At 73.7% G+C, this 57,671-nt stretch carries 45 protein-coding genes and 1 pseudogene (2 of these 46 only partly in view); 23 read left to right on the forward strand and 23 right to left on the reverse strand.

Annotated features, from left to right (window positions below; all coding sequences use genetic code 11):
• The 12 genes from ABZ478_RS08555 to ABZ478_RS08610 form a co-directional block, all read right to left on the reverse strand.
• On the reverse strand, positions 1–414 hold the 5' end (the start) of the coding sequence (locus tag ABZ478_RS08555) for a hypothetical protein (RefSeq protein WP_359546554.1). Its footprint begins 1,686 nt before the window's first position; the window shows 414 of its 2,100 coding nt (coding positions 1–414); its start codon is at positions 412–414; its stop codon lies beyond the left edge, outside the window.
• Positions 415–490: 76 nt separating this feature from the next.
• Positions 491–3,418, reverse strand: coding sequence for a hypothetical protein (locus ABZ478_RS08560; RefSeq protein WP_359546555.1), 2,928 nt, complete (start codon positions 3,416–3,418; stop codon positions 491–493).
• Complete coding sequence (locus ABZ478_RS08565; RefSeq protein ID WP_359546557.1) at positions 3,415–7,164, reverse strand: tubulin-like doman-containing protein; 3,750 nt, start codon at positions 7,162–7,164, stop codon at positions 3,415–3,417. The genes ABZ478_RS08560 and ABZ478_RS08565 overlap by 4 nt, the downstream gene beginning before the upstream one ends.
• 141 nt (positions 7,165–7,305) lie before the next feature.
• A complete protein-coding gene (locus ABZ478_RS08570; RefSeq protein ID WP_359546559.1) occupies positions 7,306–9,588 on the reverse strand; it encodes a VWA domain-containing protein in 2,283 nt (760 codons plus the stop codon).
• A gap of 103 nt (positions 9,589–9,691) precedes the next feature.
• Positions 9,692–10,246 carry a Pycsar system effector family protein gene (locus tag ABZ478_RS08575; RefSeq protein ID WP_359546561.1) on the reverse strand — a complete coding sequence of 185 codons (555 nt, stop codon included), beginning with the start codon at positions 10,244–10,246 and terminating at the stop codon, positions 9,692–9,694.
• Complete coding sequence (locus ABZ478_RS08580; protein ID WP_359546563.1) at positions 10,243–11,865, reverse strand: hypothetical protein; 1,623 nt, start codon at positions 11,863–11,865, stop codon at positions 10,243–10,245. Before ABZ478_RS08580 ends, ABZ478_RS08575 begins: the two co-directional genes overlap by 4 nt.
• On the reverse strand, positions 11,858–14,416 hold the full coding sequence (locus tag ABZ478_RS08585; RefSeq protein ID WP_359546565.1) for a hypothetical protein: 2,559 nt from the start codon (positions 14,414–14,416) through the stop codon (positions 11,858–11,860). Before ABZ478_RS08585 ends, ABZ478_RS08580 begins: the two co-directional genes overlap by 8 nt.
• Positions 14,417–14,421: 5 nt before the next feature.
• On the reverse strand, positions 14,422–15,249 hold the full coding sequence (locus ABZ478_RS08590) for a hypothetical protein (RefSeq protein ID WP_359546566.1): 828 nt from the start codon (positions 15,247–15,249) through the stop codon (positions 14,422–14,424).
• Positions 15,250–15,357: 108 nt separating this feature from the next.
• A complete protein-coding gene (locus ABZ478_RS08595) occupies positions 15,358–16,080 on the reverse strand; it encodes a Crp/Fnr family transcriptional regulator (RefSeq protein ID WP_359546749.1) in 723 nt (240 codons plus the stop codon).
• Positions 16,081–16,409: 329 nt separating this feature from the next.
• Positions 16,410–17,915: a cellulose-binding domain-containing protein gene (locus tag ABZ478_RS08600; protein ID WP_359546568.1), complete on the reverse strand. Its 1,506-nt coding sequence runs from the start codon at positions 17,913–17,915 to the stop codon at positions 16,410–16,412.
• A 236-nt stretch (positions 17,916–18,151) separates the two neighbouring features.
• Positions 18,152–19,471, reverse strand: coding sequence for a radical SAM protein (locus ABZ478_RS08605; protein WP_359546570.1), 1,320 nt, complete (start codon positions 19,469–19,471; stop codon positions 18,152–18,154).
• A 113-nt stretch (positions 19,472–19,584) separates the two neighbouring features.
• Positions 19,585–20,592, reverse strand: coding sequence for a hydroxyacid dehydrogenase (locus ABZ478_RS08610; protein WP_359546571.1), 1,008 nt, complete (start codon positions 20,590–20,592; stop codon positions 19,585–19,587).
• Positions 20,593–20,760: 168 nt separating this feature from the next.
• Here ABZ478_RS08610 and ABZ478_RS08615 point away from each other — a divergent pair, with 168 nt between their 5' ends.
• From ABZ478_RS08615 to ABZ478_RS08630, 4 genes are all read left to right on the forward strand, one after another.
• Positions 20,761–22,014 (forward strand): FAD-binding protein, encoded by a 1,254-nt coding sequence (locus tag ABZ478_RS08615; RefSeq protein WP_359546573.1) that lies wholly within the window; start codon positions 20,761–20,763, stop codon positions 22,012–22,014.
• 127 nt (positions 22,015–22,141) lie between these two features.
• Positions 22,142–23,380, forward strand: coding sequence for an ROK family protein (locus ABZ478_RS08620; RefSeq protein ID WP_359546575.1), 1,239 nt, complete (start codon positions 22,142–22,144; stop codon positions 23,378–23,380).
• Positions 23,381–23,402: 22 nt separating this feature from the next.
• A complete protein-coding gene (locus ABZ478_RS08625) occupies positions 23,403–26,267 on the forward strand; it encodes a glycoside hydrolase family 2 TIM barrel-domain containing protein (protein WP_359546577.1) in 2,865 nt (954 codons plus the stop codon).
• 80 nt (positions 26,268–26,347) lie between these two features.
• Complete coding sequence (locus tag ABZ478_RS08630; protein WP_359546579.1) at positions 26,348–26,932, forward strand: TetR-like C-terminal domain-containing protein; 585 nt, start codon at positions 26,348–26,350, stop codon at positions 26,930–26,932.
• A 34-nt stretch (positions 26,933–26,966) separates the two neighbouring features.
• Here the strand turns inward: ABZ478_RS08630 and ABZ478_RS08635 are convergent, their stop codons facing one another.
• From ABZ478_RS08635 to ABZ478_RS08645, 3 genes are read right to left on the reverse strand one after another with little or no spacing between them, the layout of a single operon-like run.
• A complete protein-coding gene (locus ABZ478_RS08635; protein ID WP_359546581.1) occupies positions 26,967–27,425 on the reverse strand; it encodes a hypothetical protein in 459 nt (152 codons plus the stop codon).
• A gap of 54 nt (positions 27,426–27,479) precedes the next feature.
• Complete coding sequence (locus ABZ478_RS08640; RefSeq protein ID WP_359546582.1) at positions 27,480–27,848, reverse strand: VOC family protein; 369 nt, start codon at positions 27,846–27,848, stop codon at positions 27,480–27,482.
• On the reverse strand, positions 27,845–29,572 hold the full coding sequence (locus ABZ478_RS08645; protein ID WP_359546583.1) for a DUF2264 domain-containing protein: 1,728 nt from the start codon (positions 29,570–29,572) through the stop codon (positions 27,845–27,847). Before ABZ478_RS08645 ends, ABZ478_RS08640 begins: the two co-directional genes overlap by 4 nt.
• A gap of 253 nt (positions 29,573–29,825) precedes the next feature.
• Between ABZ478_RS08645 and mmuM the strand changes: the two genes are divergently transcribed.
• Complete coding sequence (mmuM, locus tag ABZ478_RS08650; RefSeq protein ID WP_359546584.1) at positions 29,826–30,755, forward strand: homocysteine S-methyltransferase; 930 nt, start codon at positions 29,826–29,828, stop codon at positions 30,753–30,755.
• A 173-nt stretch (positions 30,756–30,928) separates the two neighbouring features.
• Here mmuM and ABZ478_RS08655 read toward each other — a convergent pair whose 3' ends face one another.
• A complete protein-coding gene (locus ABZ478_RS08655; RefSeq protein ID WP_359546586.1) occupies positions 30,929–32,503 on the reverse strand; it encodes a carboxylesterase family protein in 1,575 nt (524 codons plus the stop codon).
• A gap of 175 nt (positions 32,504–32,678) precedes the next feature.
• Complete coding sequence (locus tag ABZ478_RS08660) at positions 32,679–33,089, reverse strand: hypothetical protein (RefSeq protein WP_359546588.1); 411 nt, start codon at positions 33,087–33,089, stop codon at positions 32,679–32,681.
• 331 nt (positions 33,090–33,420) lie between these two features.
• Between ABZ478_RS08660 and ABZ478_RS08665 the strand changes: the two are divergent.
• A pseudogene (locus ABZ478_RS08665) lies at positions 33,421–34,468 on the forward strand (LacI family DNA-binding transcriptional regulator).
• A 109-nt stretch (positions 34,469–34,577) separates the two neighbouring features.
• Entirely contained in the window at positions 34,578–34,976 is a 399-nt protein-coding gene (locus tag ABZ478_RS08670) for a VOC family protein (RefSeq protein ID WP_359546589.1), read from the forward strand.
• Here ABZ478_RS08670 and ABZ478_RS08675 read toward each other — a convergent pair.
• Both ABZ478_RS08675 and ABZ478_RS08680 read right to left on the reverse strand, forming a co-directional pair.
• Positions 34,962–35,645 carry a helix-turn-helix domain-containing protein gene (locus ABZ478_RS08675; protein ID WP_359546591.1) on the reverse strand — a complete coding sequence of 228 codons (684 nt, stop codon included), beginning with the start codon at positions 35,643–35,645 and terminating at the stop codon, positions 34,962–34,964. The two genes, ABZ478_RS08670 and ABZ478_RS08675, sit on opposite strands and share 15 nt — an antisense overlap.
• Before the next feature lie 73 nt (positions 35,646–35,718).
• Positions 35,719–36,966, reverse strand: coding sequence for a YihY/virulence factor BrkB family protein (locus tag ABZ478_RS08680; RefSeq protein ID WP_359546592.1), 1,248 nt, complete (start codon positions 36,964–36,966; stop codon positions 35,719–35,721).
• 131 nt (positions 36,967–37,097) lie between these two features.
• Here ABZ478_RS08680 and ABZ478_RS08685 point away from each other — a divergent pair, with 131 nt between their 5' ends.
• The 15 genes from ABZ478_RS08685 (at position 37,098) to ABZ478_RS08755 (ending at position 52,120) form a co-directional block, all read left to right on the forward strand.
• The gene (locus ABZ478_RS08685) at positions 37,098–38,735 is read left to right on the forward strand and encodes an acyl-CoA dehydrogenase family protein (RefSeq protein ID WP_359546594.1); all 1,638 of its coding nucleotides are present in this window, start codon (positions 37,098–37,100) and stop codon (positions 38,733–38,735) included.
• Positions 38,736–39,057: 322 nt separating this feature from the next.
• Positions 39,058–40,335, forward strand: coding sequence for a GAF domain-containing protein (locus ABZ478_RS08690; RefSeq protein WP_359546751.1), 1,278 nt, complete (start codon positions 39,058–39,060; stop codon positions 40,333–40,335).
• 194 nt (positions 40,336–40,529) lie between these two features.
• On the forward strand, positions 40,530–41,864 hold the full coding sequence (locus ABZ478_RS08695; protein ID WP_359546753.1) for a hypothetical protein: 1,335 nt from the start codon (positions 40,530–40,532) through the stop codon (positions 41,862–41,864).
• 99 nt (positions 41,865–41,963) lie between these two features.
• Positions 41,964–42,527 (forward strand): GNAT family N-acetyltransferase, encoded by a 564-nt coding sequence (locus tag ABZ478_RS08700; RefSeq protein WP_359546596.1) that lies wholly within the window; start codon positions 41,964–41,966, stop codon positions 42,525–42,527.
• Positions 42,528–42,654: 127 nt separating this feature from the next.
• Positions 42,655–42,738 (forward strand): putative leader peptide, encoded by an 84-nt coding sequence (locus ABZ478_RS08705; protein ID WP_310739661.1) that lies wholly within the window; start codon positions 42,655–42,657, stop codon positions 42,736–42,738.
• A 129-nt stretch (positions 42,739–42,867) separates the two neighbouring features.
• Positions 42,868–44,568: a nitrite/sulfite reductase gene (locus ABZ478_RS08710; RefSeq protein WP_359546598.1), complete on the forward strand. Its 1,701-nt coding sequence runs from the start codon at positions 42,868–42,870 to the stop codon at positions 44,566–44,568.
• Positions 44,565–44,747 (forward strand): hypothetical protein, encoded by a 183-nt coding sequence (locus tag ABZ478_RS08715; protein ID WP_358935214.1) that lies wholly within the window; start codon positions 44,565–44,567, stop codon positions 44,745–44,747. Before ABZ478_RS08710 ends, ABZ478_RS08715 begins: the two co-directional genes overlap by 4 nt.
• A complete protein-coding gene (locus ABZ478_RS08720) occupies positions 44,744–45,454 on the forward strand; it encodes a phosphoadenylyl-sulfate reductase (RefSeq protein WP_359546599.1) in 711 nt (236 codons plus the stop codon). The genes ABZ478_RS08715 and ABZ478_RS08720 overlap by 4 nt, the downstream gene beginning before the upstream one ends.
• Positions 45,451–46,074, forward strand: coding sequence for an adenylyl-sulfate kinase (cysC, locus tag ABZ478_RS08725; RefSeq protein ID WP_359546601.1), 624 nt, complete (start codon positions 45,451–45,453; stop codon positions 46,072–46,074). The genes ABZ478_RS08720 and cysC overlap by 4 nt, the downstream gene beginning before the upstream one ends.
• The gene (gene cysD / locus ABZ478_RS08730) at positions 46,071–47,015 is read left to right on the forward strand and encodes a sulfate adenylyltransferase subunit CysD (protein WP_359546603.1); all 945 of its coding nucleotides are present in this window, start codon (positions 46,071–46,073) and stop codon (positions 47,013–47,015) included. The genes cysC and cysD overlap by 4 nt, the downstream gene beginning before the upstream one ends.
• Positions 47,016–47,017: 2 nt before the next feature.
• On the forward strand, positions 47,018–48,352 hold the full coding sequence (locus ABZ478_RS08735; protein WP_359546605.1) for a GTP-binding protein: 1,335 nt from the start codon (positions 47,018–47,020) through the stop codon (positions 48,350–48,352).
• Positions 48,353–48,563: 211 nt separating this feature from the next.
• Positions 48,564–49,673 (forward strand): aliphatic sulfonate ABC transporter substrate-binding protein, encoded by a 1,110-nt coding sequence (locus tag ABZ478_RS08740; protein ID WP_359546607.1) that lies wholly within the window; start codon positions 48,564–48,566, stop codon positions 49,671–49,673.
• Positions 49,674–49,708: 35 nt separating this feature from the next.
• Positions 49,709–50,494, forward strand: a complete 786-nt coding sequence (locus tag ABZ478_RS08745) for an ABC transporter ATP-binding protein (RefSeq protein ID WP_359546608.1) — start codon at positions 49,709–49,711, stop codon at positions 50,492–50,494.
• Positions 50,481–51,365: an ABC transporter permease gene (locus tag ABZ478_RS08750; RefSeq protein WP_359546610.1), complete on the forward strand. Its 885-nt coding sequence runs from the start codon at positions 50,481–50,483 to the stop codon at positions 51,363–51,365. The genes ABZ478_RS08745 and ABZ478_RS08750 overlap by 14 nt, the downstream gene beginning before the upstream one ends.
• 5 nt (positions 51,366–51,370) lie before the next feature.
• A complete protein-coding gene (locus ABZ478_RS08755; RefSeq protein ID WP_359546612.1) occupies positions 51,371–52,120 on the forward strand; it encodes a sirohydrochlorin chelatase in 750 nt (249 codons plus the stop codon).
• A gap of 38 nt (positions 52,121–52,158) precedes the next feature.
• Here ABZ478_RS08755 and ABZ478_RS08760 read toward each other — a convergent pair whose 3' ends face one another.
• The 3 genes from ABZ478_RS08760 to ABZ478_RS08770 form a co-directional block, all read right to left on the reverse strand.
• Positions 52,159–52,476 (reverse strand): hypothetical protein, encoded by a 318-nt coding sequence (locus ABZ478_RS08760; protein WP_359546613.1) that lies wholly within the window; start codon positions 52,474–52,476, stop codon positions 52,159–52,161.
• Positions 52,477–52,908: 432 nt separating this feature from the next.
• Positions 52,909–53,550, reverse strand: coding sequence for a DsbA family protein (locus tag ABZ478_RS08765; RefSeq protein ID WP_359546614.1), 642 nt, complete (start codon positions 53,548–53,550; stop codon positions 52,909–52,911).
• Positions 53,551–53,661: 111 nt separating this feature from the next.
• Positions 53,662–54,210, reverse strand: a complete 549-nt coding sequence (locus ABZ478_RS08770) for a DUF1697 domain-containing protein (protein ID WP_359546616.1) — start codon at positions 54,208–54,210, stop codon at positions 53,662–53,664.
• 404 nt (positions 54,211–54,614) lie between these two features.
• Here ABZ478_RS08770 and ABZ478_RS08775 point away from each other — a divergent pair, with 404 nt between their 5' ends.
• The gene (locus ABZ478_RS08775; RefSeq protein ID WP_359546617.1) at positions 54,615–56,864 is read left to right on the forward strand and encodes an MMPL family transporter; all 2,250 of its coding nucleotides are present in this window, start codon (positions 54,615–54,617) and stop codon (positions 56,862–56,864) included.
• Between the two features lie 60 nt (positions 56,865–56,924).
• On the opposite strand, the gene mgt is transcribed toward ABZ478_RS08775, so the two are convergent.
• A protein-coding gene (mgt, locus tag ABZ478_RS08780) for a macrolide-inactivating glycosyltransferase (protein ID WP_359546619.1) crosses the window boundary here: on the reverse strand, positions 56,925–57,671 show its 3' portion. 450 nt of this gene lie beyond the right edge of the window; the window shows 747 of its 1,197 coding nt (coding positions 451–1,197); its start codon lies beyond the right edge, outside the window — the gene reads right to left on this strand; it ends in the stop codon at positions 56,925–56,927.

Raw genomic sequence — 57,671 nt, forward strand, 5'->3', positions numbered from 1 at the left:
GAGCATCAGATCCCGGGTGAGGCGCTGCTGGTCCGTCGCGGCCATCACGTGGGTGCGCGCGGCGGGGACGCCCCGGGGCGCCGCGTACAGCAGGAACGGCTCGGCGGCGTCCGGTTCGTAACCGATGATCCGCGGGAAGAGCGCCGCGTACTCCGTGTCGTCGAGCACGCGGTGCAGATGCAGTGCGGTGCCCGCCTCGGTGTCCAGCAGCGCGCGCGCCGCCGGGTTGGCCGCCTCGGCGCTGCCCAGGCGCACCTGCAGGCACTGCTGTCCCTCGTCGTCGAGCACGCAGTTGCGGATGAGCTGGGGCAGCAGCCGGTCGCGGCGGGACTCGGGCCCGAAGCGGGCCGGGGTGACGCGGCGCCGGCCCGACGGCAGGGTGAACGCGAGCTTGTCCGGGGGCGAGCTGGTCACCGGCGGTCCTCTCCTTCGTGCGCGTGCGCCGGGCCGTACCCGTGCACGGGCATGCGGCCGGGGTGCGGGGTGCGGGTCACCAGCGGTCGCCGTCCCCTCGGTCGTCCGGGTCGGGACGGTCGTAGGGGGGTGCCTGTTCGTACGGGGTCGCCTGTTCGTAGCCGCTCGCCTGTTCGTACGCCGAGGGCGGTGGGTCGTACGCGTCGGAGTCCGTCCCGTAGGAGTCCGTCCCGTACGCGTCGGTCCGGTCGTAGGAGTCCTGCCGGTCGTGGCCCGTCCGGTCGGAGCCCGTACGGTCGTGGTCCCTCCGGTCGTAGGCGTCCCGCCGGCCGGAGGGGCGCGGGCGGTCGTACGGGTTCCCCGGCTCGTCCGGGGTCCTGCGGCCGTACGGGTCCGTGCCGTCGTCGGGGCCGGTTCCGTAGCGGGGCCGGACGGTGTCCACCACGCCCATCCGCAGCGGGGTGAGCCGCACCAGGCCGGCGTACCGTCCCGAGGAGGTCCACAGGATGTCCTCCGGCTGAACCGAACCGCTTGACCGCCACGCCTTCTCCACCTCGTCGCGGACGGCCAGCGGCGCGAACCTGAGCCACACGGCGGCCGCCGGGTCGCGGCTGAGCAGTGTGCCCTGTTCGGGCGAGGACAGTTGCACCACGGACTGCCGGTCGGTCTCGGCGCCGACCAGTTCGGCCGGCCGGTGCGGGTCGGTGCCGAGCAGGTTCGCCGAGGTCGCGCGGACCCGGCGGGCGACGGCGAACGGCGGTGCGGCCAGCACCCCGTTGTGCTGGAGGTGGCGGCGGGCCGTCGACAGCACCTCGCGGACCCGCTCCTCGGTGCGCCGCACGGCCAGGGCGCCGGCCTGGCCGCGTTCGACGGCACCCCAGTACGGCTTCATCGCCTCCAGGGCGGCGTCCGTCAGATCGGCGGCCAGGGTGGCGACCAGCTCGGGCCCGCCCTCGCCGCTGTCCCGCTCCAGCCAGCGCGGAACCCCCTTGGGGCGTTCCCCCCGGGACGCGCCGGGGGTCCTGCCCCGGCTCCCCCGCGGCCCGTTGCCGTGCCCTTCGTCGCCGGCGGGCTCCTCCCACGCGGGCCCGTCCTGCCAGGCCGGGCCGTCCTGCCAGGCGTACACGCCGGCCCAGTCGTCCTCCGCGTCGTCGGGACCGGCGTCATCCGTCTCCAGGGCGGAGGGGCCGGTGAGCCAGTCGTCCTCGGCGGGCGGGCCGGTGTCCGGCGCGGCGAAGGCGCCGGGCGCCTCGAACCGCTCGGCCTCGGGCGCCGCCTCGGCCTCGGCGGCCGCGGCCGTCGCACGCAGCATGCCGGCGACGGACCGGGCGGCGTCGGCGCAGTACAGGCGCTCCTCGACGGCCCAGTGCTCGCCGACCGCCTCGGCCAGCAGGGCGTCGAGCCGCTCCAGGGTGTGCCGCAGCGCGGCCGTCGTACGGCCCGGCGCCCAGGCGGCGGCCGCCGCGTGCCAAAGCCTGCGGACCGTCTCCACGGCGACGCCGAGCCCGGCCACCAGGGCGGCGCCGCCGAGCAGCGACGGGGGGCCGGCCGCGTACGCCACGGCCACCCCGGCCCCGGCGCCCCCTGACGCGGCGACGCGGGGGGCGACGGCCCAGCGGCCGGGGCGTCCGGCACCGCGCAGCCTGGCCTTCCCGAGCTCCGCCATGCCGACGAACAGCAGGGGGACGAGGAGCGCCAGCGGGAGGAACGGTCCCCGCCACAGCGCGCCGAGCAGCCCGGCGACGGCCGCGAGCGGAGTGGCGACCAGGAGGCCGGGCACCGCGGCGTCGTCCGCCGTACCGGAGCGCCGGTCCCCGGCACCGGTGCCGTCGGCGGCCGTGCGCGCGTCACCGCGAGCGCCGGGGAGGGCGGCCAGCTTGGGCAGCAGTGCCGAACCCGGTACCGGCTCCACCCGCCCGGCCAGTCCGGTGAAGCGCTGGGCCACCGACCGCATGGGCAGCGCCTGGCCTAGCAGTTTCCCGGCGAACTCCCGCAGGCCCTCGCCGATCCGCTCCCCGATGCCCTCGGCGGACGGCACCCGCAGGCCGAGGGCCGTGAGCCGGGCCGCCGACTCGGCGGGGGACGCGGTCGCGCCGCCGCCGCGCAGGGCGGTGCCGACGATGTCCCGGTACTCGGCCAGCGCCTGGCGCGCCTGGTCGACGTCCGCCTCGAACGCGTCCCGGCGGCCGGGCCGCAGCAGCCCGGGCAGGCTCCCCAGTCCGGCCAGCGACTCCTCGGCGTGGTCGAGGGCCTCCGCGCAGGCGCGGTAGGCGTCGTCGGCCACCCCGCCGGGCTCCCGGTGCCGCCCGTCCCGGCCGCCGCGGGCCGCCACCAGCCGGCGCAGCGGCTCCGGCAGATCGGCTCCGGAGGAGGCGGTCAGCAGGACGTCCGGCGCGAGTTCGGTGTCCTCACCCGCGAACCGGGTGAGCGCGTCGCGCCAGGCCCGGTCGCGCACCTCCGGCGGCAGGTCCTGCTCCAGCAGCCGTACTCCGGGCGCGGCCACGGCCTCGGGCAGCGATCCGATCGCCGCGAGCACCCCCCGGTACAGGTCGGGCACCGACAGCACGTCGACCAGGACCGCCAGCGCGTCCGGGTCGTCGGCGGCGGGCTGCTCGAGCGCGGTGTGCGCCGAGCGCAGATCACCGGCCCACAGCAGCCCGGTGCCCGAGGTGCGCAGCACGGCGGGCCGCACCAGCCTGCGGTCGGGCTGGAACGCCTCGTCCTCGCCGGCGTACGAGCCCGGCGCGCTGCCGGCCAGCAGCACCAGCAGCCTGACCTCGCCCACCGCCCGGTAGCCGGTGAGCAGTTCGTACTGGAGCTGGTGGTCGGTGAGCCCGGCCGGGGTGTCGACCACCAGGAAGAGCGGGTCGTCGGGTTCCGGCAGCCCGGCCCGGCCCAGTTGCCGGGCCACCCGGTTGCGCAGGGCCTGGGCGCTGTCCAGCTCCGCCGCTCCCGCGCGCAGGTCCAGGTGGACGACGGCTCCGAAGTCCTGAGTGCGGCTCACTGCGCGTCACCGTCCCAGGGGTTGCGGCGGGACCGGTCGCGTTCGTCGCCGCCGCCGTACGTTCCCGGACCCGCGGAGTCGTCCCACGGCACCGTGGGCACGTCCTCGCGGCGGGGCCGTTCCTCCGCACCGCTCCCGGTGGCGGATCGGCCGTCCCGGCGGCCCTCCGGTTCGCCCCAGGGCTCCCGGCCCTCGTCGTCGTCCGTGCCGCGCCGGCCGCCGCGGTCCTCGCCGTACGCCCGCTCGTAGCCGCGCCGGCGGGTACCCTCCCGGTCGCCCCGGCCCTCGTCGTCGTCCTTGCGGAACCGGGCGCCGCGGTCCTCCGCGTGCCGCCGCTCCTCACCGTCCGACCGCTCGTCACCGTACGACCGGTCACGGTCCTCCGCGTACGGGCGGTCCTCGGTGTACGGCCGTTCCTCCCCGAACGGCCGGTCGTAGCCGCGCGGGCGGGCGGCGTCTCCGCCGTCTCGGTCCTCCCGGTCGGCCGCTCCCCGGTGAGTGTCGTAGGAGGAGACGGGAGCGGTGCCCCAGTCGTCGTCCTCGGCGGCCGCTCGCCCGGGCCGGGGAACGACGTCGCGGCCCCGGGGCCGCCCCGGTGCGCCGCCGCGCACGTGTTCCAGCAGGGTGCGCAGGGTCGGCTGGACGGCGCGCTGGTCGCCGAACTCCTTGTCCAGCGCGGCCGGCAGGGTCTCCGCCCAGAACTCCCACAGCGGCCGCACCCAGCCCTCGACCCGCTCGCCGCCGCGCTCCCGGCGGTCGGCCAGCAGCTCGAGCTGGCGCGGGGCGATCTTCTCGACCAGGTCGACGAAGAGCGGGTGCGGTTCACTGCCGGTCCGGGCCAGGCCCAGCGGCTGTGCGCCCATCAGCTCACGGCAGTAGTCCTCCACGGTCCGCTCGTCGTCGAGGACCGTCCAGCGCTCGTAGGACCGCAGCAGCTCCGCCCAGCTCGACACCCCGCCGGGGAAGTCGCCCAGGCGCAGCCGGACGCCGGGCACGTTCGGGCCCGTCTCGGGGAACAGCCGCAGCCTGACGCGTTCCGGGGAGGCCGGGTCGCCGTCCACCACGTCCACCTGCCCGTTCCACGCGCAGCACAGCAGCCGGTGCAGGATGGTGCGCCGGTCCTCCTCGCTGCTGACCATCCAGCTGTCGCGGTGGCCCAGGCGCTGCCGCCAGCGCAGTACGTCCTGGGCCTGCTCGGACTCCTTCGCCCTGGCCCACTGGCGCAGCACCTTGCGGGCCTCGGGCACCTGGGTGAGGCTCATCTCGCTGCGGAAGAGGACCACGGTGATCGAGTCGCTCTCCACCGCCCGGTACTCCACGGAGTTCTTGGCGTCCGAGGGCAGCCGCAGCGTCTTGCCCAGGTACTCCTGCACCTCCTCCGCGGCCTGCACCCTCGGGTGGGTGACCAGGACCCGCAGCGGTCCGGTGCCCTCCGGGGTGAAGCCGACGGGCAGCAGCCCGGCGAGCTTGCGCCCGAACAGGTCGAGCGCCTCCTTGCTGACCTGGTCGGTGGCCTCCTGGTCGCCCGCCGCGGCGGACAGCAGGGTCCCCATGGCCGGCAGCAGCGGCCGCTCCTCCAGATGGGTGCCGCTCTCGGCGAACAACCGGGTGATGCGGGCCTCGAGCTGTCCCTTGACCTGGGCGACGGCGCCGTCCGGGTCACGGCGGCTGCGGGTGTGGACGCGGCGCCAGGTGTCCCCGTCGACCAGCTTGAGCAGCAGCGCCGCCTCGTAGTCGGTCTCCCGCAGGCCCTCCCGTCGGATCAGCCGGGCGACCACGTCCTCGTAGAAGTGGTTGAGGGTGCGCTGCGGCGGCAGCAGGTAGGAGATGCCGGTGCGGTCCTCGTACAGCTCGTGGCCCTTCTGCGCGGAGGCCTTGCGCTCATGGTCGCCGTGGCTGCGGAAGGCCCGCACCAGACGGTCGAGGTCGGCTCCGGCCGCGTCCGCGTGGGGCTGCCAGACCTGCTGCTGATCGCGCCAGGCCTCGTGCCAGATCAGCCGGCAGCGCCACTCGTACCAGGCGTCCTGCTCCCGGATGGCGGCCTGGACGGCCTCGTCGCCCCAGCGGGCCGGCGCCATACCGGCCAGCTGTCCCTTGATCCGGGGGATCTTGGGCGGCTGTTCGGTGACCCCCGGCGGGCGCTGCGGGGCGCGGGCGCGGCTGTCCAGCATGCCGAGGAAGCCGAGCCGGACGATCCCGTGATCACTGTCGGGTATGCCGCGCACGACGCGTTCGGCGAGGAAGGGGTCGGCGCTCTGCAGCAGCTTGTCGATGGCGGGGCGCGGGGCGAACCGGTCGGCCATGACGGCGGCCTGGTGCTCGGCGTCCGCGCGCAGGGCGGACAGCTGGCGCTGCATGTCGCCGATGCGCTCGCCCAGCGCCTGCTCGACGTTCTTGCCGCCGCGCGGCAGCGGTTCGGGCTCGGGCACCGGCAACTGCCGCCGTTCCCACAGCTCTTCCAGGTGGGAGTCGGCGAAGAGCTGGCGGATCATCAGCACCCCGTTGTCGCCGCGCAGGGCGGCCCGCGGCCGTTCCACCAGCTCGGTGACCGCCTCCCGCAGCATCCGTCCGGCCACCAGGTCGGCGAGCTGGTCCATGGGTGCGGTCATGGAGGCGACCAGGCTGGTGGAGACGCCCTGCCGGCCGATACCGGTCGGCGACAGCGAACTGCGGGCCACACCACGGTTGATGAAGCTCGCGGAGAAGGTCTGGTAGTCGTCGTCGGCGGCCGTCTTGCGGCCCCGGGAGCGGCCGTCGCCCAGCTCGGTACCGATCAGCGACATCACCAGGGAGACGATGGAGCGGCGCAGGTCGTCGGCGCGGATGCCGGCGGTCGGGCTGAACAGGAAGGCCGTGGGCAGGATTCCGGTGCGCAGCCGGACGGGGGTGGTGCCCGGGTAGCGGATGGCGAAGCCGGCGTCGTGGTCGAGGTCGCCGATCTCGGCGCCCTCGGTGGGTGCGTTCTGCCGGTCCACCAGCCGGAACAGGTCCACCAGGGCCCGGGCCGCGTTGAGCTCCGCCTCGCGTCCGCCGCCGGTGGCGGAGGAGAACGACGACGGCATGACCACCAGCGGGTAGATCTTGACGCCCTCGAACCGCCGTACCTGGAACGCGTAGTTGATGAGGTGCAGGTAGTCCAGGAAGATGCCGGCGCCGGTGCCGCCGGCCACCGAGAAGGCGACGAACACGTCGCAGCCGCTGACCCTGCCGCCGCCCAGCTCGCTGAGTTCGCCCGCCGACTTGGCGATGGCGTCGATCGCCTGCAGCAGCGGTTCGAGGACCGGTGCGAGACCGTGCCGGAGGGTCGCGAACAGGGCGGCGCGGCCGACCGTGGGGAGCTGGCCCGCGCCGTTGTGCAGCGGGGTGACCTCGGGCTCGCCGATGACCGGCGGGAGCCAGCCGGCCACCTCCTCGCGCATGCTGGCCCGGAGCATCTTGGTGACCTCCGGTGAGCTGTCGAAGTTCGGCAGCAGGTGGTGGGTGGCCCGGGACGTGCGGGCGTAGGCGGCGCGCAGCGAGGGGTCCACGTTGAACTGCGGCAGCCGCTGCAGGTCGGTCTCGCTGTAGTCGGCGTAGACGAACTGGAGGCAGTCCGGGAGCTGGTAGGGGGCCTGGCCGCTCTGCCGGGTCAGTGCCATGCCGTCCGGCCCGCACAGGTCGGTGCGCAGTCTGCGTTCGAGTTCGGCGCCGACCAGTCCCCCGGTGCCGCCCAGGCCGACGAAGAGCATCGGCTGGAAGATCTTCATGGTTTCCTCCCCGCTCGCGGCCGGGGCGGCCGCGGGTTCGTGCTGGGACCTTCTGCGTGGTGCGTGCGGCTCGGTGGCCGCGGTGCGGTGCGGTGTGCCGGGCGGGCGGGGAGCGTTCGGGCTCCCCGCCCGCCCCCGGCGTCATTCGTAGGAGCTGTAGGCGCCGGGGGTGCTGCTCTCGGCGGTGCCGGGCCCGGGGGTGCCGGGCTCGGGGCGGGGACGGGGCGGCTGTCCGCGGCGCTTCTGCTTCGGGGGACGTCTGTCCTCGCCGAGGGCCAGTTGCAGCGTCTCGGTCAGCGGGACCGGACCGCGGACGGGCACCGGGCTCCGGCCGCCGCCCTTCTTGCGCAGCACCGCTCCGCCGCCCTTGGGGTTGCGCTGGACGGCGTACGGGCCGTGGGGGCGCCGTTCGATGCGGGGGCTGCGGTGGGGTTCGGCGACGGTGAACTCGTACCACTGCTTCTGGCCGTGCCCGGCCTGGTGCTCGGAGAGGACGCTGCCGTCCTCCGCGACGAGCTGCAGCGTCAGGCCGTACGGATCCTTGGCGCGCCGGCGCTGGCGTACCCAGGCCACGGTGACCAGGGCGAGCACCACCAGCAGGGCGGCGGCGCCCAGGATCACCCACTTGTGCTTGTCCCAGAAGCCGGGTTCGGGCGTCACCCGCACCGAGAGCGGGGAGCGTACGAGGGTCCGGTCGTGGTCGGTGGTGTCGGCGACGGTGACGGTGCCGGCGAGTCTCAGCCCGTCGTCGCCGAGGCGGTCGCCGAAGACGCCGGCGGGGGCGACCTCGACGGTCACCTTTCGGGTGCCGGACTCGCCGGGCGCGAGCGTGATCCGCGCGGGGCTGACCGAGAGCAGTCCGGGCTGGAGGTCGGCCACGGCGAGCCGCAGGGTGTGCGCGGTGCCGCTGGTGTTGTGCACGGCCAGGGTGCCGCTGATCCGGGCGCCCGGGTGGACGTCGGCGGCGGGCAGGTCGAGCGAGGTGGTGACGGGCAGCTGGCCGGGGGCGACCTCGCCGGTCTCGCTGCGGGTGTCGGCGCTGAGCCCGGCGGCGGTCAGCGTGGCGCTCACCTTCAGCGCTCCGGCGGCGTCCTTCGGGACGCGCACGGAACCGGTGAAGGAGCCGTCGCTCGCCGTGGGGTCGGCGGCCTTGCCGTCGTCGGTGAGGTCCAGCTTCAGCGGGGTGAACCCGTCGCCGGTGAGCGCGCTGCGCACCCGCAGCCCGTCGTAGTCGCGGGGGTCCTTGATCTGGTAGCCCTCGCGGGTCTGCAGCCGCATGGTCACCTTGACCTCGTCCCCGGCCTGCGGGGAGGGCGGGTCCATGGTGATGGCGCCGCGCAGCTCGCCCTGCCACAGCACGCTGACGGAGACGGGCAGCGAGCGGTGTCCCTCGGGTGCCTCGGCCTTCACCTTCCAGGGTCCGGGCAGCGGGTCGACGATCTTCAGCGCCTCCACCACACCGTTGCCGCCGGCCAGTTCGAAGGACGACTTGTGGTACTTGCCGTGCGTGGGCACCTTGTTGCCCTTGGGGTCGTAGTACGTGATCTCGACCGCGGGGTCGCCCTTGTCGACCACGATGCTGCCCACGGTCGCCAGCGGGGAGATGGCGATCTCCTGGGTGGACGGCGGCCGTTTCGGGTCGGGTCCGCGCTCGTGCCGCAGGCAGTGGGCGGCGGCGAAGATGTCCTCGAGCGTGCTGCCGAGGGCCTCCGGCTCGACCTTCTTCGGTTCGGGGGTCGCGGACGGCAGGTCGACGCAGCCCTTCTGGTATCCGCCGGCCGCCATCCGCTTCAGTTCGTCCATGCGCGGCTGGTCCCCGAAGCCGAGCGGCCACACCTGCACGTGCTTGTCCCTGGCCTCCTTCAGCGCCAGCCCGAGCTGCCGGTCGCCCTCGTCGTCGCGGTGCGCGGGGTCGCCGTACTTGGGGCTGTCGCCGACGTCCATGTAGCCGTCGGTGAGCAGGAACAGCACACGGGGCTGGGACGGGTCGGTGCCGTCGGTGAGGTCGTGCACGCCCTGGCGTATCGCGCTCGGGAAGTCGGTGCCGGTGCCCTGGCTCTTCTCGCGGCCGCGCAGCTTGGTGACGCAGCTTCCGATGGTGTCGCGGCCGGCCGCGTCCAGCGCGGTCCGCGGGCACACCGGGTCCACCGCGCGCTGGCCGTCGGACTCGGCGGCGGCGAAGCCGAAGACGGTGACGTGGGACCGGGAGGAGACGTCGCCGAGCGCGATCCGGGCGGCGGCGGCCTTCTCGGCCTTCATGTCCGCGGCGGCGAGGCTCGCGGACTCGTCGACGGCCACGGCGTAGTTGACCGCCGGGAACGCCGGCGTCGTCTCCGCCACCGGCACCGGGCCGTGACCCGGTGGTGCCAGGAGGGCGCCGGACAACGCGGCCCCCGCCAGCACCGCGACCGCGGCGCGGCGCATCCCGCCCCATCGCCCTTGCCGTCTTCCCGTGACTGTTTCCACGGCGGTCCCCTGTTTCCTCGTTCGTCTCTGCATGTGGAGTGCTCGGTGCGGGCGGACCCGCTCAGCGCGGGGTCAGGCCCCAGGCCAGGGCCAGCGCCGCCGAGAGGGCGAGCGAGCCCATGCCCCAGCGGATGGCCCGGTACTTGGCGGACAGGATCGAGCTGACGTCGACGGCCTGGACGAGCAGCCACCCGGCGGGGTCGCGCCCGGCCTCGGCCACCCGGGCGGACAGCCCCGTGAGGTCGCGGGCGGCCACCAGGTCGCCGAAGTACGTCACCCCGTCCCGGCCGCGGCGCGTGCCGGTGCGCGGCATCACCGCGCCGACCAGCGCGATCACCGCGCCGGCCCAGAACACCCCGGCGAGGACCAGCGGCACGTCGGCGGGTCCGTGCCAGCCGGGCGCGCCGTGCCGTCCGAGCAGGAAGGCGGGCAGCGCGAGCGTCCCGGACAGCAGTACGGCTGCCTTCGAGTCGGCTCGTCCGAGGTCCTCGCGGATGGTGTCGAGCAGTCGTTCGGCGATGCGCTCCCCCGCCCCGCCGGGGCTGTGCCGACCCCCGTCCGGCACGTGCACGGTCGGGGCGGGGGAGGTCCTGGCGGCCTCGTCCTCGGTGGTCATCCGTCCTCTTCCGCCCAGGACCAGCCGTCGTCGCGCGGGCGTCTGCGCCCGCGCGACGGCTCCCGGTCGTAGTCGTCGGCCGGGTAGTCGTCGGCGTGCTCCGGCCGGTACGTCCGGCCCCGGGCGGGCTCCCGGTCGTGGTCGTCCGCCGGGTAGGGCTCGGGGCGCCGGGCGCTGTTCCGTGCGGGCTCCCGGTCGTAGTCGTCCGCCTGGTAGGGCTCGGGGCGGTAGGTCCGGCCCCGGGACGGCTCGCGGTCGTGGTCGTCCGCCGGTTCCGGCTCGGGCCGGTACGTCCGGCCGCGCCGCGGCGGCGGCTCGTAGTCGTCCTCGGGACCGGGTTGCGGACGGTACGTCCGGCCCCGCGAGGGCTCGCGTTCGAAGTCGTCGGCCGGGTAGGGCCCGGAGCGCCGGGCGCCGCCCCGGTCCGGCTCCCGGTCGTAGTCGTCCGCCGGGTCGAGTTCCGGACGGGACGTCCGGCCGCGCGGTGGCTGCCGGTCGTACTCGTCCGCCGGGTAGGGCTCGGGCCCGCGGCGGGGGCGGGAGGGCGGTTCGCCGGTGAAGGTGCCGTCGTCCCGGTGGGCTTCGGCGCGGTGCACCTCCCGGGTGGACTCGGTGCGGTAGGTCTCCGTCCGGTAGGTCTCCGCGCGGTGCGACTCGGCCCGGTGGGACTGCCGCCGGGGCGGTTCGTCCGACACCCAGTCCGGGGTGTACGGCTCCTCGGCGGCCGGTTCCAGCTCGCGCCGTTCCCGGCGGGCCGGCACCGCGCCGATGGGCCCCTGCAGCGGGCGGCGCTGGTCCTGGTTGAGCAGGTTGAGGACCTGTGTCTCCACGTCAGCGGCGTGCAGCTCGCCCCTGAGCGCCATGGTGTAGAGCCGGTCGACCCGCTCCCGCTCGTCCTGCCGGCCCTCCTGGCGGATCTTCTCCAGGAAGTCCTTGGCGCCCTCGGGGTCGGCGGCCAGCATGAAGCTGAGCTGCTCCAGCTCGCCGCCCTGCAGCATGCGCCGGAACGAGTCCTGCCGGACCCGGGTGACCTCGGCGTCGGCCTGCGCCCCGCGCCGCTGCTTGGCGTACTCGATGGCCTCGTCGTTCACCCCGAGGCGGACGTACAGCCTTACCCGCAGGCCGAGTTCACTGCCCAGGTCGCTCCAGCGGCCGCCGACGCACTCCCTGGTGATGACGCGGTTGGCCTGTTCGGCGTCGGTCACCCGGTAGGTCAGCGTGATCTCGCGCAGCCGTTCCAGCACCGGGGAGGTGAGCCGGGCGGCGACGTCGGTCACGACCTGGACGGCGGCCAGATGGGGGTCGGTCACCTCCCACTCGATGTCCACCTCGGCCTTGAAGAAGCTGGTGCCGCCGGCGGCCGGCAGTTCGAGCTGGAGCGGCGAGACGTACGTGCCCTGTGCGATCTCGCAGACGTTGTACGGCCGGGCCAGCGTCCGCTTGTCCACGTGCCGCACCCCGGAGACGGTGACCACGCTGTGGCCGCCGTTGCGGTAGAACAGCACCGAGGCCTTCTGCGCGCTCGCCGCCGGGAAGGCGCCGAGCGGGGCGTACTCCCGCAGGAACGGTCCCGCCGGCACCGGGCCCCCGGCCGCCGTCTCGTCCTCGTCCTCAGCCATTCCTGTCCTCCTCGCGGGTCCTCTCCCGGCGCGTCCGCTCCCGGCGGTCCGGCCGCCGTGGCGTGACGGCGAGCCACCACAGGTCGCGCGCCCGCGCGTCGGGGAGGGGGTTCTCGGGGTCGTTCATCATGTGGCGCAGCAGCCAGTCCAGCCGCCGCTGGTCGTGGTCCTCGGTGGCCAGCGCGGGCAGCAGTGCCGCGAGCCCCGGCCGGGTCCACTCGGTGCCGTCCTTGCGGACGGCGGACCGCAGCAGACGTTCCAGCGCGTCCATCGCCACGTCCCTGGCCCGGGCCGTGTTGAGTGCCGTCCACATCAGGTCGGCCATGGGGCCGACGAGTTCGGGGCGGGTGGCGGCCAGGGCGAGCGGCAGCGGCCAGTCGCCCCGGTCGGCCAGGAGTGCGCCGGGGTCCTCCGTCAGCACCTCGTCCACCGTGGTCAGCGACAGCCGTACGGTGGTCACCAGGCCCAGGTCCTGGTACGGCTCGCGCTTGTGGTGGGTCCACTCGGCGATCCGCGTCAGCACCTGGTCCGCGTCCGGCAGCGCCAGCAGCCGGACGACGTTGAAGGAGGCGGCCGCGAGCTGGTCCCCGTCGTCGCGGACCCCGATCCGGGCGAGCGCGTCCAGCGTGTCGTCCATGGTGGCCGCCGCGTTGCCGTAGCCCAGCGCCATCGCCGCCGTCCAGCGCAGCGCCCTGGTGCCGTTGCGGCTCCAGTCGCCGACCAGCCGGTGCACCGTCCCGCGGTGGGTGCCGTGGCCGGCGGCCTGGTCCAGGGTGGTGGCCGCGAAGATCCTGCGGCGGGGGGTGGCCGCCTCGGCGAGCGGCCGCACCAGCTCGGTGTAGCCGTAGTCGAAGTCCCGTACGCACAGCTCGCCCGCGGCCACCGCGGCGCGCATCCACACCTGGGAGCGCGGATCGTCCGCGAGCAGCCTGAGCCAGCGCACCACCGGCGCCCGGACCGGGAAGTGCCGGTCCCACAGCTCGGTCAGCACCGCCGACGGCAGGGCGGTGCCCCGGTACCAGATCAGCCGGGCCGGGACCTCGCCGCCGGCCACCTCGACCCGGCCGTCGGTCACCTCGGCGCGCGAGAGCGCCAGGTCGGCCTCCGGGTCGTCGCAGAACAGCGGCCGGGCCGGGGTGTTGTCGGGGTCGCACTGGACGGACAGTTCCCAGGTCAGCAGGTGGGCGGCGGCGGCCACCGCACTGTGCGAGGCGCCGCCGAGCACGGCGAGGGCGATCCGGAACGCCACCGGGTGGAACAGGGTCGCCGTGTCCGGGCGCCCCGCGCCGGTCGCGGTGCCGGCGGGCCGTGCCGTCAGGGCCCGGTCCACCCCGGCGAACCACTCCTGGACCTGGCTCGCGGCCAGGCTCCGGCAGCCGGCCAGCAGTTCCTCGTAGGAGATGTCGCCGAGCACATGGCCGGCCAGCAGGGACGCGAGGAGTTCGGCCTCCGCGGGGCGCAGGTCCTTCAGCCCGACGACGCCCTCGACCTCCGCACGGGCCCACAGTTCCTCGGCGCGGGCCAGCAGTTCGGCCGGGCCCGGGCCGTCGTCCGGGGCCGTGGCCGTGGCCGCGTGGCCTTCCAGCCGTTCCAGCAGCCGGGTGCGCAGCAGTTCGCGGGTGGGCGCGGGCGGGCAGAGCATGCCGTACCGGCCGGCGAGCAGCGCGTTGGCGGCCGATCCGACGGTGACGACGATCACCGCGTAGGCCTCGCGGCGCTCCAGGGCCGCGGCGAGCTCGTCGAGGTCCATCTCGGCGGGCGGCAGCGCGCCGGGCCGGGTCAGGGACAGCTCCAGCAGGTAGCCGGTGCCGCTCGGTGTCTCCTCGCCGTCGCCGCGGGCGTGGTCCAGCGACTCGGCGAGCTGCCGCACCCCGCCGTCCGGGTCGACCCGCCGTACCCGCGATCCGGTGCCGGGTTCCGGCTCGGCGCCATTGGCCGAAGCGGTGGTGACCTCGTCGAGGAGGGAGAGCGCCGTACTGGTCCGCCCGGTGCCCGGAGCGGCGCCGAGGACGAGCAGCCGGCGGGCGCGCAGCGCGTTGCGCAGCCGTATGTAGCCCTCCGGCTCCACGTGGACGCGGCGCAGCCGGCGCAGTTCCTCCTCGGGCACGGGCCCGCTGCGCATGCCCGCGCCGGACCGGCGGGCGTCCAGGCTCAGGTTGATGTCGCCGATGATGGCGCTGCCGATGTACGACCGGTCGAAGCTGGTCAGGTCGCGGCCGACGTCGAACAGCGTCCGGGTGGCGCGTCGGGCCCGGGTGGCGGCGGCGAGGTCGGTGGGTCCGTCCTCGTTCTGCTCCGCGGCGAGGGGGTCGCGGGTGTACTCCTTGATCCGCCCGGCGGCGCGCTCCCGTTCGCGTTCGCGTTCCTTCTCCCGCTCGGCGGCCTCGTCCTCGGCGTCGTCGTCCTTGCCGGACGCGCCGTCGGCCTTGCCGTCGTCGTCGTGGGCCGGCTCGTCGCGGCCCTTTCTGTCCTCGGGTTCGGGCGAGCGGTCCCGGGCGGGCTTGTCGGGGGTGTCCTCGGCCGGGGCGTCCGGCTGCTGGTCGTCGCTCATCCGCCTCAGCCCTTGCGCCGCTCGTCGTCGCGGCCGGTGATCCGGCCGATGTGCACGGGCTGCTGGTAGACGTTGTCGTGGTGCTCGGACATGTCGCCGTGCACGGTGTACTCGTTGCCGGACGGACGTTCCCGGTACGGGCCGGCCGGCGGCGGGACGGGGGCGCCGGTGTCCGGTGCCGGGCCGGCGGCGGGGCGCGGCGCCTCGGTGGCGGTCCCGGGCGGGGTGTCGGCGGGGATCTCCGGGGCGGGCAGGCCCGGCAGATGGCACCAGGCGGTGACCTCGCCCTCCTTGAGCCGCAGCCGGGCCCGGGAGTACTGCCCGGGCTCGATGAACTTGCCGCCGCCGCTGACGACGTCCTCGTACAGGGACTGGGAGGTGACCAGGACCAGGTCGGCCCCGTTGGCGTCGAGGAGGCGGCGGGCGACGGCGGAGTCGGCCAGCCGGCAGGCCAGGTCGACCGCGCGTCCGCTGATGCCCCGGTCGTCGTGGCGGACCGGGCCGACGTGCATGCCGATGCGCAGTCCCAGGGGCACGCGCAGACCGCGGTTCTCGTCCCGCAGTTTCTCGCGCACCTCGACCAGCCACAGGCCGAGCAGCCGGCTCACCGCGACACGGCCGGTGACCGCCACGAGCACACCGTCCCCGCGGTCCTCCAGGTGGAGGGCGTCGCGGGGCACCGAGGCGTGGGTGAAGGCCGTCTCCAGCACCCGGTAGATCCGGGCGCGCATCCGCGGTTTGTCGACGTCGTCGTACTCCCCGGACCGTCTGGCGTCGACGCTGATCACCAACTCGTAGTGCTCCTCGGTGATTTCCGTCGCGTCGTGGTTCACCCGTGCCCCCTGCGGTGCTGTGCGCTCGTGGATGAGGTGGTCGTCCCAACAGCGTCGGGCCCGGGACGCGGGGCCGTCTGTAGCCGTTTACACACGGCGGGCGGTGCGTTACTCGTGATGGCCGTCCGCGAGAAGGGCGAGCAGGGCCGGATCGAGGATCTCGACCATCCGGTTGCCGGTGCGCACGATGCGCTGGGTGCGCAGCAGCCGCAGGGCCTTGGCCACGGCCTCCCGGGTCGCGCCGATGGTGGCGGCCAGCTCGTCCTGGGCCAGGTGGACGACGGAGCCGGCGGGCGGGGGGCCGGACGGACGGCCCGCCGCGGCGGGGGTGTAGGGGCCGGCGGGTTCGGCCGCGGAGAGTTCGCTGAGCCGGCCGGCCAGGCGCTGCAGGACGGTGAGGGAGGCGAGCGCGGACCGTTCCTGGTCGGCGCTGCGCAGCCGGAAGGTGAGCTGGCGTATCACCAGTCCGCTGACGCGGGGGTGCAGGGCGAGGAAGCGCCGGAAGGCGTCCCCGGATATGACCTGGGCCTCTATCGGGCCGAGCGCGCGCACGGTGGCACTGCGCGGATGCGGGTCCAGCGCGGCCATCTCGCCGAGCAGTTCACCGGGTCCGCGCAGGCCGAGTATCAGCCGGGTGGCGCCCCGGTCGGTGGAGACGGAGACGGTGACCCAGCCGTCGAGGAGGATCAGCACATGGCTGGACCGGTCGCCCTCGGTCAGCAGGTGGGCGTCGGGCGGGAAGTGCTTCCGGTTGCCGAGGGCCATGACGCCCTCGCGCTCCTGTGCGGACAGAGACTGCGCGAACGCAAGGTCATTGCCGAGCAGCCCCATGGCCACGCCCCCCGCCGCAGTGCCGATGGCCGGTTTTTCGATGGCGTTGATGGTGGCAGAACGCCGTTTTAGGGCGAGTGAATTGCGCCACATCGGGGGTACCGTCCGGTAATGACGGAACTGCCAGGTAGGTCGCCCGGGCAGCGCGTATACAGGGCGCGGACCGGTCACCGGGCACGGCGGGACGAGGCTCTTTTGGCCGTCGGCGTCGATCGACTACGGCGAGGTCAGACCCCCCTGGGGGTGACACCTCGCATAAATGCGCCAAGTGGCTGAGCGGGGGGATTTGGCGAGAACTCGGGTTTTCCGCGGGCTGGGCGCCACGGATTTCAGCCTGCCGCGCAGGTCTCCCCGTTGAGCGTGAAGTCGTACGGTGTCCGGTTCCGGTCCCGCCAGGACGCGATGAAGCCGAAGGACAGCGAGAAGCGCGCGGCGACCGACCTGTTGTAGTCGGCGGCGGTGGCGGTGGCCCGGGAGCCGTCCTGGTGGGCGGTCGCGTCCCACATCTGGCCGACCTGCTGGCCGTCGCGGAAGCTCCAGGCGACCTGCCAGCCGGTGAGGGCCTCGGCGGTGGTGACGGTGACGGTGGCCTGGAAGCCGTCGGGCCACTGGTTGACCAGGTCGTAGGCGACCCGGCAGGTGGGGGCGGGCCCGTCCGAGCGGGTGGGCCCCGCACCGGTGGTGCCGGAGGAGGTGCCCTGGGGTTCGGGTCCGGGGTTCCTGGTCTCGTGCCGGGTACGGGGAGCGGTCGCGGAGGGGGCGGCGGAGGCCGGTTCCCGGTGGGCGGGGTGCCCGGACGCCGATTCCCCGGGTGACGGGGAGCCGCCCGTGACGGGGAACGTGCCGGGGTCGGCGACCGGCTGTCGGTCGTCGCGGGCCGCCGCCGTGTCCTCGCCGGAGCCGCCGAACGGCATCATCGACACCCCGAGCGCCAGCGCCGACAGCAGGACGGCCGCGGCGAGCAGGCCGCCGCGCAGCGCCCGGCCGCGGCCCGCGTGCTCCTCCGGGTCGCCGCCGGCGCCGGCCTCGTCCGGGCGGCCGGCGCCCAGCCGGACCTCGGTGGCACGCCGCCTGCGCTCCAGATAGGCGAGGCCGCCCCAGCCGACGACACCGCCGGCGATGGCGGCGGGCAGGCCGCCGCCGTGCAGGCGCAGACAGGCCGCGGCCTCCGCGCACGGCGCGCAGGTGGCGAGGTGCCGGGAGAGGTCGGCCGGTGTCTCGGCGCCGGCCGACCGGGTCACCGCGTCCAGCAGCCGGGCGTACGCGCGGCACTCCGCGTCCATCGGCGAGTCGAGGTGCGCACGGTGGCAGCGGCTCCGGAACAGGCCCCGCACCTGGTCGAGTTCACCGTCCGCCGTTGCCGGGTCCAGACCGAGCCGGCGGGCCACGGCGGGCAGCGGCAGCGCCTCCACCTCGGCGAGCCACAGCAGCGCGGCGTCCGGCTCCTGCATGTCCCTCAGGCCCCGCAGCGCGACCGGCCGCCCCGGCGGCGGCCCGGCGAACCTGGCCGCCGCACCGGAGTTGAGCCACAGCCGCAGGTCGGGATCCAGCTTGTGTCCCTGCCCGCCGGCCTCCCAGTCGGCGGCCGTGTTCCTTACCGCGGTGAGCAGTTCCGGGATCGCCGGCAGCCGGCCCGGTCGCCTGCCCGGGCCGCGCCCGGGGACGGTGCCGGCGGCCCGCAGCGCGCGCATGCCCGACGTGAACGCCTCGGTCGCGAGCTGATGAGCCGTCAGCGATCCGGAGGTGCACAGGTCGGCGTAACTGAGCACCGCGTCCCAGCACTCCGAGAACAGCTCCGCCTCGGTGGCGTCCTGGGGGGCCGGCAGGTCGGGCATGGCACTCCTGCATCCACGAGCGAGGTCAACTCACCGCACACATAGGGGAGTTGGCGGAACCCCGCAGCGGGCAGGAGCCTTTCACGCCGCCGACACAACTGACAAGCGCCATGTTCGAATCGGGTGATCACGGCGTCGCGCGCCGTGACCGGCCGCGGCCGGGCCCGCCACTCCCGGTCTCCCATACGGACGCGGGCCCCGTTCCGCTCACCGTCCGGCTCGCCGCTTCCCGGCGGTCAGACCTCCGCCGGCTCCTCGGCGGGCAGGCTGTCCATGAAGGAGCTGACGGAGAACACCGCGCGGCCCGGCCCGGGCTCGCCGTAGCCGGGCGGCGAGGAGAGACCGAAGTCGTCCATCGTGGCCCGGTAGGCCTCCAGCAGCCGGATGTGGTACTCCAGCGGCGCGCCCTGCGGGTTCGCCTTGCCGAGCGGGGTGGTGGGCTCCGGGCACCAGGTGGTGAAGCGGGGCGTGATGCCGTGCGACATGAAGAAGCGCAGGCCCTCGGTGGTGGACGCGATGGCCTCGTCGACGGTGGTGAAGCCGAACGGCTCGGCCATCTCCACGCCCGCGACGAAGTTCGGGATCACGTTGCGCGCGCCGAACACGTCGGCCGAGTCCAGGATGCGGCGGTGCCACTCGTCCCGGCCCACGTAGCGCTCCTTGCCGGGGCAGTACAGCTCGAAGAGCCGGCGGTCCCACACCTCGAAGTTGGGGTGGTAGATCTGCACGCCGTAGTCCTTGAACCGCTGCACGTCCGCCTTGGGCAGCGCCTGCGCGACGACCTTGCCGATCCAGCGGCCCGGGAAGCGCTCCTCGATGGCCTTGGCGTAGTGGCCGTAGAAGTCGGCCTCGTCCCGCCCGGCGACCGTCTTTGTGATGGCGCCGCCGGTGAGGGTGTAGGCGGTGGACGCCTTCTGGGTGTCGTACCGGTCGATGATCTCGAGGGCCTCGAGCACCTCCTCGACGTCCTTCACCCCGGTGTAGGGCCGGCCGGCCGCCTTGTGCTGGCGCCAGTTGTGGTTGATGTCGCAGTACTGGCACTCCTCCTTGGCGCCGAAGTACTGGCAGACCCGGAAGACCGTCAGGTAGATCAGATAGCCCCACTGGATGGTGGGGGCGACCTCCATCACCGACTTCCCGTTGGACAGGGTGTGCCGGTAGTACTCGGGCATGGGCGGCACACCGACGTCGGCGATCCGGCTGCCGTCGAGGTACAGGCCGAGGAGCCCCTCCTCGTCGGCGGCGACCCGGTACGGCGAGGCCGGGTTCACCCGTACGGATACGACGGTGCGCCGCAGGTCGTACGGGCCGCCCGTGAGGATGATCTCCTCCGGGGGCCGGCGCAGCGCGGCCTCGCCCAGCTCGGGCAGGGTGCCGTGGTCGAAGGAGAAGATGAAGTACGACTTCGGCTTGACCTCGCCGCTCTCGTTGTCGCTCAGCGCGGAGGCGTCGAAGGCGACTCCGCCCCGGAGCAGGTCCTCCTTGAAGACGGCCTCCCGCGGCACATGCGGAAAGCGCTCCATCAGATCCTCGACCAGCGCGGTGCGGCTGCCCATCCGTCGTCTCCTCCCGGCTCGGACATTCGGATCTCACCGTATGCCCCCGTTCGCGCGCCGGCCCGGCCGGGTCCCCGTCCCGGCCCGCGGGCGGTCCCGGTCCGGCGGTGCCGTCAGGCCGTCCGCTCCAGGGCGGTGTGATCGACGGCATGCGCGAGCGGGTCCCCCGCCGCCAGCCGTGCCGCCTCCTCCACCACCGTGCGCCCGAGCCGGGCGACCTCGTTGCCCTGCGAGCCGGCGAGGTGCGGGGTGACGAAGGCGTTGGGCAGGTCGAACAGGGGGGAGCCGGCCGGCAGCGGCTCCGGGTCGGTGACGTCCAGCACGGCGCCGAGGCGGCCGGTGCGCAGCTCGGCCACCAGGGCGTCGTGGTCGACCAGGGCGCCGCGCGCGGTGTTGATCAGCACGGCCCCCGAGGGCATCAGGGCGAGTTCCCGGGCGCCGATCAGGTGCCGGGTCCCGGAGGTGTCCGGGGCGTGCAGGGTGACGGTGTCGGAGCCGCTCAGCAGGTCGTCCAGCGGCAGCAGGGGCACGCCGAGCCGGGCCGCCCCTGCCTCGTCCACGTAGGGGTCCGACAGGCTCACCCGGAGATCGTGGGGGCGCAGCAGCTCGATGACCCGGCGGCCGATGCGGGAGGCGCCGACGACGCCGACCCGGCGGCCGTAGTTGCCGATGCCGGGGAGGATGTCGCCGTAGGGGAAGCCGCGGCGGGCGCGCAGCAGGTCGCGGGAGGCGAAGACGTCCTTGCCCGAGAGAAGGATCATGGCGAGGGTGTACTCGGCGACGGGCAGGGCGTTGGCGGCGGCGGCCGAGGAGACGGCGATGCCGCGCTCGAAGACCTCGGGGGTGGTGAAGCCCTTGACCGAGCCGGCCGCGTGCAGCACCGCGCGCAGCCTCGGTGCCGCGTCCAGGGCGGCCGCGTCGAGGAGCGGGCAGCCCCAGCCGGTGATCAGGACCTCGGTGCGGGCCAGGACCTCCCGCACCCGGGGCTCGGTGAGGTCCTCCGCCACGAGGGCGGGGTCGATGTCGACGTGCTCGCGCAGTCCGGCGAGCAGGTCCGGCGGGAAGACGCGGGGCACGTTGGGTGCCGTCATGGCGAACAGGGCCTGGGGACGCTCGGGCAACGAAGGGGCCTTCCGTCTCGTCGGCGCGCGGATCGCGGGCGCCCGGATCCCGGGCGCACGGACCAAGGACGCCCGGGTCGCGGGGGCTCGGACAGCAACCGCTCTCTACGGTAGGTCCCGGCAGATGAGAGGGTCAATGAACACGCACCCCAGGGAGGGACGGCAAGGATGAGTCGGACGGCGCGGACGGTCACCAACTGGGCCCGGAACATCACCTACGAGGCCAAGGAGTTCCACCGGCCGGAGACGGCCGGCGCGCTCCGGTCGCTGGTGGCCGGCAGCGCGCGGGTGCGGGTGCTGGGCAGCGGCCACTCCTTCAACCGGATCGCCGAGCCCGGCGGCGACGGGGTGCTCGTGTCGCTCGCCGCCCTGCCGCCGGTGATCGACGTGGACACCGCCGCCCGCACGGTGCGCGTCTCGGGCGGGGTCCGGTACGCGGAACTCGCCCGTACGGTCCACGCGCACGGACTCGCGCTGCCCAACATGGCCTCCCTGCCGCACATCTCGGTGGCCGGCTCGGTGGCCACCGGCACCCATGGCTCGGGCATGGGCAACGGGCCGCTCGCCGCTGCGGTGCGGGAGGTGGAGCTGGTCACGGCGGACGGCTCCACGGTCACCGTCGCCCGGGGGGACGCCCGCTTCGACGGCGCGGTGACCTCGCTGGGCGCGCTCGGCGTGGTCACCGCGCTCACCCTGGAGCTGGAACCGGCGTACGAGGTCGAGCAGTACGTGTTCACCGAACTGCCCCTGGCCGGGCTGGACCACGAGGCGGTGGCGGGGGCGGCGTACAGCGTCAGCCTGTTCACCGACTGGCGGGAGCCGGGGTTCCGGCAGGTGTGGGTGAAGCGGCGCACCGATCAGGCGCCCGTGGACTTCCCGTGGGCCGCCGCCGCCACCGGGGCGATGCACCCGGTGCCGGGCATGCCGGCGGTGAACTGCACCGAGCAGTTCGGGGTGCCGGGACCGTGGCACGAGCGGCTGCCGCACTTCCGGGCGGAGTTCACCCCGAGCAGCGGGGCCGAGCTGCAGTCGGAGTACCTGCTGCCGCGGGCGGCCGCCGTCGACGCGCTGCACGCGCTCGACGCCGTGCGGACGACGGTGGCCGGCGTCCTGCAGACCTGCGAGGTGCGCACCGTCGCCGCCGACCCGCAGTGGCTCAGCCCGGCCCACGGCCGGGACTCGGTGGCGCTGCACTTCACCTGGATCGAGGACACGTCCGCCGTGCTGCCGGTGGTCCGCCGGGTCGAGGAGGCGCTGAGCGCGTTCGACGCCCGCCCGCACTGGGGCAAGGTGTTCACGGTGCCGCCCGCGGAACTGCGCCGACGCTACGCGCGCCTGGCCGACTTCCGTGCCCTGGCCGGATCCCTCGACCCCACCGGCAAGTTCACCAACGCCTTCGTCCGGGACGTCCTGGGGAACTGACACCGGCGGGGCTTGCTTCACCCCCTTTCCTAACCCCTTGTCGATGGCGTCCGAAGCCCATAGCCTGTCGCCGCGCCGGTGCCGGCCCCGTCCCGGTCCGGCCCGACGGTATGGGAGGGGCGGCTCTGTGAAGCGCACGTCACGTGACATCCGCACCGCGAACCGGTACGAGGTGCTGCGCCAGATCATCGCCGAGTCCCCCACCTCGCGGCAGAAGCTGGCGGCCGCCACCGGGCTGAGCCTGGCCACGGTCGCCACGCTGGTCGGCGAGCTGCTGGAGCTGCGCATGATCACCGAGGTCGGTTTCGAGGACTCGGCCGGCGGCCGGCCCCGGGGCCTGATCGCCGTGAACACGGCCGGCGGCGCGCTGGTCGGGGTGGACGTCGCGGAGACGTACGTCCACGCCGAGCTGTTCGACCTGGCGCTGAACGTGCTGGCCCGCGCCGACGAGGAACTGCGGCCCGGCGAGAGCGGCCCGGAGCAGGTGGCCGGCCATGTCGCCGCCGCCGTCGGATCGGTGGTGGCCCGGGCCGGGATCGACGCGGCCCGGGTGCTCGGCGTCGGCGTGAGCGTGCCCGGCCAGATCGACCGGGACCGCGGGGTCGCCGAGTACGCGGCCAACTGGGACTGGCACGACGTGCCGTTGCTGGACCTGCTCGCCGAGCGCGTCGCCCATCCGCTGTACCTGGACAACCCGTTGCGCGCCTGCACCGTGGCCGAGCTCTGGTTCGGGGCCGCGCGGGGGCGCGGGGACGCCGTGGTGGTGAACCTCGGCACGGGGGTCGGCGCCGGTCTCGCGCTCGGCGGCGGGCTGCACCGGGGGGTCAGCGACAGCGCGGGCGAGTGGGGGCACACCACGCTCGTGCTGGACGGCCGGCTGTGCCACTGCGGCAACCACGGCTGTGTGGAGACCTACGTCGGCGCGCCCGGCATCATGCGGAACCTGGGCGAACTGGACCCCGATTCAGCGCTGTTGCACCCCGGGGACCAGACGGCGACCGTCGACGCCCTGGCCGCGGCGGTCACCGCGGACGATCCGGTGGCGCTCTCGGTGCTCCGCGACACCGCCCGCTATCTGGGCGCCGGGATAGCCGATCTGATCAACCTCCTCAACCCCGAAGTGGTCGTGCTCAGCAGCTGGGTGGCGTCCCGGCTGGGCGCGCCGCTGCTCGGCGAGGTGCGCGCGGCGGTCGCCCGGCACGCGCTGCGGCGGCCGCTGGCGGCCACCGAGATCGTCCTCTCCCCCATCCCCACCGACCCGGTGTCCCTGGGCGCGGCCACGTTCGCGCTGGAGGGGACGCTGCGGTCCGCCGGCGGACGGCGCGACGGCGCCGGGCGCACCGCGACCGCGCTGCGAGCCACCTGACTCCCGACGAGCTAGGAGACCGATGTCCTTCCGTACCACGACCCCCGAGTACATCGAGGACGTCTCGCCGGGCTCCGGGGTGCTGCCGCCCCGGGCCCGGTACGCCTCGGACGCCAAGTCCCTTTCGCTGAACGGAAGCTGGCGCTTCAGACTGTCGGACAAGGCCGACGCCGAGGACGACTCCTTCGCACGCGAGGGGTACGACGCGGCCGGCTGGGCGGAGCTGCGGGTCCCCGGTCACTGGGTCCTCCAGGGGCACGGGTCCCCCGTCTACACCAACCACCTGTACCCGTTCCCGGTCGACCCGCCCCGGGTCCCGACCGAGAACCCGACCGGCGACCACCTGCGCGTCTTCGACCTGCCCGAGGACTGGCCCGGTGGGCCGGACGGCGGGGCGGTGCTCCGTTTCGACGGGGTGGAGTCCTGCGCCCGCGTCTGGCTGAACGGCACCGAGCTGGGCGAGTTCAAGGGCTCGCGGCTGCCGCACGAGTTCGCGGCCGGTCATCTGCTGAGGGCCGCGGGCAACGTGCTGGCGGTCCGGGTCCACCAGTGGTCGGCGGGCTCGTACCTGGAGGACCAGGACCAGTGGTGGCTGCCGGGCATCTTCCGCGACGTCACGCTGCTGCACCGCCCGGCGGGCAGCGCCCTGGACTTCTTCGTGCACGCCTCGTACGACCATGTCGCCGGCACCGGCACCCTGTGCGTCGACTCCGACGTGGCCGGCCGGGTGACCGTGCCGGACCTCGGCATCGACGTCGCCACCGGGGAGCCGGTGACGGTGCCCGCCGAGCCGTGGTCGGCGGAGACGCCGACGCTGTACGACGCGGTGCTGGCCACCGGGGGTGAACGGGTGCCGCTGCGCATCGGTTTCCGCACGGTGGAGCTGTCGGACGGCCTGATCAAGGTCAACGGCAGGGCCGTGCTGTTCAAGGGCGTCAACCGGCACGAGTGGCATCCGGAGCGGGGCCGCGCGCTGGACCTCGCGACGATGCGGGAGGACGTGCTGCTGATGAAGCGGCACAACGTCAACGCCGTACGCACCTCCCACTACCCGCCGCACCCGGCCTTCCTCGACCTCTGCGACGAGCTGGGCCTGTGGGTCGTCGACGAGTGCGACCTGGAGACGCACGGCTTCACCGAGCAGGGCTGGCGGGACAACCCCGTCGACGACGACCGCTGGACACCGGCGCTGCTCGACCGCGCGGCCCGCATGGTCGAGCGGGACAAGAACCACCCTGCCGTGGTCGTCTGGTCGCTGGGCAACGAGGCCGGCACCGGCCGGGGCCTGACCGCGATGGCGGAGTGGATCCACGGCCGCGACCCCTCCCGCCTCGTACACTACGAGGGCGACCTCGACTGCCGGGACACGGACATGTACTCGCGGATGTACGCCGGGCACGCCGAGGTCGAGCGGATCGGCCGCGGCCTGGACGGCGGCACCCGCCGGCGCCGTGAACTGCCGTTCATCCTCTGCGAGTACGGGCACGCCATGGGCAACGGCCCCGGCGGGCTCGCCGACTACCAGCGGATCTTCGAGGCGCACGGCCGGCTGCAGGGCGGCTTCATCTGGGAGTGGATCGACCACGGCGTCGAGGACGAGCGGTTCGGCTTCGCCTACGGCGGCGACTTCGGCGAGGAGCTGCACGACGGCAACTTCGTCTGCGACGGTCTGCTCTTCCCGGACCGGCGGCCCTCCCCCGGTCTCGTCGAGTACAAGAAGGTCATCGAGCCGGTCGCGATCGAGGGCGACGGCACGGGCGGCGGCGTCCGCGTCACCAACAAGTACGACTTCGCCGACCTCTCGGCGCTGGCGTTCACCTGGGTCTACCAGGTGGACGGCGAGACGGTGGCGTCCGGTGCCCTGCCGGTGCCGCCGCTGGCGCCGGGCGAGTCCGCCGAGGTGAAGCTGCCGGAGCCGCCGGTCACGGCTCCGGCGGGCGAGGCCCACTGGACCGTACGGGCGCTGCTCGCCGCGGACACCGCCTGGGCGCCGGCGGAACACGTGGTCGCGTGGGGTCAGTTCGCGGTCTCGGCACGCCCGGTGCCGTCGGTCCCGGCGAGCGACGGGCCGGTGCCCGGCGAGCGGGTGATCACCCTCGGCCCGGCCTCCTTCGACGCCCGCAGCGGCGCCCTGACGGCGATCGGCGGGGTGGCGGTCACCGGGCCGCGCCTGGACGTGTGGCGGGCCACCACCGACAACGACGACGGCGCCGCCTGGCAGAGCGACATCCGCTACGGCCCGCTCTGGCGCGAGCTCGGTCTGCACCGCATGCGGCACCGGCTGGACGCCGTGGAGGTGGACGACGACGCGCTGACGGTGCGCACCCGGGTGGCGCCCGCGGCCCGGGAGTTCGGGCTGTCGGCCGTGTACCGCTGGACGTCGGACGGAACACGGCTCGGCCTGACCGTGTCCGTCGCACCGGACGGCGACTGGACGGTACCGCTGCCCCGGCTCGGCATCCGCTTCGGACTGGCGGCGGCCGACCGGGTGCGGTGGTACGGCGGCGGTCCGGGCGAGACGTATCCGGACAGCGCGACGGCGTCGCAGGTCGGTCGCTGGGAGTCGACCGTGGACGACCTGCAGACGCCGTACGTCCGCCCGCAGGAGAACGGCGCCCGGGCCGGCGTCCGCTGGGCGGAGCTCGGCGGCCTGCGTATCGAGGGCGATCCGCAGTTCTCCCTCACCGCCCGCCGCTGGACCACCGAGCACCTGGACGCGGCCGCCCACCTGACCGACCTCGTCCCCGGTGACACGGTGTGGGTCAACCTGGACCACGGCCTGCACGGCCTCGGCTCCCAGTCCTGCGGTCCGGGCCCGCTGCCGCGGTACTTCCTGCGGGCCGAGCCCACGCGGTTCTCGTTCGTCTTCTCGGAGGTCCCCGCCTGACGAACGCCTGGTTCCGCGCGGGCCGAAGGCCACAGCCTGGATACCCTGGGATGCCGGCTCGGCATCCTAGGAGGTGGCCCATGGCCCGTGCGGGACTCACCGTCGACCGGATCGTCGCGGCCGCCGCCGAACTCGCCGACGAGGCGGGCTTCGGGAACGTCTCCCTCTCCGCGCTGGCCCGGCGCTTCGGGGTGAAGGACGCGAGCCTGTACTCGCACGTCCGCAACCTGAACGACCTGCGCACCCGGCTGGCGCTGCACGCGGGCGGCGAGCTGATCGACCGGATCGCGGAGGCCGTGGCCGGCCGGGCGGGCCGGGACGCGCTGGCCGCCTTCGCGGGCGCCTACCGGTCGTACGCCCAGGAGCACCCGGGCCGTTACGCGGCCACCCAGATCCGGATCGACCAGAGCCTGATCGCCGACTCCCCCGCCCTGCGCCGCACCGCCGAGATCACCTACGGCATGCTCCGCGCCTACGGCCTGGCCGAACCCGACCTCACCGACGCCGTACGCCTGCTGCGGAGCACCTTCCACGGCTACTGCGCCCTGGAGTCCACCGGCGGCTTCGGCGCCCCCCGCGACGCACAGGCCTCCTGGGACAAGGCGGTGGAGGCCCTGCACATCGCCCTCACCCACTGGCCCCGGGAGGCGCGGGCCGCCGGCTGAGCGGGGGCTGCCACGGCGGCACGGGCTCAGGCGGTCACGAGAGGTCCCCGACCGCGTCCGCGTAATAGGTGGACTCCGCCACGTGGTGGGCCAGTTCGCGGAAGGTCCAGCCCTCGCCGGGCGAGGCGTCGAGCTGTTCGCCGGTCAGCGCGTCCAGGCGTACGGCCCAGATCCGGGCGAGCCGGGTGAGTCGGCTGCGGGCCTCGTCGAGGTCGTCGGCGGTGAAGGGGGCCAGGTCGGCGGCCGTGGTGCTCGCGGAGGCGTGCCAGTGGTCCGGCTGGGGGGCCTCGCCCGCCAGCCGGGCCTCCAGTTCGGCCAGATGGTCGATGAGGTGGTCGGTGACCCTGCGGATCGCCTTGTGCGGGGTGTGGACGCGGTCGTCGGTGTGGGCCGGGGTGCCGTCCCAGGCGGTCCATCCGGCGGCCAGGGCCAGTACGTGCCCGACCATGTCGGTGACGGCCCGTGCCGGCGTTCGCTGTTCGGTGTCGCTCATACGGAGCACGCTAGGCGCGGGTCCGTTCGGCGGCGGCCGAAGTGTCCGCGACCCCTACCCGGCGCGCTCGGCCGCGCTGCGCTCCACGCAGAACTCGTTGCCCTCGGGGTCGGTGAGGACCGCCCAGCCGGTGCCGTCGGGCCTGCGCCGGTCGTCGACCAGGGTGGCGCCGAGGGCGATCACCCGCTCGACCTCCTCGTCCCGGGTGCGGTCCTGCGGCTGGAGGTCGAAGTGCAGCCGGTTCCTGACGGTCTTGCGCTCCGGCACGGTGACGAACAGCAGCCCCGCGCCCTCGATCAGCGCCTCCGGGTCACCGGGGTGGTCGTCCTCGTGCAGCGGCTGGTCCAGCACCTTCGACCAGAAGCCGCCCAGGGCGTAGGCGTCGGCACAGGCGATCGTCACATGGCGGATCTTGGAAGTCATGCGGTGGAGTCTTCAGCACGGTCGCCGAGGGCGGCAACCGAGTTGTCCCGGGGCGAGAACCGGAACCGCCCGCGCCGGCCCGTGGCCCAGCGGACGGTCAGGTCGCGCCCGTCCCGCACCTCGACGGCCACCAGACCGCCCAGCGGCACGGGGCCGGGTTCCGCGGTGAGCCGGGCGAGGGCGACGAACAGGGTGGCACCCTCACCGGTCGTGCCGGTGAGGGCGGGCCCGTCCGACAGGCCGTGTAGCGGCACCAGTTCGGCCCGCTCGTCCTCCCCCGGCACCCACCCGGTGACGCGCACCTCGGTGCCGGGTCCGGCTCCCGTCACCAGATGGGCCCGCACCTCGACCGCCCCGTCGGCCACGACGAGGCTGGTCACCGTCGCGCCGGACGCCACGGTGTGCCGGGAGGCCGCCCAGTTCTCCCCCACGCCCAGGGGCACGAGGTCCGAGCGGACGGGATCGCCGCCGACCACGACGATGTTGCCCGGCGGGGACCCCAGGGGCCGCGTGACCGTCGAGTACGCGAACCGCGTGTAGTACGGGTCGTAGCGGATGTCCTCGCTGCCGTGGTTGTGCAGGCGGACGACGCCGTCCGAACGCGTCGACTGCAGCAGCCAGTTGGGCCCCGCGAGCGAGGTCACAGCGTCGGCGCGCTCCGCCGGACCCGGCCGCTCCCGCGCCGTCCACACCTCGTGGTCCGCAGGCAGCAGGAGGCCGAGGAAGCCCTTGCTCGCCCAGTAGGGCGAGGCCGGCCCCGAGTAGCTCTGCAGGACGGCGTCGTCGGGGCCGTGCCAGCCGAGGGTCAGCAGCCCGCGGGAGTCCACGGCGCCCCGGTCGAGGAAGTACCTGAGCGCTCCTGAGGCCAGCCGCCGGGTCTCACCGGCCGCCAGCGGCGTACGTCCGGTCAGCGCGCCGAGCCACAGCGGGGCCGCGGTCGCGAACCGGTAGGTCAGTGAGCGGCCCTGGTGCAGGGGGGCGCCGTCGCCGCCGAACAGGCGGGCGTAATCGGTGAGATGGGCTTCGAGGCGGCCGCCGTAGCGGTCCAGCAGTGCGGCGTCGCCGGCCAGCCAGGCGTGCAGCACCGGGTAGAGGTGCATGGCCCAGCCGTTGTAGTAGTCGAACTTGCGGCCGTCGCCGTCGGTGTACCACCCGCCGCCGAGGTACCAGTCCTCGATGCGGTCCAGGCCGCGGTCGACCGCCTCGCGGGCCGCGTCCGGACGGTGGCCGATCTCCGCGAGGAAGCCGCCCACGGTGACCGGGAACAACTCCCAGTTGCAGGGCCAGGGTTCGGCTGTGAGAGCGTCCTCCAGCCAGACCGCCGTCCGCTCGCGCACCTCCTGGTCCAGGCGGTCCCACAGCAGGGGCCGGGTCAGCCGCAGGGCCAGGGCGATCGAGGCGGCCTCGACCAGGGGCTGGGCCCGGTCGGTGATCCGCGGCCAGACTCCGCCGGGGCCGGCCGCGAGGCCCTCGGCGTAGCGGCCGAGCGCATTCCCGTCACGGCGGAAGGCGGCCAGCAGCAGGGTGCGGGCGTACCCTTCGAGCCCGTCGGAGAGGTGGCCGGAGTGGCTGACGTGGTCACCGGGGAAGTGGTAGAGCGCGCGGTCGGGGGTGGCGTACGGCTCGACGGCGGCGAGCAGGGCGTCGGCCGCCGCCTCCCAGTGGGCGCGGGTGTACCCGGTGTACGGGCTCGACGAGCGGTCGTCGGGCGGCAGTCGGAGCACGGCGGTGACTTCCCTTCCTGCTGGGCCCGGGGCGCCCGGGTTCCGGTCGGGACGCCCCGGGGCGTCGCCCCACCCGCGTCCGGCCCCGGGCACCGGTCGCCGGGCGGGGAGTTCCGCTCGGGCCGGGCCGGCGCGGCGCGTGGTGCCGTCCCCGGCGGACCTGAGACCGTACCGCTTCCAGCAAGCGCTTCCCACTCCTTTGCGCGGATGCGTGCGCGCGGTGCGCCCGGGGCGCTTGGACTAGCGTCGAGACATGACCAGCAGCGCGTCCGGCCGCACGCACCCCGGCCTCGCCGAAGCCCTCGCCGCCGGAACGGTCGTGCTCGACGGCGGGATGTCCAACCAGCTCGAGGCGGCCGGGTTCGACCTGGGCGACGAGCTGTGGTCGGCGCGGCTGCTCGCCGAGCGGCCCGAGGCGATCACCGAGGCGCACCTCGCCTACTTCGGCGCCGGTGCGAGCGTGGCGATCACCGCCAGCTACCAGGCCAGCTTCGAGGGTTTCGGCAGGCGCGGGATCGGCCGGGCGAGGGCGGCGCGGCTGCTGGTGCTCAGCGTGGAACTGGCCCGGGAGGCGGCCCGGCGGGCGCGGGCGGGCGGGACCGATCGCCCGTTGTGGGTGGCGGCCTCGGCCGGTCCGTACGGGGCGATGCTCGCGGACGGCTCCGAGTACCGGGGACGTTACGGACTGAGCGCCGGGGAGCTGGAACGCTTCCACCGGCCGCGGCTGGAGATCCTGGCCGCGGCCGAGCCGGACGCGCTGGCACTGGAGACGGTCCCGGACGCGGAGGAGGGGGCGGCGCTGGTGCGGGCGGTGCGGGGGCTGGGGGTGCCCGCCTGGCTCTCGTACACCGTAGAGGGCCGGCGTACGCGCGCCGGGCAGCCGCTGGAGGAGGCGTTCGCGCCCGCCGCCGACGCCGACGAGATCATCGCGGTCGGTGTGAACTGCTGCGCGCCGGAGGAGGTGACGTACGCGGCCGGGGTCGCGGCCCGGGTCACCGGGAAGCCGGTCGTCGTCTACCCCAACAGCGGGGAGGCCTGGGACCCGCGGGCACGCGCCTGGACCGGCCGGTCCCGGTTCGGCGCCGGGCACGCCGAGGAGTGGCGGGACGCGGGGGCACGGCTGATCGGCGGCTGCTGCCGGGTGGGACCGGCGGAGATCGCCGCGATCACGCGAGCGGTGTGAGCGGGGCGGGGTGGGCGTGTCACGCGGCTGTGCCGGGGCCAGTGCCCGCGCCGCGCTTCAGCGGCTGCCGGCTCCGCCGCCGTCACCGGCGGCCGTCCGTGTGACCGGCATCAGCATCGCCGGCCGTCCCGCCGTCACCGGACCCGGCACCGGCACCGGCACCGGGCGCGGTGTCACCGGCGCCGGACGGCGACCGAGCGGCGCAGGCGGCGGACCGCGGAGGCCCGGGCGGCTCCCGGCGCCCTGACGCCGGAGGCGGACGCCGGCTCCGGGACGGTGTTGTCCGCGGTCGGCCACAGACCGAGTTCGGCGTCGCGCGGCCCGTACGCGACGTACGGCTCACCGCCGTCGAAGACCCGCACCGGATGCGAGGCGTCCCAGGCCTGCCAGCCGGGGTCCCCGGTCGCGGCGAACCGCACCCAGGCCGGGTGCATCGCGTCGCACAGCTCCTGCGGCGCGCCCGCCCCGGCCAGCTTGACCGACTCCGGCACCTCGCCGGTGTCGAAGACGAACCCGAGTTCGAGCGCATGGCAGGCGCCGAGTCCGGGGACCAGGGACGGCCAGGCGAACTCGTACAGGTAGGAGCTGCCCGGGCGGGCGTCGGCGAGCCGGTGCAGCGGCAGCCGGAGCAGGTGGTCGGTGACCATCTGGCCGACGATCTCGGCGGTGCCGGCGCCGGGGCGCGCGGCACGGTAGCCGCGGGGCACGTCGTGCCCGGCGTGGCAGCGGGCCATGGCCCCGGCCAGGGCGACCGTGCCGAGCCGGTCGACACGCTCGACCAGCCCGCCGGGCACCAGCCACAGCCGGTACTCGTCCCGGGTCCAGCCCATCAGCAGTTCGGCGCCCCGGGCCGCCTCGCCGTCGATCAGGGCCTTGAGCGGGTCGCGGGGTACGAGGTCACCGTCCACGACGATGCCGAAGGCGGGGCCGCCCAGGACAGGGCTGCTCAGCCGCCCGGCCTCGGCCTGGGCGCGCAGCAGCAGTGCGCGGTCGACGGCGGCGAAGGCCTCGGCGGTGGCCGGGATCCTCAGCCGGCCGGCCATGCGGCGCACCATGCGCCGCACCCGGTCCCGCTCCGCGACCTCCGGTGCGCCGCTCTGCAGCACCGCCCGCCGGAACAGGCCCTGGGCCTGTGGCGCGGCGATCAGGGCGCCGACGCTGATCGCGCCGGCCGACTGCCCGCACAGGGTGACGTTGTCCGGGTCGCCACCGAAGGCGGCGACGCCGTCGCGCACCCAGCGCAGCGCGGCCAGCTGGTCGCGCAGGCCGGGGTTGGGCGGCGCGTCCGGGAACAGCCCGTAGCCCTCGACCCCGAGCCGGTAGTTGACCGAGACGAGCACGACCCCGTCCCGTGCGAACGCGTGTCCGCCGTAGACAGGCACGGCGGAGGATCCCCTGGTCAGGGCACCGCCGTGCAGCCACACCAGTACCGGCAGGCGGGCACCGGGGCCCGGCTCGGGGGTCCACACGTTGAGGTTGAGGCAGTCGTCACCGGCGACGACGGGGTCGGACAGATACCGGGCGAAGGCCTCGGAGTACGGCGGTTTCGGCGCCGTCGGCCCGAAGGCGCCGGCGTCCCGCACCCCGTCCCACGGCGCGGGCGGCTCGGGCGGCCGGAACCGCCGGGGCCCTGTGGGCGCGGCCGCGTACGGAATCCCCCGGAACACCGCGACACCGCGCTCGTACCGGCCGCGTACGGCCCCGTGGGGTGTCACGACCACGGGGCCGGTCGACTGCTCTGCCGTCATCGCCCACCAGCCCTTCACCACGCCCGGCCCCGCCGCACGGCCACCCGGGCACAGATCAAGCACCGCTCACTTCAGAGCACCACACCGCGCGGATGTATTCCGGCGCACGGAGTTCTGGTTGGGCCGTACGGGGGACGTGGGGCGGGTCCGGGCGGGATGCGGCCCGCGCGGGGAGTCAGGCCGCCCAGACTCCCGAGTTCGCCGCCGTCGAACCGAAGTCGAAGTAGAAGTGCGTGCCCGCCAGGACGTCCGTCGCGACGACGGTCCACCGGCCCGCCGGAGCACTCTTGAACGTGCTCTGGCAGTACGAACCACCGGAGCTGGGCAGCCAGCACACCGCGACGCTGGTGGAGGTGTTGGGTTTGATGTTGATGTCGGAGCAGTTGGTGGTGGCTGTCAGGTACGGGCCACCCTGTGGGTACCAGCGGTTCCCGGCGGGCTTGGAGTACGACTTCGCACTGCCGTAGCAGGAGAGCGCCCCCGTCCCACCGTCGGTCTGGGCCTGGGCGGCGGGCGCGGCGGCGAGGGCGCCGCCGAGCAGTACCGCCGAGAACAAGGACGCGGTGACGGTCTTTCCGATGCTCATGTTTCCCCCTCCGTGATGTGCCGGGTTCCCCCATCGGGCCCCCTGGCGGCCGCGGTCCGGCGACCCCCACGGACTGGTGTCGCCCGCACTGTCACCACTGGATGCTGCTGGACGCCCGGTGTGATGAACAGGGTCAAAATCGGTCATGTCCTTGTCATATGGCACCGCCCGACCGCACGCCCCCCCCCCGGCCGGACAGCCCGCCTCGCGCATCGCGCGGTCAGCGCGCACTTATCGCGGAAAGCGCTTTCTATCGACCGATGGCGAAGGGCCGCGGGCTCGGCCCGGTCGAGGTCCGATGGTCCGGGGCGGACCGGAGAGGTGGGTTCCAATGGTCCGGGCGGGGAGTGCGGGTTCGGTGGGCGCGCCGACGCTGGCGGTGGTGGCCCGGGAGGCCGGGGTGTCGGTGCCGACCGCCTCGAAGGTGGTCAACGGGCGGGAGGACGTGGCGCCCGAGACCAGACGCCGGGTCACCGAGGCACTGGACCGGCTCGGGTATGTGCGCAGGCCCCGCTTCGACGGGGCGAGGGCGCCGGGGCTGGTGGACCTGGTGGTGCACTCGCTCGACGGCTCCGGCGCGGGCGCGGTGCTGCGCGGGGTGGAGGAGGCGGCGTACGAGGCGGCGTACGAGGCGGGGCTCGAGGTGGTGGTCTCGGCGGCGGTGCAGCGCGGCCGGGACGCCGCCGGCCGGAGCGCGGCCGGCTGGAGAGGCTGACGGCGCGCGGCTCCTCGGGGGCGCTGTTCGATCTGGCGGAGCTGTCGCCGGCCCAGTACGCCTGGCTCGATTACCGCCGCATCCCGTACGTGCTGATCGACCCGGCGCACGAGCCGCCGGCCGGAGTGGTGTCGGTGGGGGCCGCCAACTGGCAGGGCGGGGTGAGCGCGACCGAGCATCTGCTGGGTCTGGGGCACCGGCGCATCGCTGTGATCGCGGGGAACCGGCACCCGATGCGCGGCGACGCGAGAGTCGCGGGCTACCGCTCGCTGGGGTGCGCCACCACGCGGAGTACGTGCGGCACGCGGGGTCCGACGAGACCACCGCCCGCCTCCGCACGCACGAGCTGCTGGATCTGCCGGTGCCGCCGACGGCGGTGTTCGCGTGCTCGGACCGGATGGCGCACGGGGTCTGCACGGCGCTGGCGGAGCGGGAGTTGAGGGTGCCGGACGACATCAGTGTGGTCGGTTTCGGCGATCTGCCCGAGGCCCGCTGGGTCAGCCCGGCGCTGACCACCGTCCGTCCGCCGCTCGCGGAGATGGCGGCGACGGCGCTGCGACTGCTGGTGCGGATGATGGGTGGCGAACGGCCGGAGGGGACGCGCACGGAGCTGTCGACCCGGTTGGTGCGGCGAGCCAGTTGCGCTGCCCCGCCCACCCGTTGACGCCGCCTCCCGGGCCGCCTTCCCGAGACTGACCAAGGACGTCCGACGGGTCCGGGCGCTGTCCGTTTTCTTCAAGACCGGACGGCGGGCCCCTGCCTACCGTGGGTCCATGACTCCACGATTCGCCGTGATCGGCGTGGTCGCCTCCGATCCGGCCGCCTCGCTCGCCTTCTACCGTCGCCTCGGGCTGGTCTTCCCGGAGGGGGCCGAGACACAGCCGCATGTCGAGGCCGAACTGCCCGGCGGGCTGGTGCTCGCCCTGGACACCGAGGAGACCGTGCGGTCCTTCCACCCGGCGTGGCGGCCGCCGGCCGCCGGCGGCCGGGTCGCGCTCGCCTTCCACTGCGGCTCGCCGGCCGGGGTCGACGCCGTGTACGACGATCTCGTGGGCGCCGGGTACCACGGCGAGCTGAAGCCGTGGGACGCGTTCTGGGGCCAGCGGTACGCCACCGTGCACGACCCGGACGGCAACGGCGTCGACCTGTTCGCCCCGCTAGCCGCCGAGTAGCTCGCCCAGCGTCCGGCCCGCCAGCTGCCGTACGTCGCGGGCGAGGTGCGGCTGGTCCGCGTAGCCGGTGCGCGCCGCCGTCTCGGCGTACGGGACCCCGGAGCGGGCCAGGGCCAGGGCGCGCTGGAGGCGCAGGATGCGGGCCAGGGTCTTGGGGCCGTAGCCGAACGCGGTCAGGCAGCGGCGGTGCAGCGCGCGTTCGCCGATGCCGAGTTCCGCGGCCGTGGCCGCCACCGGGCGGCCCGCGTCCAGGCACTCCACCAGCCGGCGCAGCAGCGGGTCGGGGCCCTCGGACCCGGCGGCCCAGCGCAGGGCGATGTCCTCCAGGGCCGTCGCCGCATCCGGTGCCGCCGCGACGCGGTCGCGCAGCCGCCGGGCCCGGACGGCGGGCCACAGGTCGGTCAGTTCGACCCGGGTGTCGCGCAGTTCCCGGGCCGGTACGCCGAGCAGGGCGGGCGCGGTGCCGGGGAAGAAGCGCAGGCCCGCCCAGGCGCGGGGCGGGCCCTCGGGGACGTGGGCCCGGGTGTCGGGACCGGCGACCAGCAGCCTGCCCTCGCTGAACAGCAGGTCCATGCAGCCGTCGGGCAGTACCGGCCGGGCGGCGGGGTCCTCGGGGGTGCGGCGCCACACCACGGCGCCGGTGAGCCGGGACGGCCGTTCCTCGTACACGAGCGCCAGGCTACGCCGCCGGGCGCGTCCCGGGCGCCGGAACGGTCACCGGGCCGGGCGCCCGCGGCGGCGGTCAGATCCCGTGCGGAGGCGTGTCGCCGTGCCTGCCGTGCTTCCCGTCGACGCCGTTCACGCCGTTGGATCCGGTCGCGCCGTTCGGGCCGGCCGCTCCGGTCCCGCCGGCCGCGCCGTCCCCCTTGTGCGTGTGGTGGTGCGGGTTCCTGGCGTGAGTGCGCAGGCGGGCCGTCACGTCCTCCGGGGGGAGGAAGCGGGACCAGCGCTCGGGGAACTCGGAGGGCATGTCGGGGTCGTCCGGGTCGCTCTCGCGGGCCGTGGCGGCCCAGGCGACGTACTCGGCGACCTGTGCCTCGCGCACCCGCTCGTTCGCCTCGCGGGCGGCGGCCGTGGCCGCGGCGGGCCAGACCCGGTCGATGGCGGCGTTCACCGCGGCGCCGACGAGCACGGCGAAGGCGGACACGCCGATCCACAGCAGCACGGCGACGGAGGCGGCCAGGGAGCCGTAGATCGTGGCGCCCTCGATGGTGTGGGTGAGGTAGATCCGCAGCAGCAGGCTGCCCAGGACCCACATGGCGAGGGCGACCAGGGCGCCGGGCACGTCCTCGATCCACGGGGAGCGCACGGGTACGGAGACGTGGTAGAGCGTCGTCAGGAAGACGACCGACAGGACGAGGACGACCGGCCAGTACAGGACCTGCACGAGCGTCTCCGACCAGGGCACGATCCGCACCACCGCGTCCGGTCCGGCCACCATCAGCGGCAGCGCGACCGAGCCGATCAGCAGGGCCACGATGAACAGCAGGAACGCCATGAGCCGGGTCTTGACGATGCCGCGCACGCCGTCGAGGCCGTACATCACGGTGATGGTGTCGATGAAGACGTTCACCGCGCGGGAGCCCGACCACAGGGCGAAGAGGAAGCCGATGGAGATGACGTCGGGCCGGCCGCCGGCCATCACGTCGTGCAGGATCGGCTCGGCGATCTCCTTGACGCCCTTGTCGGACAGGACGGTGCGGGAGGCCTCGAGGAGGTTGTTCTCCAGGCTCTGGATGGAGTCGGCGCCGGTCCAGGCGTCGACGTAGCCGAGGAGGCCGATGAGGCTCAGCAGCAGCGGCGGCACCGACAGCAGCGTGAAGAACGCCGCCTCGGCCGCCAGGCCCAGGATGCGGTACTCCATGCACGAGTTGACGGTGTCCTTGAGAAGCAGCCAGGCCGTCCTGCGCTTGGATACGTTCCGGTAGAGGGCTCTGGCCCGGTGGAGACGGCCGGCGGGCCGCTCGGGGGTTTCACTTCCTGGCTGCACGACCTAACGGTATCCGCCGTACCGGACCGCCCTCACCTTCCGGGGGTGGACGACCGGCCCCGGCGCGCTCCGCGACGGTGCGGCGGCACTCCGGGGGCAGCATCGGCGCGATCGCGGGTAGGTTCGCAGTCATGGCAGGCAACTCGACGCACACCGTGACGAACCAGCCGCCCGCGCTGGTGGGCTACGACGTCTTCGGCGCCGACCGGGCCCTCGTGGAGGCCGTCGAGCGGCACACCGCCGCCGAGGTGCTGGACGAGGTCCGCGCGGAACTGTCCGCGCTGGGCCGGGCCGCCGGGTCCGAGCAGGTGCAGGAGTGGGGTGCGCAGGCGAACGAGTTCCCGCCGCGGCTGCGCACCCACGACCGCTACGGCCACCGGATCGACGAGGTCGACTTCCACCCGTCCTGGCACCGCGTCCTCGGCAAGGGCGTCTCGGCGGGGCTCACCGGCGCCTGGATCCGGCCGGCGGGGCATGTGCGCCGGGCGGCCGGGTTCCTGGTGTGGACCCAGGTGGAGGCGGGCAACTGCTGCCCGCTGTCGATGACCCACGCGGCCGTGCCCGCGCTGCGGACCGATCCGGCGCTGGCCGCCGAGTGGGAGCCGCGCCTGACCTCCACCGTCTACGACCGCGGACTCCGGCCCGCCGCGGAGAAGGCCGGCGCCCTCTTCGGCATGGGCATGACCGAGAAGCAGGGCGGCAGCGACGTACGGGCCAACACCACGCGGGCCCGGCCGCTCGCCGAGGCCGGGACGTACGAGCTGACCGGGCACAAGTGGTTCTGCTCGGCACCCATGTCGGACGGCTTCCTGGTGCTCGCGCAGGCACCCGGCGGCCTCACCTGCTTCCTCGTGCCGCGCGTCCTCGCCGACGGCAGCCGCAACGTGTTCCTGATCCAGCGGCTGAAGGACAAGCTCGGCAACCGGTCCAACGCCTCCGCCGAGGTCGAGTTCGACGGCACCTGGGCGCGCGTGGTCGGCGAGGAGGGGCGCGGGGTCCGTACGATCATCGACATGGTCGCCGCGACCCGGCTGGACTGCGCGCTCGGCTCGGCCGGGCTGATGCGGCAGGCGGTGGCGCGGGCGGTGCACCACTGCGAGCACCGGGAGGCCTTCGGCGGCCGGCTGACCGACAAGCCGCTGATGCGCAATGTGCTGGCCGACCTCGCGCTGGAGTCCGAGGCCGCGACCACGCTGGCACTCCGGCTCGCCGCCGCGCATGACGACGGGAGCGAGCAGGAGCGCGCCTTCCTGCGGCTCGCGGTCCCGGCCGCCAAGTACTGGATCACCAAGCGCTGCGCCCCGCTGGCGGTGGAGGCCGCCGAGTGCCTGGGCGGCAACGGGTACGTCGAGGAGTCGGGTCTGCCCCGGCTGGTGCGGGAGTCGCCGCTGAACTCCGTCTGGGAGGGCGCGGGGAACGTACAGGCGCTGGACGTGCTGCGGGCGCTGCGACGCGAGCCGGGCGCGCTGGACGCCTGCCTCACCGAGATCGGCCGGGCGCACGGCGCCGACCACCGGCTGGACCGGGCGGTGAAGGACCTGTTCACCGAGCTGGCCGACCTCGACGGGATCGAGGGCCGGGCCCGGCGGCTGGTGGAGCGGCTCGCGCTGGTGCTCCAGGGATCCCTGCTGGTGCGGTTCGCGCCGCCGGAGGTCGCCGACGCGTTCTGCGCCTCCCGGCTCGGCGGCGACCGGGGCGGCTCGTTCGGCACGCTGCCCGCGGGCCTGGACCTGGCCTCGGTGGTGGAGCGGGCACGGCCGGTGTCCTGAACCGGACGACCCCGCCCCGTCACGGGCGCACGTCGCGGGGGTGGTGCTGCGCCGACACGGCACCACCCCCGCTGAATGGGCCCGTTGAAAGGCCAGAACGCCGCCCGTGGGCGGCGCCGTGGACAAGTCTCGGGTGTCCTCGTGCGGTTCACCAGGGTTGCAGGGGGTTGCAACTTATTGATGACTGTGCGCGGAGTCTGTGCCTCCGGCATGCGCCCGGCGGCAGTATGTGCACCGAAGCCGACCGGAAACCGCCGCCCGGTACGGCTTGACAAGTGTGTTCGAGGCCCTTCCGGGAGGATCACCCGTGGTGAACCCGCCGATGAACCTGGCGCGTCTGGCCGCCGTGGACGCGGCGCAGGCGGCGCGGGTGCTGAGCGAGGTGCGTGAGGCGACACTCGCGGGGCGGCGTGCGCGGATCGCGCCCCGCCCGGTGATCGAGCAGTCCTGGGGACGGATGCTGCGCAGCGGCGTCGACCCCGACCACGACTTCAGATCCGGTCTGCTGTCCGCCGACGAAGTGCGGCGCAGACGCGAGGAGTCACCGCTGCGGCAGGTGCTGCCGGTGCTGCGCGAGGGACTGCTTTCGGTCGCGGACGTCGCCCAGCACATCATGGTCGTCGCCGACGCTGAGGGACGCGTGCTGTGGCGGGAGGGGTCGCCGCAGGTGCTGCGCAAGGCCGACGGCCTCGGCTTCGAACTCGGCGCGGACTGGCGGGAGGACGTCGTCGGCACCAACGGCGTGGGCACCCCCGCGGTGGTACGGCGGCCGGTGCAGGTGTTCGCGGCCGAGCACTTCGTCCGCTCGCACGCCTCCTGGACCTGCACGGGCGCCCCGATCACCGACCCGAGGGACGGCCGGCTCATCGGAGTGGTGGACATCAGCGGCCCGCTGCGCACCATGCATCCGGCGACCCTCTCCTGGGTGGACTCCGTGGCGAAACTCGCCGAGGCCCGGCTGCGGGAGCTGCACCTGGACTCGCTGGAGCGGCTGCGCACGGTGGCCGCCCCGGTGCTGGCCCGGCTGGACGGCCGGGCGCTGGTGGTGGACCGGGACGGCTGGGCAGCGGCGGTGACCGGGATGCCGTACGTGCGGCGGCTCGGCCTGCCCAAGTCGCTTTCCCCGGGGCACCGGTGGCTGCCGCCGCTGGGCCACTGCTCGGTCGAGCCGCTGGCCGGCGGCTGGCTGCTGCGGGTGGCGGACGAAACGCCGCCGGGCGCCGCGAGCCGGGTCCGGCTGGATCTGCGCCGGGCGGGCTGTGCCTCGGTGACCGTGTGCGGTGCGGCCGGCTCCTGGACCCGGGAACTCAGTCCGCGGCACGCCGAGTTGCTGTACCTGCTCGCCGAACACCGGGGCGGCCGGGGGGCGGCGGCCCTGGCGGAGGACCTGTTCGGCGATCCGTCCAGAACGGTGACCGTACGGGCAGAGATGTCCAGGATCAGACGGTACTTGGGGGATCTGCTGCAGCATCGGCCGTACCGTTTCCGCGAGGACGCGGAGGTCGAGGTGCTGTCCCCCGGCAACCCCCGTGACCTGCTGCCCCGGTCGGTGGCCCCGGCGGTGGCCGCACGGCGGCGGGCGGCGGCGGGCGCGGACTGACGGCGAACCGGACGGCGGCGTCCGGGAACCCGGCGGCGCGGGCGGACCACCCGGTCCGGGTGGGTGTCTTTCGCGTATTTGGGGGTCTTGGCCCTGCACCGCCCCTTACTGCCGTAGCATCCCTGTGGGCCTCCCCACCCGCTCCTCGGTCAACGTACGGACCACCAGGAGCAGTTGGCCCGTCGGGAGGAATGATGAAGCATCGCGGCAGACACCGCCGGCGCAGACGGGGCACAGCCCTGCGCGCGGTCCTCACCGGGACCGCGCTGGCGCTCACCGCGGCCGCCACGCTGATCAGCACCTCGCAGGCCGAGGTCGCCGAGAGCCCCGGCGCGCTCCAGCCGTTGACCTCCGCCTCGGACACCGCCCGGCTCAGGGTCCAGGAGCACCTGGTGCCCGCCCGCGACCTGAACAGGCTCGCCGCGTCCATGGGCCGCCCGGTCGGTGTGAGCGCCGTCCTGGGGAGCGCCGACCGCACGCTGCGCGAGGCCGCCGACTGCGCCCCGGACGACCGGGCGACCCTGCCCGTCGCCCCGTCCGCCGGCCGCGCCTACTGCTGGGACCGGGCCGACACCGCCGACACCGCCTGGCGGCCGCACTCCGTCACCACCTCCGGGGACGCCGACGACGACGGCGTCTGGGGCACCCACCGGGTGATCCTCACCGGCTGGACCCGCACCACCGCCGGCGGGCCCGCGGCCGGCCGGGGGCTGGCCCGGGTCGCCTTCGTCGACGCCGACGACCCCGCACGGCCCGTCTACCGCTGGGTACTGCTGGTGGTGCCCGTCGACGGCGGCCGGGACTACCGCGGCCTGTCCTCCACCCTGTCCGGCATGGTCTGGTACCAGGACAAACTGCTGGTCACCACCCGGTCCGGCAGCTCCGACGCGCTCTACGTCTACGACCTCGACCGCATCCAGCGCACCACGGCGGACACGCCCGTGATCGGCCGGGTGCCCGGCGGCTGGTCCGCCGAGGGCTACCGGTACGTGATGCCCGCCGTCGGCTCCTACCGCTTCACCGCCGGCCGCTGCACCGCCTCCGGGCCGCCCTGTCCGGCCACCCTCTCCCTGGACCGCGGCACCGCGCCCGACAGCCTCGTAGCCGCCGAACGGACCGCGCCCGGCGGCGACCGTCGCACCCGGCTGTGGCGGTACGCGTTCGACAGCTCCCTCGCGCGCAGCGGACTGCTCGCCACCGACGCCGCCGGACGGGCGGACGCGATCGAGGCCTACCGGACCCGGGTGACCGGCATCAACGGAGCCCTGTCCCACCGACAGGCCGGCGCGGGCTCCCCGTCCTGGTACGTGGGACGCGCGTCCGGCACGGGAGACGGACACGGCGGCCTGTGGCGCCAGGACAGCACGGACGCCAAGGCGGCACGCTGCGGCTTCGACGCCTCCCACCACTGCTGGGCCGAGTCGGCCGGCTCCCTGTCGTACTGGGAGGAGACGGGCGAGGTGTGGTCCCTCTCCGACCGCATGCTGTTCGCGGTGCCCCTGACTGCGCTCGACCGCTCGCTGAGGTGACGGCCGGCGGGCCCCCACCGGGCCGCTCATCGGGCCGGGGCCGGCCGGAGTGACCTGGCCGATCGACAGCCGGGCCGGTGGGATGGTTCCCTGGCCCGCATGAGCAGCGTCACCGTCACCACCTGGTCCCTGGAACAGAACTCGCAGGCCGACCTCCTGCCGGCCGCCGCCCCCGAGGGCGACGTCCGGATCGTCCGCGCCGAGGTTCCCTCCCCCGAGTTCAGCCGCTTCCTGTACGCCTCCGTGGGCGGCGACATCCGCTGGACGGACCGGCTCGGGTGGACCTACGCGCGGTGGCAGGAGTACCTCGGCCGTCCGGGCGTCGAGACCTGGGTGGCCTACGACCGCGGCACCCCCGCCGGATACGTCGAGCTGGAGGCGCACGACGAGGGCGTGGTCGAGATCGCCTACTTCGGGCTGATCCCCGCCTTCCGCGGCCGCCGCATCGGCGGCCACCTGCTCTCGTACGGCACGGCCCGCGCCTGGGACCTGGCCGAGCGGTGGCCCGGGCGGGCGCCGACGAAGCGGGTGTGGGTGCACACGTGCAGCAAGGACGGCGAGTTCGCCATGGACAACTACCAGCGGCGCGGGTTCCGGCTGTTCGACACGAAGGTGGAACTGGAGCCGGAGGCCGCGACGCCCGGCCCGTGGCCCGGCGCCTGACCCCGAACCCGTCAACCCCCCGGCCCGGAGCGTGACCCACAACACCCTGTCTCGCCATTCAGAATAGTTCCGTCCATATTACGGACGAAGGTGGACTGGCCAGAGATCCGCGTGACACGCTTCCGTCATGCCTGGAACTGGAATTGCCTTGGTGAGTCGGCGGCACGTCGACCTCGGCCGCATGTCCAGCGCCATCTGTCCGGCGAGCTGACAACTCCAGCACCGCCGATCTCCCCGCACTTCTCTCCCTGCTGCGCAACGGCGCGCACGCATGCCCCCGTGCGCCCGCATGCGCAGATCAGAGCCGCGTTTCCCGCCTGTCCCGAAGGACGTAACAACCATGGCCGCCACCCCGCAGAACCCTGCCGCCTCCGCGCCCCGCCGCAAGGTGAGCCGTCACCGCGGTGAGGGTCAGTGGGCCGCGGGCCACTTCACCCCGCTCAACGCCAACGAGCAGGCCAAGAAGGACGACGACGGTCTCAATGTGCGGACACGCATTGAGACGATCTACTCGAAGCGGGGCTTCGACTCGATCGACCCCGGTGATCTGCGCGGCCGGATGCGCTGGTGGGGCCTGTACACCCAGCGCAAGCCCGGGATCGACGGCGGCAAGACCGCGATCCTGGAGCCGGAGGAGCTGGACGACGAGTTCTTCATGCTCCGGGTGCGCATCGACGGCGGTGCGCTCACCACGGAGCAGCTCCGGGTCATCGGTGAGATCTCGCAGGAGTTCGCGCGCGGCACCGCGGACATCACCGACCGGCAGAACGTCCAGTACCACTGGATCCGCATCGAGGACGTGCCCGGTATCTGGGACCGGCTCGAGGGCGTGGGCCTGTCGACCGTCACCGCGTGCGGCGACACCCCGCGTGTGATGATCGGTTCGCCGGTCGCGGGCATCGCCGAGGACGAGATCATCGACGGCACTCCGGCGCTGGAGGAGATGAAGCGCCGGGTCCTCAACAACAAGGCGTACTCGAACCTCCCCCGGAAGTTCAAGACGGCCATCTCGGGGTCGCCGCTGCTGGACGTGGTGCACGAGATCAACGACGTGGCGTTCGTCGGCGTACGGCACCCCGAGCACGGGCCGGGCTTCGACCTGTGGGTCGGCGGCGGTCTGTCCACCAACCCGAAGCTGGGCGTGCGGCTCGGCGCCTGGGTGCCGCTGGACGAGGTCGCCGACGTCTACGAGGGCGTCGTCTCGATCTTCCGTGACTACGGCTACCGCCGGCTTCGCAACCGGGCCCGCCTGAAGTTCCTGGTCGCCGACTGGGGCCCGGAGAAGTTCCGCCAGGTGCTGGAGGACGAGTACCTGGGCGGCCGCAAGCTGATCGACGGCCCCGCGCCCGAGCAGCCGGTGCAACAGTGGCGCGACCACATCGGCGTGCACCGGCAGAAGGACGGCCGGTTCTACGTCGGGTTCGCCCCGCGCGTCGGCCGGGTCGACGGCGCCACCCTCACGAAGATCGCCGACCTCGCGGAGGCGCACGGCTCGGGCCGGGTCCGCACCACCGTCGAGCAGAAGATGATCATCCTCGACGTCGAGCAGGACCAGGTCGACTCGCTGGTCGACGGCCTGCAGGCACTGGACCTCACCGCCCGGCCGTCCTCCTTCCGGCGCGGCACCATGGCCTGCACCGGCATCGAGTTCTGCAAGCTGGCCATCGTGGAGACCAAGCAGCGCGGCGCGCAGCTCATCGACGAACTCGAGCGCAGGCTGCCGGACTTCGACCAGCCGATCACCATCAACCTGAACGGCTGCCCGAACGCCTGCGCCCGCATCCAGGTCGCGGACATCGGTCTCAAGGGCCAGTTGGTCCTGGACGACGACGGCAACCAGGTCGAGGGCTACCAGGTGCACCTCGGCGGCGCGCTCGGCCTGGAGGCCGGCTTCGGCCGCAAGGTCCGCGGTCTGAAGGTCACTTCGGCCGAGCTGCCCGACTACATCGAGCGGGTCCTCAAGCGCTACGAGGCCGAACGCGAGGACGGCGAGCGCTTCGCCACCTGGGCCGCCCGGGCTTCCGAGGAGGCTCTGTCGTGAGCGAGCGGGCGGCGCCCTTCTACTGCCCCTACTGCGGCGACGAGGACCTGCGGCCCGGCGAGCAGGGGCACGGGGCCTGGGAATGCGGGGCGTGCAACCGCGCTTTCCAGCTGAAGTTCCTCGGGCTGCTCGCCCGGGGGCTCCAGCGAGCCGACAACGGAGGGGACGAGCGGACATGACGACGACTCAGCAGGAGCGCACCGCCGAGGAGTTGAAGGCACTCGCCGAGCAGGCGGGCCGGGACCTGGAGAACGCCACCGCGCTGGAGATCCTCCAGTGGGCGGTCGACACGTTCGGGGCGAAATTCTGCGTCACCTCCTCGATGGAGGACGCCGTGGTCGCCCATCTCGCCTCCCGCGCCCGCAAGGGCGTGGACGTCGTCTTCCTCGACACCGGCTACCACTTCCCGGAGACCATCGGCACCCGGGACGCCGTGGAGGCCGTGATGGACGTCAACGTCATCACCCTCACGCCGCTTCAGACGGTCGCCGAGCAGGACGCGGAGCACGGCCCGAAGCTGCACGACCGCGACCCCGACCTGTGCTGCGCGCTGCGCAAGGTGAAGCCGCTGGAGGAGGGCCTGAAGGGCTACCAGGCCTGGGCCACCGGTCTGCGCCGCGACGAGTCCCCGACCCGGGCGAACACCCCGGTCGTCGGCTGGGACGAGAAGCGGCGGAAGGTCAAGGTCTCCCCCATCGCCCGCTGGACCCAGGACGACGTGGACGCCTACGTCGCCGAGCACGGCGTGCTCACCAACCCGCTGCTGACGGACGGATACCCATCCATCGGCTGCGCCCCCTGCACCCGCCGCGTCCTGGAGGGCGAGGACGCGCGCGCCGGCCGCTGGGCGGGGCGCTCCAAGACCGAGTGCGGGCTGCACGGATGACGGCGCACACAGCTACGCACACCGCGCCCACAGGTCCGGCTGTTACCGCTTTCACCGAAGCCACCGACACCCAGGAGAACCACGTGACCACCGGAGCCACCGTCTGGCTCACGGGTCTGCCGAGCGCCGGCAAGACCACCATCGCGCACGAGCTGGCCGGCCGGCTGCGCGCCGAGGGCCACCGCGTCGAGGTGCTCGACGGCGACGAGATCCGCGAGTTCATCTCGGCGGGCCTCGGCTTCGGCCGCGAGGACCGGCACACCAATGTGCAGCGCATCGGCTTCGTCGCCGAACTGCTCGCCCGCAACGGTGTGAAGGCGCTGGTCCCGGTGATCGCGCCCTACGCGGACAGCCGTGAGGCCGTGCGCAAGCGGCACGCGGAGAACGGGACGCCGTACCTGGAGGTCCATGTGGCGACCCCGGTCGAGGTGTGCTCGGTACGGGACGTGAAGGGGCTGTACGCCAAGCAGGCGGCGGGTGAGCTGACGGGGCTGACGGGCGTGGACGACCCGTACGAGGAGCCCGAGACACCCGACCTTCGGATCGAATCGCAGCACCAGACCGTGCGGGAGTCCGCCGTCTCGGTGCATGCCCTGCTCAGTGAGAGGGGACTGGCATGACGACCGTCGCCGAGACCGCGGCCGGTGGCGAGGGCACGGACACTCCGTACGCCCTGTCGCACCTGGACGCGCTGGAGTCCGAGGCGGTGCACATCTTCCGCGAGGTCGCGGGCGAGTTCGAGAACCCGGTGATCCTGTTCTCCGGTGGCAAGGACTCGATCCTGATGCTGCACCTCGCGCTGAAGGCGTTCGCCCCGGCCTCGGTCCCCTTCTCGCTGCTCCATGTCGACACGGGACACAACTTCCCCGAGGTGCTGCAGTACCGCGACCGTGTGGTCGCCGAACATGGGCTGCGACTCCATGTGGCATCCGTACAGGACTACATCGACCGCGGTGTGCTCAAGGAGCGTCCCGACGGCACCCGTAACCCGCTGCAGACCCTTCCGCTGACGGAGAAGATCCAGAGCGAGAAGTTCGACGCGGTCTTCGGCGGCGGGCGGCGCGACGAGGAGAAGGCCCGCGCCAAGGAGCGGGTGTTCTCCCTGCGGGACGAGTTCTCCCAGTGGGACCCGCGCCGGCAGCGCCCCGAGCTGTGGAACCTGTACAACGGGCGGCACGCCCCGGGCGAGCACGTCCGCGTCTTCCCGCTGTCCAACTGGACCGAGCTGGACGTCTGGCAGTACATCGCCCGCGAGGGTATCGAGCTGCCGGAGATCTACTTCGCCCACGAGCGCGAGGTGTTCCAGCGGGCGGGGATGTGGCTGACGGCCGGCGAGTGGGGCGGCGCCAAGGACGGCGAGACCGTCGAGAAGCGCCTGGTGCGCTACCGCACGGTCGGCGACATGTCCTGCACCGGCGCCGTCGACTCCGACGCGACCACGCTGGACGCCGTCATCGCCGAGATCGCCGCGTCCCGGCTCACGGAGCGGGGCGCGACCCGCGCCGACGACAAGCTCTCCGAGGCCGCGATGGAAGACCGCAAGCGCGAGGGGTACTTCTAAGCATGAGCACCACCACGACCGAGACGCTCCCGGAGACCACCCTGCTGCGGTTCGCCACCGCGGGCTCCGTCGACGACGGCAAGTCCACGCTGGTCGGGCGGCTGCTGCACGACTCCAAGTCGGTCCTCACCGACCAGTTGGAGGCCGTGGAGCGGGCGTCCGCGAGCCGCGGCCAGGAGGGCCCGGACCTGGCGCTGCTCACCGACGGCCTGCGCGCCGAGCGGGAGCAGGGCATCACCATCGACGTGGCCTACCGCTACTTCGCCACGCCCCGGCGCCGGTTCATCCTCGCCGACACCCCCGGCCATGTGCAGTACACCCGCAACATGGTGACGGGTGCCTCCACGGCCGAGCTGACGGTGATCCTCGTCGACGCCCGCAACGGCGTGGTCGAGCAGACCCGCCGGCACGCGGCGATCGCCGCGCTGCTGCGCGTGCCGCACGTGGTCCTCGCGGTCAACAAGATGGACCTCGTCGCGTACGAGGAGTCCGTCTTCGCCGCGATCGCCGAGGAGTTCACCGCGTACGCCACCGAGCTGGGCGTCCCGGAGGTCACCGCCATCCCGATCTCGGCGCTGGCCGGTGACAACGTGGTGGAGCCGTCGGCGAACATGGACTGGTACGGCGGCCCGACCGTGCTGGAGCACCTGGAGACGGTCCCGGTCAGCCACGACCTGTCGCACTGCCACGCCCGGCTGCCCGTGCAGTTCGTGATCCGGCCGCAGACCGCCGAGCACCCGGACTACCGGGGCTACGCGGGCCAGATCGCCGCCGGCACCTTCCGGGTCGGCGACCCGGTCGCCGTGCTGCCGTCCGGGCGTATCACCCGGATCTCCGGCATCGACCTGCTGGGCGAGCCGGTCGACGTGGCGTGGACGACGCAGTCGGTGACGGTGCTGCTCGAGGACGACATCGACGTCTCGCGCGGCGACCTGATCGTCCCGGCCAAGGACGCCCCGCCCGTCACGCAGGACGTGGAGGCGACCGTCTGCCACGTCGCCGACCAGCCGCTGGCCGTCGGACACCGGGTGCTGCTCAAGCACGGCACCCGCACGGTCAAGGCGATCGTCAAGGACATCCCGTCCCGGCTCACGCTCGACGACCTCTCCCTGCACCCGCACCCCGGGCAGCTCGCCGCCAACGACATCGGCCGGGTGAAGATCCGTACCGCCGAGCCGCTGCCGGTCGACTCCTACGCGGACTCGCGCCGCACCGGCTCGTTCATCCTGATCGACCCGAACGACGGCACCACGCTCACCGCCGGCATGGTCGGCGAGTCGTTCGCCTCCCCCGAGCCGGTCAAGGACGCGTCCGAAGAAGACGGCTGGGACTTCTGACCATGAACTCCCCCGATTTCTACTCGATGTTCGCGAAGGAGGGCGGCCGCGTCGGCAGCGGCGCCCTGGGCAGCGGGCAGGGCGGAGTGGGCCGATGTGTGCGGTGACGTACGCGCACCGCATGCGCGCCCAGCGACGAAGACCCTTTGCCGAACTCCCGGCCACGGCCTGAGAGGCCGTGACCGCCGGGCCAACGAGAGGAACACCTCCCGTGCCTGCCAGTTCCACCCCGCTTCGCCGCGGTCTGGCCGCGATGGCGGCCCTCCCCCTGCTGACGCTCGCGGCCTGCGGCTACGGGTCCGAGGCCAAGGACGACAACGCGGGCGCCCGGATCGCCGCCGGGGCGAAGAAGACCGACGGCCTCGACTCCGTGAAGATCGGCTACTTCGGCAATCTGACCCACGCGACCGCGCTGGTGGGCAAGCAGAAGGGCTTCTTCCAGAAGGCGCTCGGCGCGACCAAGGCCGACTACCAGTTGTTCAACGCCGGTCCGTCCGAGATCGAGGCGCTGAACTCGGGTTCCGTCGACATCGGCTGGATCGGCCCCTCCCCGGCGATCAACGGCTACACCAAGTCGAACGGCAAGAACCTGCGGATCATCGGCGGTTCGGCCTCCGGCGGGGTCAAGCTGGTCGTGAACCCGAAGAAGATCAAGTCCCTGAAGGACGTCGAGGGCAAGCGGATCGCCACGCCGCAGCTCGGCAACACCCAGGACGTGGCCTTCCTCAACTGGGTCGCGGAGCAGGGCTGGAAGGTCGACGCGCAGAGCGGCAAGGGTGACGTCTCCGTCGTCCGCACCGACAACAAGGTGACCCCGGACGCCTACAAGTCCGGCTCCATCGACGGCGCATGGGTGCCCGAGCCGACCGCGTCCAAGCTGGTCGCCGAGGGCGGCAAGGTGCTGCTCGACGAGTCGTCGCTGTGGCCCGGCAACAAATTCGTGATCACGAACATCGTGGTGTCGCAGAAGTTCCTGAAGGAGCACCCGAAGGCCGTCGAGGCGGTGCTGAAGGCATCGGTCGACACCAACGCGTGGATCAACGCCCATCCGGACGAGGCCAAGGCCGCGGCGAACAAGCAGCTCGGCGTCGACTCGGGCAAGGAGCTGCCGGCCGACGTCCTGGACCCGGCCTGGAAGTCGATCCGGATCACCGACGACCCGCTGGCCGCGACGCTCGACACCGAGGCGCGGCACGCGGTCAAGGCGGGCCTCCTGGAGGACCCGCGGCTGAAGGGCATCTACGACCTCGCCCCGCTGAACAGGGTTCTCGGGGCCAAGGGTGAGAGCACCGTCGACGACGCCGGTCTCGGCGTCGGCTGAGATCCGGATCCGAGCGTTCCCAGGAGGTGACGACCATGGCAACCGCCCTCGCCAAGGCCGAAGAAGCAGAGACGGTCGAGTACGCGGCACGCATCGAGCAGGTTTCGAAGTCCTTCGCCGGGCCGGCCGGACGGCAACTCGTCCTCGACGACATCACCCTCGATGTCGCGCCCGGCGAGTTCGTCACCCTCCTGGGTGCCTCGGGCTGCGGCAAGTCGACGCTGCTGAACCTGGTGGCGGGGCTCGACCGGCCCACCGCCGGCAGCATCGCGACCCACGGCCGCCCCGCCCTGATGTTCCAGGAGCACGCCCTGTTCCCGTGGCTGACCGCGGGCAAGAACATAGAACTCGCCCTGAAGCTCAGGGGCGTTGCGAAGAGCGAGCGGCGCGGCCGGGCCGAGCAGCTCCTCGAACTGGTCAGGCTGCAGGGCTCGTACGGCAAGCGGGTGCACGAGCTGTCCGGTGGCATGCGGCAGCGCGTGGCCATGGCCCGGGCGCTCGCGCAGGACAGCCAGCTGCTGCTGATGGACGAGCCGTTCGCGGCGCTGGACGCGATCACCCGCGACCTGCTGCACGACGAACTGACCCGGATCTGGGCGGAGACGGGGCTGTCCGTCCTGTTCGTCACGCACAACGTGCGGGAGGCGGTGCGGCTGGCGCAGCGGGTGGTGCTGCTCTCGTCCCGTCCGGGCCGGGTGGCCCGCGAGTGGCGGGTGGACATCCCGCAGCCGCGGCGCATCGAGGACGCCCCGGTCGCCGAACTGTCCCTCGAGATCACCGAAGTACTGCGTGGGGAGATCCGCCGCCATGGCCAGCACTGAGACGAAGACCGCCACGGACGCGGGGAGCGTCGAGGCGGGCCTGGACGCCCTGGAGACCGCCGTCGCGGGCCGGGCCCCGTTCCGGGAGACCTTCGTCCGCAAGATCCTGCCGCCGATCGTCGCCACCGTCGTGGTGCTGGTCGTCTGGCAGGCACTGATCTCGCTGCGGATCGTCGACGACCCGACGAAGCTGCCCTCCCCGTCCGACGTGGGCGGCGAGTTCAAGCGGGCCTGGCTGGAAGGCAAGCTGCTCGGCTACATCTGGACCAGCGTCTCGCGCGGTCTGCTGGGCTTCCTGTTCGCGCTGGCCATCGGCACCCCGCTGGGCCTGGTGGTGGCCCGGGTGAGGTTCGTGCGCGCGGCCATCGGCCCGGTGCTCTCCGGTCTGCAGTCGCTGCCGTCGGTGGCCTGGGTGCCGCCCGCGGTGATCTGGCTGGGCCTGGACAACCAGATGATGTACGCGGTGATCCTGCTCGGTGCGGTGCCGTCGATCGCCAACGGCCTGGTGTCCGGCATCGACCAGGTGCCGCCGCTGTTCCTGCGGGCGGGCCGCACGATGGGCGCGACCGGGCTGAAGGGTGCCTGGCACATCGTGCTGCCGGCCGCGCTGCCGGGCTATCTGGCCGGCCTGAAGCAGGGCTGGGCCTTCTCCTGGCGCTCGCTGATGGCGGCGGAGATCATCGCCTCCTCCCCCGACCTCGGCATCGGCCTTGGCGCGTTGCTGGAGAACGGCCGCAACGCCAGCTCCATGTCCATGGTGTTCGAGGCGATCTTCCTGATCCTGTTCGTCGGCATCGCCATCGACCTGCTCATCTTCTCCCCGCTAGAGCGGTGGGTGCTGCGCAGCCGTGGCCTTCTGGTGAAGAGCTGAGTCCCGTGTACGGAAAGCCGGCCCGTCCCGTCCTCCTGGTGATCGCCCACGGCAGCCGCGACCCGCGGCATGCCGCGACCGTGCACGCCCTGGTGGAGCGGGTGCGGTCGCTGCGGCCCGGCCTGCGGGTGGAGACCGGCTTCCTGGACTTCAACGTCCCGTCCGTGCACGGGGTGCTGGAGTCACTGGCCGCGGAGGGGGTGCGGGACGTGGTGGCGCTGCCGCTGCTGCTGACCCGCGCCTTCCACGCGAAGGCCGACATCCCGGCGGTCCTGCGGGGCGCGCCGCGCGGCCTGCGCATCCGCCAGGCCGAGGTGCTGGGCCCGTCGCCGCTGCTGCTGTCGGCGCTGGAACGGCGCCTGTACGAGGCGGGGCTGACGCCCGCCGACAAGTCCTCGACCGGGGTCGTGCTGGCCTCGGCGGGGTCCTCCGACCCGGAGGCGATCGCAGTGATCGCCGACATCGCGCGGGAGTGGTGGCACACCGGTTGGTGCGCCGTGCGGCCTGCGTTCGCCTCCGCATCCCTTCCCCGCACCGAGGACGCGGTGGGTGAGCTGCGGGCCCTCGGCTGCGAACGGGTCGCCGTGGCGCCCTACGTCCTCGCCCCCGGCTTCCTGCCGGACCGCATCGCGCGCGGCGCGGCGGAGGCCGACGTCCTGGCGGACGTCCTGGGTCCGGCCCCAGAGGTGGCGCGGCTCCTGCTGGCCCGCTACGACAGGGCGGGCCTGCCGGCCCGGACGGCCCTCGGCGCCTGACCCTGGGCCGGGCCCCGTGGCGGCGGGGCCCGGCCGGTTCACAGTTCCAGCAGGTGGACCAGTTGCTGGGTGAAGGCGAGGCTGCCGGTGCCGGCCGGGGCGCCGATGCTGATGGCCTCCAGGCTGGAGCGGATGCGGCCCCGGTTGGGCGGGCCGCCGTCCGCCGCGGCCTCCTCCAACGCGGCCATGATGACCTCCCCGTGGACGACGAGCCCGGGGAGCTCGGCGTGCAGCGCCTCGAGGAGCCCCTCGGTGAGCCGGAAGACGGTCTCCGGGTCCGGTCCGTCGTCGCCGGTGCGGCCGTAGGAGCCCATGCGACCGGGGCCGTTGATGTTCCCGTTGTAGTACGTGCTCATCGTCTCGTCCTGACTCCTGGTCTGGGAGGGGCCGTACCGGGCTGGGTCCGGGACCGCCGACGTTACCCACGCGGCGGCTCCGGCCATGTCCAGGAGTCTGGTGGTGCTCCGCCCACGCGTGCGGAAAGGGCCGAAAATAGTCACCCGTACGAGTGATCCGTGCCCGTTGACCAGGCCGGACACTCCCGACGGAACGGACAGGGAACCGGCCCGTGGAGCGCGGCCCGCCTGCCGCGCGTCCTGGCGGGAGAGGTGCTCCCGCGCGCGTGCCAGGACGGCCGGCCGCGGTCCGGCGTTCCCCTGTGACGTCGGACCGCGGCCGGTATCTCGTTCTGCGTTCGGCCCGGCGGATGCGTCACCCGCGCGGAACGCCCGTCGCGCCCCAGAGGTGTTAATCGGCCACCCGCTTTCCGTCGACCGGGGCCTCCCGCCTCAGTCGAAGCGGAGCTCTCCCGAGCGGGTGCGCTTGAGTTCGAAGAAGTCGGGGTGGCGGGCCAGCACCCGGAAGCTGTCGAAGAGTTCCGCGGCCTCGGCACCACGCGGAACGGCCCGCAGGACGGGACCGAACCACACCGTGCCGTCGACGTGGATCGTGGGCGTGCCCACGTAGCCGCCGGACCCGGGCTCGGCGCCGGCGTCGTGGCTGCGGCGCACCGCGGCGTCGTACGACGGGTCGTGAGCGGCGTCCGACAGGTCGGCCGGCAGGCCGAGTTCGGCCAGCGACTCGGCGATCACCACGTCGAAGTCCGCGGCCTCCCGCTCATGGATGCGGGTGCCGAACGCGGTGTACAGGTCGCGCAGCACCTTCTCACCGTGCCGTTCGGCCGCGGCCACCGCGACCCGCACCGGTCCGATCGACCGGTCGACCAGATCGCGGTACCAGTCCGGCAGTTCGTTGCCGGTGTTGTGCAGGCAGAGGCTCATGGGGCGGAAGCGGAGGTCGAGCGGGCGCAGGCGCTCGACCTCCAGCAGCCAGCGGGAGGTGATCCAGGCGAAGGGGCAGGCGGCGTCGAACCAGAAGTCGACCCTGGTGGGACCGGAACCGGCCGTACCGCTGTGATCGGCATGTGTCATGCCGATCACGCTAGTCAGCGGGTGGAGCGGAATCCCGGTCCAATCACCGCCCTGTTCTCTGGGCCACTTCGGCGGACCGGCCGGCCCGGCGGGGGGCCGCTCCGGCCCGTCTCACGCCTCGGGATCGGTCAGTTCGACGAGTTTCAGCACCGTGTTCCAGTTGCGGCTGGTGGCGATCAGGCCCTTGGCGGGGCGGCGGGACAGCGCCTCGCCGAGCTTGGAGCGGCCCAGGCCGTCCGGTGCGTACAGGTAGAGGCAGCGGTCGCCGAGGCGGAACTCCTCGGGGAGGTGCGCGGCGGAGTCGATCGCCGCGAAGCGCTCCGGAGTGACGGGTGCGGAGTAGTAGGTGACGTGGAGTTGTCTCGCGGCCAGTTCGGCGGCCGGGAACGGGCATGCGTCGGCCACCGCCCGCAGATAGGCGTGGTCGCGCACGATCACGTCGACCCGGAAGCCGAACCGCGCCTCGATCGCCCGGGTCAGCTCGGCCGCCAGGGACTCCTCGTCGCCGTGCCCGGCACTGAACACGGCCTGGCCGCTCTGCAGATGGGTCCGTACGCCGTCGTGACCGAGGCCCGTCAGGAGCGAGCGGAGATCGGCCATCGGGAGTTTCCTGCTGCCACCGACGTTGATTCCGCGCAGCAGCGCCGCATAGGTCGTCACCCGGACAGGTTAGAACGGCCGCCGTGCCCCGTGGGGGCGGGCACGGCGGCCGGACCGGAACGACCCGGGCTGCGCGAAACTCTGGCCGATCAACGGCCCGCTGTTCAACCTCTACACGCGCCTGTGACTTGTTCAACAAGGTTTCTTAATCACAAAGTGGATCTTCGACGGCGGATCGGACACGGCCCGCCGCCGGCCCCCGCCGGCCCCTCACCCCGAGACGCGTCCCCGGGAAGCCCCGAAAGATGTAAGGGCCCGCCGTCCTCCCCAGCGGTGACCCGGGCCCGCGCCACTTCACCGGGCAGTACGACGAGACCTCGTCGCCGGGCCCATACCGTCGAAGCTGAACGAGCGAGGACGTGGCGGCAGGTGGTCGTCACCGCATACGAGGGGGAAATCCCGTCATGGGGAACACGGACGTGCGCGTGCGGGGACTGGCCGCCCGCGCCGGCGGCTGGAGCGCCCGGCACCGCTGGGCCGCCGTCGGCATATGGGTGCTGTTCGTCGTCCTGGCCATGGGACTCGGCTCGGCGGCCGGCCGGGTCGACGTGGACGAGAGCGACCAGCTCAAGGGCGAGACACACACCGCGGCGAAGATCATCGAGGACGCGGGCATCGAGCAGCCGGCCGGAGAGACCGTGCTGATCCAGTCCCGGGACGGCGCCCTCAAGGCGACGAGCGGCGAGTTCCGGGCCGCCGTGGACGCCGTCGTCGAGGCCGTCGACGGCACCGGGAAGGTCACCCATGTGACCTCCCCGTACGACACCCGCGCCATCTCCCGGGACGGCCGTACCGCGCTGGTGCAGTTCGACATGCGCGGCGACGCGGAGACCGCCGCCGACCGGGTCGAGCCGGTGCTGGACGCCGTCGCCGGGGCGCAGAAGGCGCACGACGGCCTGCGGATCGAGGAGATCGGCGGCGCCAGCATGAACAAGCAGTACCAGGACGCCTTCGGGGACGACTTCCAGAAGGCCGAGTACTCGGCCGTGCCGGTGGCCCTCGGCATCCTGCTGATCGCGTTCGGCGCCCTGGTGGCCGCGCTGCTGCCGGTGGCCCTCGCGGTCACCGCGATCATGGCGACGATGGGCCTGATGGGCCTCGTCAGCCACGTCCAGCCGATGAGCGACACCGCCAACTCCGTGATGCTGCTGGTCGGTATGGCCGTCGGCGTCGACTACTGCCTGTTCTACCTGCGCCGGGAGCGTGAGGAGCGGGACGCCGGCCGGGACGCGGGCACCGCCCTGCGCATCGCCGCCGCCACCAGCGGCCGCGCGATCATCGTCTCCGGGGTCACGGTGTGCGTGGCGATGGCGGGCATGCTGTTCACCGGGCTCGCCGAGTTCGAGGCGATGGGCCTGGCCTCGCTGATGGTGGTCGCCGTCGCCATGGTCGGCTCGGTGACCGTGCTGCCCGCGCTGCTCTCCCTGCTGGGCGAGCGGGTCGAGAAGGGACGCATCCCCTTCCTGGGCCGCCGGCGCCGGCGCGGCGGCACCGGGGAGAGCCGCTTCTGGACCGCCGTGCTGCGCGGGGTGCTGGCCAAGCCGCTGGTCTCCGTGGTCGTGGCGGCCGGCGCGCTGCTCGCCGTCGCCGCGCCCGCGCTCGGCATGAAGACCCAGCAGCTCACGCTGGACCAGGAGTTCGGGAACTCGCTGCCGATCGTGCAGACCTACGACCGGCTCAACGAGGCCTTCCCGGGCGGCTCCGAGCCCGCCCAGGTGGTCGTCGGCGCCAAGGACATCGGCGCCCCGGAGGTACAGCGGGCGCTGGCCGACTTCAAGCAGCGGGCCATCTCCTCGGGCGCCTCGCGTGGCCCCGTCGACATCAAGGTGCACCGGGCGCAGAACGTCGCCCTGGTCTCCGTACCGCTGGTCGGCGGCTCCGACATGGACCGCGCGGTCAAGAGCCTCGACAAGCTGCGCGACGAGGTGCGCCCCGCCACCCTGGGCAGGGTGGAGGGCGTCGAGGCGCCGATCACCGGGCAGGTCGCGGGCAACCACGACTTCAACGACCAGCTCGTCGGCTCCGTCGTCCCGGTCTTCGTGTTCGTGGTCGTCTTCGCCTTCCTGCTGATGCTGCTGTCGTTCCGCTCGCTGACCGTCGCGATCACCTCGATCGTGCTCAACCTGCTGTCGGTGGGCGCCGCCTACGGCATCCTCGTCGCCGTCTTCCAGCACGGCTGGGGTGCGTCGCTGGTGGGCGCGGAGGGTGTCGGCGCGATCGTCACCTGGCTGCCGCTGTTCCTCTTCGTGATCCTGTTCGGCCTGTCCATGGACTACCACGTGTTCGTGGTCTCCCGGATCCGCGAGGCCCGGCTGCGCGGCCGCAGCACCAAGGACGCCATCCGGCACGGCGTCGTCACCACGGCCGGTGTCGTCACCAGCGCCGCCGTCATCATGGTCGCGGTGTTCGGGATCTTCGGCACGCTGTCCATGCAGTCCATGAAGCAGATGGGCGTGGGCCTGGCCGCCGCCGTCCTGATCGACGCGACGGTCATCCGCGGTGTGCTGCTGCCGGCCGTGATGGCACTGCTCGGTGAGCGCAACTGGTACCTGCCGAAGTGGCTGCACCGTCTGCCGGACCTCACCCACGACGAGTCGCCGGAGCCGGCCGCGCCGGCTCCGGTGCGCGACGAGGGCGAACGGCTGACCGTCTGACACCACCCGCGGACGCGGGGGCCCGCCGGTTCCGGGGAACCGACGGGCCCCTGTCCGTGCTCAGCGGGCGGGCAGCTCCGCCTCGATCAGGTCGGCCGCGCGCCGGGTGCCGCCCTCCTCGGACATCTCCGCCTGGATCTCCTTCAGCCGCCGGGCGACCTCGGGGTCGCCGGTGAGGGCCAGGGCGGTCTCGCGGAGGCGGTCGGCGGTGGCCTCCTCGGTGGGCAGGTGCCGGGCCACGCCGAGGGACTGGAGCACATCGGCGTTGCCGAACTGGTCCACGGCCTGCGGTACGGCGATCATCGGCGTGGCGGTGGCCAGCCCCTCCTGGCTGCCTCCGGCGCCGGCGTGCGTGACGAACAGGTCGGCCTGCCGCAGGATCGCCAACTGCGGCACCCACCCGCGGACTTCCACGTTCGCGGGTACGTCGCCCAGCTCCTGCGCGGTCACCTGGCTGCCGATCTGCAGGACCAGGTGCCAGCCGGGCAGGTCACCGAAGGCGCGGACGCACTCGCGGTAGAAGGCGGGCTGCTTGGTGAACGTCGAGCCGAGGGAGACGAGGACCACCTTCTCGGCGCCGGCGGGCCGCTGCCAGTCGCCCTGGTCGGCCCGGTCGCCCTGGCAGGCGCCGACGAAGCTGTACACCCGCTCGTCGACGCGGTCGGCGTGCGGCTGGAGCGCCTTGGGGATGAGGACGAGCGAGCGGTCGGGACGACCGGCGAACGAGTCCGGGTGCCGCGTGATCCCGTTCTCCGCGAGCCAGGCCCGGAACCGGGCGTAGTAGGCCTGGCCTCGCTCGGTCTTCCG

The organism is Streptomyces sp. NPDC005706 (genome assembly GCF_040631045.1).
Classification (GTDB): Bacteria; Actinomycetota; Actinomycetes; order Streptomycetales; family Streptomycetaceae; genus Streptomyces.

What these genes read in the sequence shown, in the direction of transcription:
- ABZ478_RS08705 (WP_310739661.1), top strand. Translation starts at nt 42,655, where the DNA reads ATGCCTGGAACTGGAATTGCCTTGGTGAGTCGGCGGCACGTCGACCTC.
- ABZ478_RS08635 (WP_359546581.1), bottom strand. Translation starts at nt 27,425, where the DNA reads ATGAGCGACACCGAACAGCGAACGCCGGCACGGGCCGTCACCGACATG.
- ABZ478_RS08585 (WP_359546565.1), bottom strand. Translation starts at nt 14,416, where the DNA reads ATGAGCGACGACCAGCAGCCGGACGCCCCGGCCGAGGACACCCCCGAC.
- ABZ478_RS08630 (WP_359546579.1), top strand. Translation starts at nt 26,348, where the DNA reads ATGGCCCGTGCGGGACTCACCGTCGACCGGATCGTCGCGGCCGCCGCC.
- ABZ478_RS08570 (WP_359546559.1), bottom strand. Translation starts at nt 9,588, where the DNA reads ATGCGCCGCGCCGCGGTCGCGGTGCTGGCGGGGGCCGCGTTGTCCGGC.
- ABZ478_RS08735 (WP_359546605.1), top strand. Translation starts at nt 47,018, where the DNA reads ATGAGCACCACCACGACCGAGACGCTCCCGGAGACCACCCTGCTGCGG.
- ABZ478_RS08600 (WP_359546568.1), bottom strand. Translation starts at nt 17,915, where the DNA reads ATGCCCGACCTGCCGGCCCCCCAGGACGCCACCGAGGCGGAGCTGTTC.
- ABZ478_RS08765 (WP_359546614.1), bottom strand. Translation starts at nt 53,550, where the DNA reads ATGACACATGCCGATCACAGCGGTACGGCCGGTTCCGGTCCCACCAGG.
- ABZ478_RS08625 (WP_359546577.1), top strand. Translation starts at nt 23,403, where the DNA reads ATGTCCTTCCGTACCACGACCCCCGAGTACATCGAGGACGTCTCGCCG.
- ABZ478_RS08750 (WP_359546610.1), top strand. Translation starts at nt 50,481, where the DNA reads ATGGCCAGCACTGAGACGAAGACCGCCACGGACGCGGGGAGCGTCGAG.
- ABZ478_RS08690 (WP_359546751.1), top strand. Translation starts at nt 39,058, where the DNA reads ATGAACCTGGCGCGTCTGGCCGCCGTGGACGCGGCGCAGGCGGCGCGG.
- ABZ478_RS08605 (WP_359546570.1), bottom strand. Translation starts at nt 19,471, where the DNA reads ATGGGCAGCCGCACCGCGCTGGTCGAGGATCTGATGGAGCGCTTTCCG.
- ABZ478_RS08720 (WP_359546599.1), top strand. Translation starts at nt 44,744, where the DNA reads ATGACGACGACTCAGCAGGAGCGCACCGCCGAGGAGTTGAAGGCACTC.
- ABZ478_RS08565 (WP_359546557.1), bottom strand. Translation starts at nt 7,164, where the DNA reads ATGAAGATCTTCCAGCCGATGCTCTTCGTCGGCCTGGGCGGCACCGGG.
- ABZ478_RS08655 (WP_359546586.1), bottom strand. Translation starts at nt 32,503, where the DNA reads ATGACGGCAGAGCAGTCGACCGGCCCCGTGGTCGTGACACCCCACGGG.
- ABZ478_RS08595 (WP_359546749.1), bottom strand. Translation starts at nt 16,080, where the DNA reads ATGGGGCTGCTCGGCAATGACCTTGCGTTCGCGCAGTCTCTGTCCGCA.
- cysC (WP_359546601.1), top strand. Translation starts at nt 45,451, where the DNA reads ATGACGGCGCACACAGCTACGCACACCGCGCCCACAGGTCCGGCTGTT.
- ABZ478_RS08775 (WP_359546617.1), top strand. Translation starts at nt 54,615, where the DNA reads ATGGGGAACACGGACGTGCGCGTGCGGGGACTGGCCGCCCGCGCCGGC.
- ABZ478_RS08700 (WP_359546596.1), top strand. Translation starts at nt 41,964, where the DNA reads ATGAGCAGCGTCACCGTCACCACCTGGTCCCTGGAACAGAACTCGCAG.
- ABZ478_RS08745 (WP_359546608.1), top strand. Translation starts at nt 49,709, where the DNA reads ATGGCAACCGCCCTCGCCAAGGCCGAAGAAGCAGAGACGGTCGAGTAC.
- ABZ478_RS08695 (WP_359546753.1), top strand. Translation starts at nt 40,530, where the DNA reads ATGAAGCATCGCGGCAGACACCGCCGGCGCAGACGGGGCACAGCCCTG.
- ABZ478_RS08575 (WP_359546561.1), bottom strand. Translation starts at nt 10,246, where the DNA reads ATGACCACCGAGGACGAGGCCGCCAGGACCTCCCCCGCCCCGACCGTG.
- ABZ478_RS08760 (WP_359546613.1), bottom strand. Translation starts at nt 52,476, where the DNA reads ATGAGCACGTACTACAACGGGAACATCAACGGCCCCGGTCGCATGGGC.
- cysD (WP_359546603.1), top strand. Translation starts at nt 46,071, where the DNA reads ATGACGACCGTCGCCGAGACCGCGGCCGGTGGCGAGGGCACGGACACT.
- mmuM (WP_359546584.1), top strand. Translation starts at nt 29,826, where the DNA reads ATGACCAGCAGCGCGTCCGGCCGCACGCACCCCGGCCTCGCCGAAGCC.
- ABZ478_RS08660 (WP_359546588.1), bottom strand. Translation starts at nt 33,089, where the DNA reads ATGAGCATCGGAAAGACCGTCACCGCGTCCTTGTTCTCGGCGGTACTG.
- ABZ478_RS08615 (WP_359546573.1), top strand. Translation starts at nt 20,761, where the DNA reads ATGAGTCGGACGGCGCGGACGGTCACCAACTGGGCCCGGAACATCACC.
- ABZ478_RS08580 (WP_359546563.1), bottom strand. Translation starts at nt 11,865, where the DNA reads ATGGCTGAGGACGAGGACGAGACGGCGGCCGGGGGCCCGGTGCCGGCG.
- ABZ478_RS08640 (WP_359546582.1), bottom strand. Translation starts at nt 27,848, where the DNA reads ATGACTTCCAAGATCCGCCATGTGACGATCGCCTGTGCCGACGCCTAC.
- ABZ478_RS08670 (WP_359546589.1), top strand. Translation starts at nt 34,578, where the DNA reads ATGACTCCACGATTCGCCGTGATCGGCGTGGTCGCCTCCGATCCGGCC.
- ABZ478_RS08710 (WP_359546598.1), top strand. Translation starts at nt 42,868, where the DNA reads ATGGCCGCCACCCCGCAGAACCCTGCCGCCTCCGCGCCCCGCCGCAAG.
- ABZ478_RS08685 (WP_359546594.1), top strand. Translation starts at nt 37,098, where the DNA reads ATGGCAGGCAACTCGACGCACACCGTGACGAACCAGCCGCCCGCGCTG.